At 61.5% G+C, this 56,902-nt stretch carries 49 protein-coding genes, 1 tRNA gene and 1 pseudogene (1 of these 51 cut by a window edge); 27 read left to right on the plus strand and 24 right to left on the minus strand.

Going from position 1 to position 56,902, the window contains the following annotated elements; genetic code table 11:
- Positions 1-493: 493 nt before the first annotated feature.
- Entirely contained in the window at positions 494-1,693 is a 1,200-nt protein-coding gene (gene tyrS, locus ACF8E5_RS06700) for a tyrosine--tRNA ligase (protein ID WP_058639583.1), read from the minus strand.
- Between the two features lie 213 nt (positions 1,694-1,906).
- Between tyrS and ACF8E5_RS06705 the strand changes: the two genes are divergently transcribed.
- Both ACF8E5_RS06705 and ACF8E5_RS06710 read left to right on the plus strand, forming a co-directional pair.
- Positions 1,907-3,328 carry a peptidoglycan DD-metalloendopeptidase family protein gene (locus ACF8E5_RS06705; protein WP_058603066.1) on the plus strand — a complete coding sequence of 474 codons (1,422 nt, stop codon included), beginning with the start codon at positions 1,907-1,909 and terminating at the stop codon, positions 3,326-3,328.
- A gap of 4 nt (positions 3,329-3,332) precedes the next feature.
- Positions 3,333-4,424, plus strand: coding sequence for an anhydro-N-acetylmuramic acid kinase (locus tag ACF8E5_RS06710; protein WP_078479205.1), 1,092 nt, complete (start codon positions 3,333-3,335; stop codon positions 4,422-4,424).
- A gap of 63 nt (positions 4,425-4,487) precedes the next feature.
- Here the strand turns inward: ACF8E5_RS06710 and erpA are convergent, their stop codons facing one another.
- A complete protein-coding gene (erpA, locus tag ACF8E5_RS06715) occupies positions 4,488-4,838 on the minus strand; it encodes an iron-sulfur cluster insertion protein ErpA (protein WP_023532751.1) in 351 nt (116 codons plus the stop codon).
- Between the two features lie 130 nt (positions 4,839-4,968).
- Positions 4,969-6,003: an N-acetyl-gamma-glutamyl-phosphate reductase gene (gene argC, locus ACF8E5_RS06720; RefSeq protein ID WP_058639586.1), complete on the minus strand. Its 1,035-nt coding sequence runs from the start codon at positions 6,001-6,003 to the stop codon at positions 4,969-4,971.
- Positions 6,004-6,144: 141 nt separating this feature from the next.
- Between argC and hemJ the strand changes: the two genes are divergently transcribed.
- The 5 genes from hemJ to ACF8E5_RS06745 all read left to right on the plus strand — a co-directional run bounded on the left by hemJ (position 6,145) and on the right by ACF8E5_RS06745 (position 9,696).
- Entirely contained in the window at positions 6,145-6,570 is a 426-nt protein-coding gene (hemJ, locus tag ACF8E5_RS06725) for a protoporphyrinogen oxidase HemJ (protein WP_023532455.1), read from the plus strand.
- 177 nt (positions 6,571-6,747) lie between these two features.
- A complete protein-coding gene (locus ACF8E5_RS06730) occupies positions 6,748-7,530 on the plus strand; it encodes an SDR family oxidoreductase (RefSeq protein WP_078479206.1) in 783 nt (260 codons plus the stop codon).
- Between the two features lie 64 nt (positions 7,531-7,594).
- Positions 7,595-7,933 (plus strand): histidine triad nucleotide-binding protein, encoded by a 339-nt coding sequence (locus ACF8E5_RS06735; protein WP_392475053.1) that lies wholly within the window; start codon positions 7,595-7,597, stop codon positions 7,931-7,933.
- 65 nt (positions 7,934-7,998) lie between these two features.
- Positions 7,999-8,646 (plus strand): 2-polyprenyl-3-methyl-6-methoxy-1,4-benzoquinone monooxygenase, encoded by a 648-nt coding sequence (gene coq7 / locus ACF8E5_RS06740; RefSeq protein ID WP_058603061.1) that lies wholly within the window; start codon positions 7,999-8,001, stop codon positions 8,644-8,646.
- Positions 8,647-8,655: 9 nt separating this feature from the next.
- Positions 8,656-9,696 (plus strand): DUF2157 domain-containing protein, encoded by a 1,041-nt coding sequence (locus tag ACF8E5_RS06745; protein ID WP_392475054.1) that lies wholly within the window; start codon positions 8,656-8,658, stop codon positions 9,694-9,696.
- 38 nt (positions 9,697-9,734) lie between these two features.
- Here ACF8E5_RS06745 and ACF8E5_RS06750 read toward each other — a convergent pair whose 3' ends face one another.
- The gene (locus ACF8E5_RS06750; RefSeq protein WP_023532673.1) at positions 9,735-10,157 is read right to left on the minus strand and encodes an OsmC family protein; all 423 of its coding nucleotides are present in this window, start codon (positions 10,155-10,157) and stop codon (positions 9,735-9,737) included.
- Between the two features lie 187 nt (positions 10,158-10,344).
- On the opposite strand from ACF8E5_RS06750, the gene crp reads away from it, so the two are divergent.
- Positions 10,345-10,989, plus strand: coding sequence for a cAMP-activated global transcriptional regulator CRP (gene crp, locus ACF8E5_RS06755; RefSeq protein WP_023532600.1), 645 nt, complete (start codon positions 10,345-10,347; stop codon positions 10,987-10,989).
- Here the strand turns inward: crp and ACF8E5_RS06760 are convergent.
- From ACF8E5_RS06760 to ACF8E5_RS06775, 4 genes are all read right to left on the minus strand, one after another.
- A complete protein-coding gene (locus ACF8E5_RS06760; RefSeq protein WP_326383274.1) occupies positions 10,986-11,690 on the minus strand; it encodes a lipoate--protein ligase family protein in 705 nt (234 codons plus the stop codon). The two genes, crp and ACF8E5_RS06760, sit on opposite strands and share 4 nt — an antisense overlap.
- 142 nt (positions 11,691-11,832) lie before the next feature.
- The gene (trpC, locus tag ACF8E5_RS06765; protein ID WP_058639593.1) at positions 11,833-12,666 is read right to left on the minus strand and encodes an indole-3-glycerol phosphate synthase TrpC; all 834 of its coding nucleotides are present in this window, start codon (positions 12,664-12,666) and stop codon (positions 11,833-11,835) included.
- The gene (gene trpD / locus ACF8E5_RS06770; RefSeq protein WP_058639594.1) at positions 12,663-13,712 is read right to left on the minus strand and encodes an anthranilate phosphoribosyltransferase; all 1,050 of its coding nucleotides are present in this window, start codon (positions 13,710-13,712) and stop codon (positions 12,663-12,665) included. The genes trpC and trpD overlap by 4 nt, the downstream gene beginning before the upstream one ends.
- A 9-nt stretch (positions 13,713-13,721) precedes the next feature.
- Entirely contained in the window at positions 13,722-14,315 is a 594-nt protein-coding gene (locus tag ACF8E5_RS06775; RefSeq protein WP_058639595.1) for an aminodeoxychorismate/anthranilate synthase component II, read from the minus strand.
- A 368-nt stretch (positions 14,316-14,683) separates the two neighbouring features.
- Between ACF8E5_RS06775 and estP the strand changes: the two genes are divergently transcribed.
- A complete protein-coding gene (estP, locus tag ACF8E5_RS06780; RefSeq protein ID WP_392475055.1) occupies positions 14,684-16,564 on the plus strand; it encodes an esterase EstP in 1,881 nt (626 codons plus the stop codon).
- Between the two features lie 186 nt (positions 16,565-16,750).
- Here estP and trpE read toward each other — a convergent pair whose 3' ends face one another.
- From trpE to ACF8E5_RS06825, 9 genes are all read right to left on the minus strand, one after another.
- The gene (gene trpE / locus ACF8E5_RS06785; protein WP_197844384.1) at positions 16,751-18,232 is read right to left on the minus strand and encodes an anthranilate synthase component I; all 1,482 of its coding nucleotides are present in this window, start codon (positions 18,230-18,232) and stop codon (positions 16,751-16,753) included.
- Between the two features lie 69 nt (positions 18,233-18,301).
- Positions 18,302-19,120 carry a phosphoglycolate phosphatase gene (locus ACF8E5_RS06790; RefSeq protein WP_058639598.1) on the minus strand — a complete coding sequence of 273 codons (819 nt, stop codon included), beginning with the start codon at positions 19,118-19,120 and terminating at the stop codon, positions 18,302-18,304.
- Positions 19,117-19,791, minus strand: coding sequence for a ribulose-phosphate 3-epimerase (rpe, locus tag ACF8E5_RS06795; RefSeq protein WP_058639616.1), 675 nt, complete (start codon positions 19,789-19,791; stop codon positions 19,117-19,119). Before rpe ends, ACF8E5_RS06790 begins: the two co-directional genes overlap by 4 nt.
- A 154-nt stretch (positions 19,792-19,945) precedes the next feature.
- Positions 19,946-20,773, minus strand: coding sequence for an ABC transporter permease (locus tag ACF8E5_RS06800; protein ID WP_058603051.1), 828 nt, complete (start codon positions 20,771-20,773; stop codon positions 19,946-19,948).
- An 11-nt stretch (positions 20,774-20,784) separates the two neighbouring features.
- Entirely contained in the window at positions 20,785-22,032 is a 1,248-nt protein-coding gene (locus ACF8E5_RS06805) for an ABC transporter permease (protein WP_058639599.1), read from the minus strand.
- A gap of 60 nt (positions 22,033-22,092) precedes the next feature.
- Entirely contained in the window at positions 22,093-23,127 is a 1,035-nt protein-coding gene (locus ACF8E5_RS06810; protein WP_058603049.1) for an ABC transporter substrate-binding protein, read from the minus strand.
- Between the two features lie 41 nt (positions 23,128-23,168).
- Positions 23,169-24,293 (minus strand): ABC transporter ATP-binding protein, encoded by a 1,125-nt coding sequence (locus ACF8E5_RS06815; RefSeq protein WP_058603048.1) that lies wholly within the window; start codon positions 24,291-24,293, stop codon positions 23,169-23,171.
- 303 nt (positions 24,294-24,596) lie between these two features.
- On the minus strand, positions 24,597-25,226 hold the full coding sequence (locus tag ACF8E5_RS06820; protein ID WP_058603047.1) for a response regulator transcription factor: 630 nt from the start codon (positions 25,224-25,226) through the stop codon (positions 24,597-24,599).
- A complete protein-coding gene (locus ACF8E5_RS06825; RefSeq protein ID WP_392475056.1) occupies positions 25,223-27,625 on the minus strand; it encodes a PAS domain S-box protein in 2,403 nt (800 codons plus the stop codon). The genes ACF8E5_RS06820 and ACF8E5_RS06825 overlap by 4 nt, the downstream gene beginning before the upstream one ends.
- 95 nt (positions 27,626-27,720) lie before the next feature.
- Here ACF8E5_RS06825 and ACF8E5_RS06830 point away from each other — a divergent pair, with 95 nt between their 5' ends.
- Positions 27,721-28,716 (plus strand): alpha/beta hydrolase family protein, encoded by a 996-nt coding sequence (locus ACF8E5_RS06830; RefSeq protein ID WP_182138686.1) that lies wholly within the window; start codon positions 27,721-27,723, stop codon positions 28,714-28,716.
- 42 nt (positions 28,717-28,758) lie between these two features.
- On the opposite strand, the gene ACF8E5_RS06835 is transcribed toward ACF8E5_RS06830, so the two are convergent.
- The 3 genes from ACF8E5_RS06835 to ACF8E5_RS06845 are packed head-to-tail and all read right to left on the minus strand — an operon-like array spanning position 28,759 to position 31,215.
- Positions 28,759-29,526 (minus strand): TerB family tellurite resistance protein, encoded by a 768-nt coding sequence (locus ACF8E5_RS06835; protein WP_392475058.1) that lies wholly within the window; start codon positions 29,524-29,526, stop codon positions 28,759-28,761.
- A 1-nt stretch (position 29,527) separates the two neighbouring features.
- Complete coding sequence (gene murU / locus ACF8E5_RS06840; protein ID WP_392475059.1) at positions 29,528-30,199, minus strand: N-acetylmuramate alpha-1-phosphate uridylyltransferase MurU; 672 nt, start codon at positions 30,197-30,199, stop codon at positions 29,528-29,530.
- Positions 30,196-31,215 (minus strand): aminoglycoside phosphotransferase family protein, encoded by a 1,020-nt coding sequence (locus ACF8E5_RS06845; RefSeq protein ID WP_392475060.1) that lies wholly within the window; start codon positions 31,213-31,215, stop codon positions 30,196-30,198. The genes murU and ACF8E5_RS06845 overlap by 4 nt, the downstream gene beginning before the upstream one ends.
- A gap of 130 nt (positions 31,216-31,345) precedes the next feature.
- Here ACF8E5_RS06845 and ACF8E5_RS06850 point away from each other — a divergent pair, with 130 nt between their 5' ends.
- The 11 genes from ACF8E5_RS06850 to ACF8E5_RS06900 all read left to right on the plus strand — a co-directional run bounded on the left by ACF8E5_RS06850 (position 31,346) and on the right by ACF8E5_RS06900 (position 45,333).
- Entirely contained in the window at positions 31,346-34,153 is a 2,808-nt protein-coding gene (locus ACF8E5_RS06850) for an LPS-assembly protein LptD (protein WP_078479216.1), read from the plus strand.
- Entirely contained in the window at positions 34,128-35,453 is a 1,326-nt protein-coding gene (surA, locus tag ACF8E5_RS06855; RefSeq protein WP_196127740.1) for a peptidylprolyl isomerase SurA, read from the plus strand. The genes ACF8E5_RS06850 and surA overlap by 26 nt, the downstream gene beginning before the upstream one ends.
- Complete coding sequence (pdxA, locus tag ACF8E5_RS06860) at positions 35,450-36,439, plus strand: 4-hydroxythreonine-4-phosphate dehydrogenase PdxA (protein ID WP_196127741.1); 990 nt, start codon at positions 35,450-35,452, stop codon at positions 36,437-36,439. The genes surA and pdxA overlap by 4 nt, the downstream gene beginning before the upstream one ends.
- On the plus strand, positions 36,436-37,236 hold the full coding sequence (gene rsmA, locus ACF8E5_RS06865) for a 16S rRNA (adenine(1518)-N(6)/adenine(1519)-N(6))-dimethyltransferase RsmA (RefSeq protein WP_078479218.1): 801 nt from the start codon (positions 36,436-36,438) through the stop codon (positions 37,234-37,236). Before pdxA ends, rsmA begins: the two co-directional genes overlap by 4 nt.
- Before the next feature lie 166 nt (positions 37,237-37,402).
- Complete coding sequence (apaG, locus tag ACF8E5_RS06870; protein ID WP_058603038.1) at positions 37,403-37,783, plus strand: Co2+/Mg2+ efflux protein ApaG; 381 nt, start codon at positions 37,403-37,405, stop codon at positions 37,781-37,783.
- Entirely contained in the window at positions 37,783-38,667 is an 885-nt protein-coding gene (locus ACF8E5_RS06875) for a symmetrical bis(5'-nucleosyl)-tetraphosphatase (RefSeq protein WP_145253931.1), read from the plus strand. The genes apaG and ACF8E5_RS06875 overlap by 1 nt, the downstream gene beginning before the upstream one ends.
- Positions 38,664-38,993 carry a thiosulfate sulfurtransferase GlpE gene (gene glpE, locus ACF8E5_RS06880; RefSeq protein ID WP_058603036.1) on the plus strand — a complete coding sequence of 110 codons (330 nt, stop codon included), beginning with the start codon at positions 38,664-38,666 and terminating at the stop codon, positions 38,991-38,993. The genes ACF8E5_RS06875 and glpE overlap by 4 nt, the downstream gene beginning before the upstream one ends.
- A 282-nt stretch (positions 38,994-39,275) precedes the next feature.
- Positions 39,276-41,198, plus strand: coding sequence for a PrkA family serine protein kinase (locus ACF8E5_RS06885; protein WP_058639617.1), 1,923 nt, complete (start codon positions 39,276-39,278; stop codon positions 41,196-41,198).
- Positions 41,199-41,335: 137 nt separating this feature from the next.
- The gene (locus ACF8E5_RS06890; protein ID WP_058639609.1) at positions 41,336-42,607 is read left to right on the plus strand and encodes a YeaH/YhbH family protein; all 1,272 of its coding nucleotides are present in this window, start codon (positions 41,336-41,338) and stop codon (positions 42,605-42,607) included.
- Entirely contained in the window at positions 42,604-44,172 is a 1,569-nt protein-coding gene (locus tag ACF8E5_RS06895; RefSeq protein WP_058639610.1) for a SpoVR family protein, read from the plus strand. The genes ACF8E5_RS06890 and ACF8E5_RS06895 overlap by 4 nt, the downstream gene beginning before the upstream one ends.
- Positions 44,173-44,226: 54 nt before the next feature.
- Positions 44,227-45,333: a multifunctional CCA addition/repair protein gene (locus ACF8E5_RS06900; RefSeq protein WP_078479219.1), complete on the plus strand. Its 1,107-nt coding sequence runs from the start codon at positions 44,227-44,229 to the stop codon at positions 45,331-45,333.
- 94 nt (positions 45,334-45,427) lie between these two features.
- Here ACF8E5_RS06900 and folK read toward each other — a convergent pair whose 3' ends face one another.
- Both folK and folB read right to left on the minus strand, forming a co-directional pair.
- The gene (gene folK, locus ACF8E5_RS06905; RefSeq protein ID WP_058639612.1) at positions 45,428-45,937 is read right to left on the minus strand and encodes a 2-amino-4-hydroxy-6-hydroxymethyldihydropteridine diphosphokinase; all 510 of its coding nucleotides are present in this window, start codon (positions 45,935-45,937) and stop codon (positions 45,428-45,430) included.
- Positions 45,928-46,284 carry a dihydroneopterin aldolase gene (gene folB / locus ACF8E5_RS06910; RefSeq protein WP_027913621.1) on the minus strand — a complete coding sequence of 119 codons (357 nt, stop codon included), beginning with the start codon at positions 46,282-46,284 and terminating at the stop codon, positions 45,928-45,930. The genes folK and folB overlap by 10 nt, the downstream gene beginning before the upstream one ends.
- Before the next feature lie 74 nt (positions 46,285-46,358).
- On the opposite strand from folB, the gene plsY reads away from it, so the two are divergent.
- Positions 46,359-46,928, plus strand: coding sequence for a glycerol-3-phosphate 1-O-acyltransferase PlsY (plsY, locus tag ACF8E5_RS06915; protein ID WP_058603030.1), 570 nt, complete (start codon positions 46,359-46,361; stop codon positions 46,926-46,928).
- A 2-nt stretch (positions 46,929-46,930) separates the two neighbouring features.
- Here the strand turns inward: plsY and tsaD are convergent, their stop codons facing one another.
- On the minus strand, positions 46,931-47,956 hold the full coding sequence (gene tsaD / locus ACF8E5_RS06920; RefSeq protein ID WP_058603029.1) for a tRNA (adenosine(37)-N6)-threonylcarbamoyltransferase complex transferase subunit TsaD: 1,026 nt from the start codon (positions 47,954-47,956) through the stop codon (positions 46,931-46,933).
- Between the two features lie 204 nt (positions 47,957-48,160).
- Between tsaD and rpsU the strand changes: the two genes are divergently transcribed.
- From rpsU to ACF8E5_RS06945, 5 genes and pseudogenes are all read left to right on the plus strand, one after another.
- On the plus strand, positions 48,161-48,376 hold the full coding sequence (gene rpsU, locus ACF8E5_RS06925; protein ID WP_003255575.1) for a 30S ribosomal protein S21: 216 nt from the start codon (positions 48,161-48,163) through the stop codon (positions 48,374-48,376).
- 301 nt (positions 48,377-48,677) lie between these two features.
- Positions 48,678-50,654: a DNA primase gene (gene dnaG, locus ACF8E5_RS06930; protein ID WP_197844393.1), complete on the plus strand. Its 1,977-nt coding sequence runs from the start codon at positions 48,678-48,680 to the stop codon at positions 50,652-50,654.
- A gap of 67 nt (positions 50,655-50,721) precedes the next feature.
- Positions 50,722-52,569, plus strand: a complete 1,848-nt coding sequence (rpoD, locus tag ACF8E5_RS06935; protein ID WP_197844394.1) for an RNA polymerase sigma factor RpoD — start codon at positions 50,722-50,724, stop codon at positions 52,567-52,569.
- A 333-nt stretch (positions 52,570-52,902) separates the two neighbouring features.
- Positions 52,903-55,866, plus strand: a pseudogene (locus ACF8E5_RS06940) (EAL domain-containing protein); the annotation flags it as partial.
- Positions 55,867-55,882: 16 nt separating this feature from the next.
- Positions 55,883-55,959 (plus strand) — tRNA-Ile (locus tag ACF8E5_RS06945).
- A 71-nt stretch (positions 55,960-56,030) separates the two neighbouring features.
- Here the strand turns inward: ACF8E5_RS06945 and ACF8E5_RS06950 are convergent.
- Positions 56,031-56,902: the 3' portion of a tetratricopeptide repeat protein gene (locus ACF8E5_RS06950; protein ID WP_326383280.1), read on the minus strand. 85 nt of this gene lie beyond the right edge of the window; 872 of the gene's 957 nt are visible here — the last part of the coding sequence; its start codon lies beyond the right edge, outside the window; the stop codon is at positions 56,031-56,033.

The raw sequence follows: 56,902 nt of genomic DNA on the forward strand, positions 1-56,902 counted from the left end.
CACCTGTGATGCTGATAATCTTTCTGACTATCAGTCCGTACTCACAAGCACCCACACGAATTGCTTGATTCGATTTGTTAAAGAGCGTTTGGCTGACAGCGTTTCGCCTCAACCGAGGCGCGCATTCTACGCTTTCCTCGTTGCCTGTCAAGCGTTTATTTTGAAGTTTGCTTCGAGAAACTCGTTCAACTTCAAACACTTGACTCGCTTCGATCTCTCGTAGCGGGAGGCGAATTCTACAGCGTTTCAACACGCTGTCAACCTTCTTCTCAACCGCTGCCGATCTGTTCGATCGTAGCCCTTACAGCACCACCCGAACTAGCTAACCCATTGAATCTCAAGGATTTTCGCGTTCCGATGTCGCTGGAAGTGGGGCGCATTATAAGGGGATTCGAAACCGCGTCAACCTTTAATTTCATGTAAATCAAAAGCAAAGCGGGGGGAGGCCCTTCGCTCCCCCTCCCGCTTATAGAGAGTAGGCGCAGCGAATGCCTTACTCTGCCTTGAGCGTGACGCGTGCGAACGACTTCTTACCTGCCTGGCAGATATGGGTCGCGCCCAGTGCAACCACAAAATCACGGTCAACTACGGCGCCATCGACCTTCACAGCCCCACTTCCCAATAGATCCCGCGCCTGCGCCGAGTTCTTGACCAGACCGGCACGGTTGAGCACCGCAGCAATGGGCAGCGGCTCGGCGGCAAGCACTTCGATCTCGGGCAAGTCTTCCGGCAACTCGCCGTCCTTCATACGATTCCCAGCGGCGCGATGAGCGTTGGCTGCGGCCTCCTCACCATGGAAACGCGCCACGATCTCCTCCGCCAGCTGGATCTTGATGTCCCGCGGGTTCGCCCCATTGGCTACATCCACGCGAAGCTGATCGATGTCCTCCATGGAACGGAAGCTCAGCAACTCGAAGTAACGCCACATCAGGGTGTCCGGAATCGACACCAGCTTGCTGTACATCACACCAGGCGCCTCCTGGATGCCGACATAATTACCCAGCGACTTGGACATCTTCTTGACGCCATCAAGCCCTTCGAGCAGGGGCATGGTCACGATACTCTGAGCTTCCTGACCGTAGGCACGCTGCAGTTCACGCCCCATCAACAGGTTGAACTTCTGGTCGGTACCGCCCAGCTCGACATCCGCCTTGAGCGCGACAGAGTCATAGCCCTGCACCAGCGGGTAGAGGAATTCATGAATCGCGATGGGTTGATTAGTGGTGTAGCGCTTGTCGAAATCGTCGCGCTCCAGCATACGGGCAACCGTGTACTGCGATGCCAGACGGATGAAGTCGGCGGGTGTCAGCGTGTCCATCCAGGTGGAATTGAACGCGACCTCGGTCCTGGCTGGGTCGAGAATCTTGAAGACCTGCTGCTTATAGGTCTCGGCATTGTCCAGCACCTGCTCACGGGTCAATGGCGGGCGTGTGGCGCTCTTGCCACTGGGGTCGCCGATCATGCCAGTGAAGTCACCGATCAGGAACACCACGGTATGCCCCAACTCCTGGAACTGGCGCAGCTTGTTGATCAGTACCGTGTGACCGAGATGAAGGTCAGGAGCGGTAGGGTCGAAACCGGCCTTGATGCGCAAGGGCTGACCACGCTTGAGTTTTTCAACCAGCTCGGACTCCACCAGTACTTCTTCCGCACCGCGCTTGATAAGCGCCAGCTGCTCTTCAACCGACTTCATAGACAAACCCGCAAGGCTCAGATTCAGGGGGAGCCAACCATACAAGATCGGCCGTCAAATACAAGTTTTGCAAAGGAATGTGACCTGGAGGCGTGTGCGCAGCGTCTACGCGCCCTTGCGTGAAAATGGTTTTGGTTATATTTTATACAGTTATTTCATCTTCATCATGTCATTCATCTATTCCATTTCACCTTTTTCAAAGTCTCCTTACCCATGACCAACGAACCGCCTAAAGCGCCTCCGCTTTATCCGAAAACACACCTGTTGGCCGCCAGCGGCATTGCCGCCCTGCTTAGCCTGGCATTGCTGGTGTTCCCATCCAGCGACGTGGAAGCCAAGAAAACCACCCTCAACCTCGAGCTGGAAACCCCAGCCGAGCAGCTGAAAGACGAATCCCGCGCGGCGCCACTGGTGCAGGCAGCCGGTGAGCAAGGCTCGCCGTTTGCGCAGATCGATGAGGCGGCTGCCTCCACCCAGAAAGCCGAACAGCAAACTCCGCCGGCCGAAGCCGCCGCACAGCCCGCGAAAGACCCTGCCCACCGGGAAGTCACCGTCGCAAGCGGAGATACCTTGTCAACGCTGTTCGCCAAGGTCGGCCTGCCGGCCAATGCCGTCCACGACATTCTTGCCAGCAGCAAGCAAGCCAAGCAGTTCAGCCAGCTCAAGCATGGCCAGGTCCTGCAGTTCGAATTGGACAAGCAAGGCCAGCTGGCCAGCTTGCACAGTAAGGTCGGCAGCCTCGAAACCATTCGCCTGACCAAGACGGCCAAGGGCTACACCTTCAACCGTGAAATCAGCAAACCCGTAGTGCGCACCGCCTACGCCCATGGCGTCATCAAGAGCTCGCTCTCGGCATCGGCACAACGCGCCGGGTTGTCCCACAGCCTGACCATGGACATGGCCAAGGTGCTGGGCTACGACATCGACTTCGCCCAGGATATTCGCCAAGGTGACGAGTTCGACGTGGTCTATGAGCAGAAGGTAATGGACGGCAAAGTGGTCGGCACCGGTAATATCCTCTCGGCGCGCTTCACCAACCGCGGCAAGACCTACACGGCAGTGCGCTATACCAACAAGCAAGGCAACACCAGCTACTACACGGCCGATGGCAACAGCCTGCGCAAAGCCTTCATCCGCACACCCGTGGATTTCGCGCGCATCAGCTCCCGCTTCTCTGCCGGGCGCAAGCACCCGATTCTCAACAAGATCCGCGCCCACAAGGGGGTGGACTATGCAGCACCGCGAGGCACGCCCATCAAGGCCGCGGGTGATGGCCGTATCGAGCTGGCCGGCCGGCGCGGCGGCTACGGCAATACGGTGATCATCCAGCACGGCAATCGGTACAAGACCTTGTACGGTCACATGCAAGGCTTTGCCAAGGGCATCAAGACCGGGGGCTCGGTCAAGCAGGGCCAGATCATCGGCTATATCGGGACCACCGGCCTTTCCACCGGTCCCCACCTGCACTACGAGTTCCAGGTCAACGGCGTGCATGTTGACCCGCTGAGCCAGAAAGTGCCGATGTCCGATCCGATCGCCAAGAACGAGCGCCAGCGTTTCCTGCAGCAAAGCCAGCCGCTGATCGCACGCATGGACCAGGAAAAAGCCACGCTACTTGCCATGAACAAACGGTGAGCCCATGGGCCTTTACCTAGGTGTGATGTCAGGGACCAGCCTGGATGGGCTGGACATCGCCCTGATCGAGCAAGGCGAGCACATCGAACTGCTCGCCACCCATTATCTGCCCATGCCAACTGAACTGCGGCAAGCGCTGCTTGACCTGTGTACTTCTGGGCCGGATGAAGTAGCGCGGGTCGCCCTCGCTGAAAACCTGTGGGCGGCCTTGGCAGCCCGAGGCATACTGGATTTGCTCGACCACCATGCCTTGCAGCCCAAAGACATTCGCGCTATCGGCAGCCATGGCCAGACCATTCGCCATGAGCCTGCCCGAGGCTTCACCGTGCAGATCGGCAATCCGGCGCTCCTGGCTGAACTGTCAGGTATCACGGTCGTGGCCGACTTTCGTCGCCGTGACGTAGCGGCCGGCGGTCAGGGCGCGCCGCTCGTCCCGGCGTTCCACGAAACGCTGTTCGGCCATCTCGAACAGCCGCTGGCCATTCTGAACGTGGGCGGTTTCAGCAACCTCAGCCTGATTGCCAAAGACAAGCCGGTCCGAGGCTTCGATTGCGGACCGGGCAATGTCCTGATGGACGCCTGGATCGAGCGCAAACGCGGCCAGGCATACGATGCCAACGGCGCCTGGGCGGCGTGTGGGGCAGTGCAACCTGCCCTGCTGACCTCCCTCATGGCCGACCCATTCTTTGCCGGCAGTGGGCCCAAGAGTACAGGCCGTGAAGTCTTCAACCTGCGCTGGCTGGACAGCCATCTCGCTGCGCTGCCTGCCTACCGCGACGAGGACGTCCAGGCAACGCTGCTGGAAGTCAGCGCCCAAAGCATCATCGATTCGCTGAACACCGCACAGCAGGGCACCAGGACCCTTCTGGTATGCGGGGGTGGCGCACACAATGGCGCCTTGATGGCTCGTCTTGCAATAGGCCTGCCTGGCGTGAAGGTATCCAGCACAGCCGAACAGGGGGTAGACCCTGATTGGGTTGAGGCCATGGCGTTCGCCTGGCTGGCGCATTGCTGCCTTGAGGGCATCCCTGCCAACCGTCCCAGCGTAACGGCCGCCAAAGGCCTGCGTGTTCTGGGCGCCATCTATCCGGCCTGAGCCATTGACCTGCCCAACGAAAAACGCCGCGCTTAAGCGCGGCGTTTTGACGAAGGCAAGGCTTCAGATCGAGAACGAAGAGCCACAGCCACAGGTGGTGGCAGCATTGGGGTTCTTGATAATGAAGCGCGAGCCTTCCAGGCCCTCCTGGTAATCCACTTCGGCACCGGCCAGGTACTGGAAGCTCATCGGGTCCACTACCAGCGAGACCCCCTCGCGCTCCACGATGGTATCGTCGTCGGCCACTTCCTCATCGAACGTGAAGCCATACTGGAAACCCGAGCAACCGCCACCGGTGACGAATACACGCAGCTTCAGGCGGTCATTGCCCTCTTCGGAAACCAGGTTCTTCACCTTCAGCGCAGCACCGTGGGTAAATTCCAAAACCGTAGGGGTGAAGGTTTCGACGCTCATGTTGATTCTCCCGGCCGACGGCCGTCATAAAACTCGATGACGGCCATTATCCGCTTTCCCGAGAAAATCGGTCAACAATAGGCGACGGGCAGGTCGCGATCAGCACAGCTCGCCGTAAGCCCTCGTCAGCTTACGGTAACAGGCCGGCATGGCTCAGCCCCATGCGCTCATCAAGCCCGAACACGATGTTCATGTTCTGCACGGCCTGCCCGGAAGCGCCTTTGACCAGGTTGTCGATGACCGACAACACCACGACCAGATCACTCCCTTGTGGACGATGAACAGCAATGCGGCAGACGTTGGCGCCGCGCACGCTGCGGGTTTCGGGGTGGCTACCGGCGGGCATCACGTCCACGAAGGGTTCGTTGGCGTAGCGCTTCTCGTAAAGCGTCTGGAGGTCGACCGATGTGTCGGCGACAGTCGCATACAAGGTGGCATGGATGCCGCGGATCATCGGCGTCAGGTGAGGGACGAAGGTCAGACCAATGTCCTTGCCCGCAGCTAGACGCAGGCCCTGGCTGATTTCCGGAAGGTGACGATGCCCCTTGACCGCGTAGGCTTTCATGCTCTCACCGGCCTCACAGAACAGCGACCCGACAGCCGCACCCCGTCCGGCACCGCTGACACCGGACTTGCAGTCGGCGATCAAGCGCGATGCGTCGGCCAAGCCAGCTTCGAGCAACGGCAGGAAACCCAGTTGAGTGGCGGTTGGGTAGCAGCCCGGAACCGCGATCAGGCGCGCCTGGCGGATCTTGTCGCGGTTGACCTCGGGCAAACCGTACACGGCATCGTCGAGCAGATCAGGCGCGCCGTGAGGCTGGCCGTACCACTTGGCCCACTCCACTGCGTCCTGCAGGCGGAAGTCGGCCGACAGGTCGATGACCTTGGTGCCCGCCGCCAGGAGTTCGCCCGCCAGGGCATGAGCGACACCATGGGGGGTGGCAAAAAACACCACATCACACGCGCCCAGGGTCTTGCTGTCAGGCACGCTGAATGCAAGGCCGTCGTAATGGCCGCGCAGGTTCGGATACATGTCGGCCACCGCCACACCGGCTTCCGAGCGCGAGGTGATGACCGCTACCTCGGCCTGTGGGTGCTGAGCCAGCAGACGCAACAGTTCGACGCCGGTGTAACCCGTGCCGCCGACGATACCGACCTTGATCATAACGCTTGCCCCTTATCAACGAGCCGTCTGGAAAACGCACGATGATAGGGGCGTGATGCGTCTGTCACAACACTTCAGGTGTCCCTGAGGGCGCCTGGGCACTACTATCTGACGACCGTGAATACCTGAAGGAATGCCCCGATGCTCTACCTATGGATCAAAGCGCTGCACATCGTCAGCGTCGTATGCTGGTTCGCCGGCCTGTTCTACTTGCCACGGCTGTTCGTCTACCATGCCCAGAGCCAGGACAGCATCAGCCAGGACCGGTTCGTGACCATGGAACGCAAGCTGTACCGAGGCATCATGAACCCGGCGATGATCGCCACGTATGTGTTCGGCGCCTGGATGCTCTACCTCACACCGGGGTGGCTGAGCCAGGGCTGGCTGCACGCCAAGCTGACACTGGTGCTTCTGCTGACCGGCTACCACCATGTGTGCGGGGCCCAGCGCAAACGCTTCGCCGCCGGCACCAACACCCGCAGCCATGTCTACTATCGCTGGTTCAACGAGGTACCTGTTCTGATCCTGCTGGCGGTCGTTATCCTGGTGGTGGTCAAACCGTTCTGAGAATGGTGCCCAGCACTGGGGCTGCCAGGACGGTGCAAAGCTACTCGCCGATCGTCGTAAGCGCCACTGACAGCCCACGCAGCGGCGCACTCCCAGGCTTGGGCGGCCCAGCAAAACGCAGCATCCGCCACCGCCAAGCTGTACACTAGATGCCCTCTTCGGCCCCAGGAGCCCTGCATGACCCGTTACGCCATGATCACCGGCGCTTCCACCGGCTTGGGCCTGGCCCTGGCGGAGGCCCTGGCACGGCGCGGGCGCAACCTGATCCTGGTCGCACGCCACCGTGAAACCCTGGAGCCGGTCGCCATCGAGCTTGCCCAGCGTTTCGGCGTCGAAGTGCTGTTGCGTGCGTGCGATCTGAGCCAACCGCTTAGGCTGTCAGGGTTCGTCCTCGAGCTGGAAGAAGGCGAGCGGCGCATCGATTTGCTGGTCAACTGCGCCGGTCAGCGCACCTACGGCCCATTCCTGGCCCATGAATGGGCCGACGAACAGGACCTGCTCGAAGTCAACGTGCTGGCACTGAGCCGCTTGTGTCATGCCATCGGCAATCTGATGGCGGTACAGGGCGGCGGCCAGATCCTCAACGTTGCCGGGCTGGCCGGCGTGGCCCCCGGGCCATGGATGGCCACCTATGCCGCCAGCAAGGCATACGTGATGAATTTTTCCCAGGCCCTGCGCGAAGAGCTCAAACCCACAGGCATCAAGGTCTGCGTGCTGTGCCCGGGGCCGGTGCGTTCTCCACGGCGCCACATCGCCCGGCTCGAAGGCAAAAGCCGCTGCCTCAGCCCCGAGGAAGTGGCGCTGTACACCGTTCGCGCGCTCGCCCGCAACCGCGCCTTGATTCTGCCGGGGCGACGCAATCGCTGGCTGGCGTTCGCCCCGCGCCTGCTGCCGAACGGGTTGGTGCGCAAGCTGGCAGGTGTGATTCACCGGCGTTATTGTCCAGTCGGTATGGAATAGTCGCTGGGCGAGCGGCTTCGGCCTGAGTACACTCGGCCCGGACCCTCACCATGGAGCAAGTGCTGTGGACGATTTATTCCTCAAGATCATTAGCCGGGAGATCCCGGCGAAGATCATCTACGAAGATGACCAGGTTCTGGCATTTCACGACATCGCCCCCCAGGCCCCGGTGCATTTTCTGGTCATTCCGAAAAAGCACATCCGCACCCTCAACGACCTGACCGAAGAAGACAAGGGCCTGGCTGGGCACATTCTGTTCACGGCCCAGCGTCTGGCCAAGGAACTGGGCTGCGAGGAAGGCTTTCGCGTGGTCATGAACTGCAATGAACAAGGTGGGCAGACGGTCTACCACATTCACATGCACGTGCTCGGCCAACGCCAGATGAACTGGCCACCGGGCTGATCCACCGCAAGCGACTCGAGCGCGATTGGGTTAGACTGTCGGGCACATTCTTGCGGAGGTGCCCGATGGCTACCGAACGTCACTATTCCCCGCTCGACCGCTTGTTGCTGCAGGCCGACACTGCCATGCGCACCTTGCTGCCGTTCAGCGGCCAACCCTCTCGTCCGTCCCCGGCCATCGTCAAGCCCGCCGTCGAACTCGAAGATCGGCAGGCACGTCACGTGGCAGGGCTGATGCGCATAAACCACACCGGTGAAGTCTGCGCCCAGGCGCTTTATCAAGGCCAGGCCTTGACGGCCAAACTGCCGTCAGTGCGCAAGGCCATGGAGCGCGCTGCGGATGAGGAAATCGATCATCTGGCCTGGTGCGAACAACGCATCCGTCAACTCAACAGCCACCCCAGCGTCCTGAACCCGCTGTTCTACGGTATGTCATTCGGCATCGGCGCTTTTGCCGGGCTGGTGAGCGACAAGGTGAGCCTGGGCTTCGTGGCAGCGACGGAGCACCAAGTCTGCAAGCACCTGGACGAGCACCTGGTACAGATCCCTACTGAAGATGAAAAATCCCGAGCCATCCTCGAGCAGATGCGCGTCGACGAAGAACAGCACGCCGATACGGCACTGCAAGCCGGTGGCTACCGCTTCCCTGCGCCTGTGCGTTTTGGCATGAGCCTGCTGGCCAAGGTCATGACCAAGAGCACCTATCGCATCTGAAGGCTCGCCATGACAACACGTTTCGATGCCAAGGATCTGGCGCGAGCGGTCGAGGCGGGGATTCTCCAGCCAGGCCAGGACCAGGCCTTGCAAGCCTTTCTCAACCAGCGTCAAGAGGCGACGGGCAGCCTTCAACTGGCCCACAGCGCGTTCTACTTCGGCGCGCTGCTGGTCATGGGGGCCATGGGCTGGCTGCTCAACGAGGCATGGCTACGCATCGGCGACACCGCGTTGCTGGCCGTGGCCAGTGCCTACATCGGGTTGCTGACCCTGGTCGCACTCATTCTTCAAAAGCGCAAGCAACCCATTGCGGCCGGCGTACTGGCCGCAGCCGCGGTCAGTATCGTGCCACTGGCGGTCTTCGCGCTGGAGCGGTTGCTCGGTTGGTGGCCGCTCGATGACGTGCGAGCCGATTACCACCAGTACTACACCCATGTACAGGGCGGTTGGCTGGCCATGGAGGCCGCCACCGTTGTTGCAGGTGTGGCGATGCTCCGCCTTGTCCCCTACCCATTTATCGTCATGCCCATTGCCGTTGCCCTGTGGTTCATGTCGATGGACCTTACCGAGTGGGTATTCGGCGCGCCATTTAGTTGGGAACAACGCCGAGTGGTATCTCTGTGGTTCGGGTTGGCGACCTTGCTGGTGTTTCTGGTAGTCGATGGCAGGACGCGGCAAGACTATGCCCACTGGGGCTATCTGGCCGGCCTTGCAGCCTTCTGGGGTGGGTTGACGATGCTCGACAGCGGCAGTGAATGGGGGAAAGCCACCTACTGCCTGATAAACCTTGTGCTCATGGGGGTGGCAGTGTTGCTGCGCCGGTCCGTCTTCATGGTGTTCGGGGCACTTGGCGTTACCGCCTACCTGGGGTACCTGGCGTATGACGTATTTGCCCAATCCCTGCTGTTCCCGGTGTTGGTCAGCTTGATCGGCCTGGGCGTCATAGGGCTGGGCCTGCTTTACCAAAAACACCGGGAGGCGTTGAGCCAGTCGGTCAGAAGCGCACTACCAGGCTGGCTATACGCGACACTGCCAGCACTGCGCCATTAAGCGCCGCCGGCACGCGCCGCGCAGCTCGCACCCGTTGCTCAACCCAGTTCCACGATCTCGTAGCCATGGGTGATTTCAACCCCGGCACGCTCAAGCATGATCGACGCCGAGCAGTATTTTTCGGCCGAAAGCTCGACGGCACGCTTGACCTGGGCCTCTTTCAATCCGCGGCCCTTAACCACGAAATTCATGTGGATCTTGGTAAATACCTTTGGATCCTCGCCTGCCCGCTCGGCCTCGAGAAACGCTTCGCAGCTCTCCACCGCCTGGCGCGACTTTTTCAGGATGCTGACCACATCGAAACTGCTGCAACCGCCCAGGCCCAGCAACAGCATTTCCATCGGCCTGACGCCCAGGTTGCGGCCGCCGGCCTCGGGTGGGCCATCCATCACCACGACGTGGCCGCTGCCGGACTCGCCAAGGAACATTGCCTCACCGGCCCACTGGATACGTGCCTTCATCACCCGAACTCCTGAATTCGCAAAAAGGGTGTCAGCTTAGTCGTTGTGCCGCTGTGGGAAAAGTATGTAAGGAGGCGCTTTAATGCCGAAACATTTTGTAGTGTCTGATAAGCTGGCGCCAATCGAATGGCGTTTTTCCAGCCAACAGCCATGGACGCCCATGGACTGCACAGAACAGGATTTCGCGATGGCAGCCTCTGCCCTACCCCCAAAGATCAAGAACATCGACAAACTGCTGGTGCACTGCCAACGCCGGCGCTACAGCGCCAAGAGCAACATCATCAGTGCAGGTGAACGCGCGCAGACGTTGTCGTTCATCATCAAGGGGTCGGTCACCATCCTCATCGAAGATGAAAATGGCCATGAAATGATCATCGCCTACCTCAACAGCGGTGACTTCTTCGGTGAGCTAGGGCTGTTCGAACCGGTTGAGGCGCAGCAGCATCGTAGCGCCTGGGTTCGGGCCAAGACTGAGTGCGAAGTGGCCGAAATCAGCTACGACAAGTTCCGCGAATTGGTACGACACGAGCCGGACATGCTCTACGCCGTCAGTAGCCAGATGGCCCAGCGCCTGCGCGACACTACCCGCAAGGTTGGGGACCTGGCCTTCTTCGATGTCACCGGCCGAGTTGCGCGGTGCTTGCTCGACTTGTGCAAGCAGCCCGACGCCATGACCCATCCAGACGGCATGCAGATCAAGATCACCCGTCAGGAAATCGGGCGAATCGTCGGTTGTTCACGGGAGATGGTCGGCCGCGTCCTGAAGGACCTGGAAGAACGCAGCCTGGTCCAGGTCAAGGGCAAGACCATGGTGGTACATGGCACGCGCTAGCTGACGGGCACCTCAGCCAGCACCTGCGCGTACGCTTGGGATAGCCGTGCGAACCACGGTGCCGCCGGTGCTACCTCATGCAAGGCGATGTGTGCATCGGCGCGGCATCGCTGTTCAAGGTTACAGCACATATTGAAGTGGTTGACGACAGCTACCATTGCCTCCCGGTCGTTATCCAGCAGCAATGCCCCATGCACCAGCACCACCGGGCCTTTGCCTGCGGCGGCCTGGCGCCAGCGCTGGGCGGTCCCCACCAACTTGCGGCCATTAAGGTTGACGTTGTACCGGCCATCGCAGAATGCACCCTCGATCTCGCCCACCGAGGCGACACCTCCCCACTCCTGCAACACCTCGCACAGTGGCAGGCACAAGCGCTGGTAGGCTTTTTCGATACGCCCTTGATCGCCCTCACTGCGCGGGGCCGCATAGACCAGGGCGATATTTACCGTCGAATGGGACTGCGGTACAGGTTCGCCGCCGGTTTCGCGCAGCAGCACTGGCCAGCCAGCGCCAGCCAATTGCGCACTCGCCGCTTCAAAGTGCTCCAGCCGGCTCATCCTGCGAGGCATCACCAGCGCCTGGTCAGCGGGGCGCCAGAACAACACACCGTTATCGCGCTCGCCCCGGCAAACGGCGGCCAGCAGGTCCTGTTCGGCAAGCAGCCCTTGCTCGACGGTAAGGGCCAGGGGCTGGTCAGTCATTGATTCACCTTCGATTGAGTTACGCAGCCTGTGGCCACTACCGTTAGCGTCACAGCCTCTGCACGACAGGCATCAGGGCGAAAGCGCCCCTGAGCCAGATGGCAACCATGAAAAAGCCGGCGACATGGCCGGCTTGGTTCATTCAGTCCAGTTGCTGAATGGTCTTTTTCACTTGATCAGGGAAGAACAAGCGCTGGAGCTCGAGCCCCGGGTTCTCAGCCCGCATGAATGCCTCACCCACCAGGAATGAATAGACGCGGTTGATCTTCATCAGCTGCACATCGGCCTGATTGAGGATGCCGCTCTCGGTAATGGCGAGCCGATCCGCGGGGATACGTGGCAGCAGGTCCAGCGTGGCCTCCAGGTTCACTTCGAAGGTATGAAGGTTACGGTTGTTGACCCCCACCAATGGCGTGTCCAGCGTCTTGAGTGCGCGCTCAAGCTCAGCACCATCGTGCACCTCCACCAGCACATCGAGCCCGACCGACTTGGCCGTGGCCGCCAGCTCGGCCATTTTCACATCGTCGAGCGCCGACACGATCAGCAGCACGCAATCTGCGCCCAGAGCACGGGCCTCGACGATTTGATAAGGGTCGACCATGAAGTCCTTGCGGATCACCGGCAGCGACACGGCTGCTCGCGCCTCTTTGAGGTAGTCGTCCGCCCCCTGAAAATAATCGACATCCGTTAACACCGACAGGCAAGTTGCGCCGCCTTTCTCGTAGCTCACGGCAATGTCTGCAGGGACGAAATGCTCCCGGATCACACCTTTGCTAGGGGAGGCCTTCTTGATTTCAGCGATCACCGCTGGCTGCTTGCGCTCGGCCTGACGCAGCATGGCGTTGGCGAAACCACGGGGCGCGTCGGCCGCCTTGGCCAACTGCTCAAGTTCGGCAAGGCTTACGCGAGCACTGCGCTCGGCCACTTCCTCGAACTTGCGGGCGATGATCTTTTCCAGCACCGTTGGCACGCTCATGCTTCATTCTCCACCTTGAATACGGCCGTAAACGCACCCAGCTCCTGCAGTTTCTCCCAGGCCAACCCGGTGTGCAGCACGTCGTGGGCAAGTTCAACGCCGGCCTTCAGGCTCATGGCGTGATCTGCGGCATATAGGGCTGCACCGGCATTGAGCACGATCATCTCGGCGGCCTTCTGGCCGTTCTCGGTCTTGCGTCGACCCAGCGCATCACGAATCAGCGCCAGGGACGCTTGCGGGTCCTCGACCGCCAGGCCATGAAGGCTCTGGCTCTTCATGCCCAAGTCTTCCGGTTCAACCCAGTACTCGGCAATCTCGCCATTTTTCAATTCAGCCACGAAGGTGGGCGCTGCCAGGCTGAATTCGTCCAGCCCATCCTTGGAATGCACCACCAGCACATGCTTGCTGCCCAGGCGGTGCAGCACCTCGGCCAGAGGACGGCAGAGCGCCTGGGTGAACACCCCAACCACCTGATGCTTCACACCGGCCGGATTCGTAAGCGGGCCAAGCATGTTGAACAAGGTCCTGAGCCCTAGATCGCGACGCGGCCCAGCGGCATGTTTCATGGCGCTGTGGTGGCTCTGGGCGAACATGAAGCCGATACCCAGGCTGTCGATGCAGCGGGCCACCTGAACGGGCGTCAGGTTCAGGTAGATGCCAGCCGCTTCGAGCAGGTCTGCGCTGCCACTTTTGCCGGACACCGCCCGGTTCCCATGTTTGGCGACGGTACAGCCGGCAGCGGCCAGTACAAAAGCGGATGCGGTAGACACGTTGAAGATATTGGCACCATCGCCCCCGGTACCCACGATGTCGACCACCCCATCAAGGGTGTTCAGCTCGACCTTATCAGCCAACTCCCGCATGACCGACACCGCGCCAACGATTTCGTCGATGCTTTCACTTTTCATGCGCATGCCCATCAGAAATGCGCCAATCTGCGCTTCACTGCATTGGCCGGTCATGATCTGGCGCATCACGCCGCGCATTTCATCGGTGGAAAGGTCCAGATGGCCGACGATGCGACCCAGCGCGCTCTTGATATCCATATTCGTTCCTTAGCGGTGGCCGCCAGTCTGCTGGAGGAAATTGGCGAACAGTTCATGGCCCTGCTCGGTGAGTATCGACTCGGGGTGAAATTGCACGCCCTCGATATTCAACGTCTTGTGCCGTACACCCATGATCTCGTCGACCGAGCCATCTTCATGTGCGGTCCAGGCCGTCACTTCCAGGCACTCCGGCAGCGTCTGGCGCTTGATCACCAGCGAATGGTAGCGGGTCACGGTCACCGGATTATTCAGGCCGCTGAATACGCCAAGGTCGCGATGGTGGACGGGGCTCGTCTTACCGTGCATCACCTGGCGTGCACGCACGACATCGCCACCGAACGCCTGGCCGATGGACTGATGGCCCAGGCACACGCCCAGAATCGGCAGTTTACCGGCGAAATGAAGAATGGCTTCGATAGACACACCGGCTTCGCTCGGTGTACAGGGCCCAGGCGAAACGACGATGCGCTCCGGCGCGAGGGCTTCGATCTGGGCAATGGTCATTTCGTCATTGCGAATGACCCGCACATCAGCCCCTAACTCGCCCAGGTACTGGACGACGTTGTAAGTGAATGAGTCGTAATTGTCGATCATCAGTAACATCGGATGAAACCTCTTGAACCTACTGACTTCATGATTCGAGCCTTCCTGTACCTGTCGCAGGCGCAACTTTGCCGCTAAAGACGTTGAGACAGGAAGGCAAACAAGGGCGGGCCGGACGGACCGGCAGAGGATAAAGTCAGGCGCGCCAACGCCAACGGGCGTGGGCCTTGATAACGCGCATCAAGAGTTTGCTGACGATCAACACAGGGTAGGTCTCGCTCATACGTCTCGGCACAGTAGCCTACCGGGGCGGCGGGCGCAATATGCCCGTAAACACTGGGAAACGGATGGCATCAGGTGCGTTGCGCGGCGTTTTGCTAAGGTCGATGGAGTTGTCCTGATAAAAACAAAGAAAAGGATGTTTCTCGATGCTCAACGTACCGTTATTGCGCCTCACCGCCGCCTCACTGGCATTGGCCTGCGGCCAGGCATTTGCATCTGCTGACCCGTACGCTTCATCGATCGTATTCGGTGATAGCCTGAGCGACGCCGGCCAGTTCGCAGGCCTTCGCTTCACCAACCGCAATGCCGATGGCAGCTATGCACCTGTGTCGCCGATGATCCTGGGCGCTCGCCTGGGCCTGGGCGCCGATGCGCTTGGGCCTTCCACATCGCCGGTCAATGCGGCGCTGGGCCTGCCCGATGGCAACAACTGGGCGGTTGGCGGCTATACCACCAAGCAGATCCTGGACTCCATCACCACCACCTCCAGCACGGTCATCCCACCGGGGCGCCTAGGCGCGGGCCTGGTGCTTCGGGAAAAGCCTGGCTACCTGGCCACGGGCCTTCGCGCCGATCCCAATGCACTTTATTACGTGACAGGCGGCGGCAACGACTTCCTGCAGGGTTTGGTCAACAGCCCAGCCGACGCCGTGGCTGCCGGTGCACGCCTGGCCGCCAGTGCTCAGGCCCTGCAACAGGGTGGTGCCCGCTACATCATGGTTTGGCTGTTGCCTGATCTTGGCCAGACGCCCAACTTCAGCGGTACGGCGCAGCAAAATCCCCTGTCGTTGCTGTCCGGTGCCTTTAACCAGGCACTGGTCAGCCAACTCAGGCAAATCGACGCTCAGGTCATCCCCCTGAATGTCCCACTGTTGCTGAGCGAGGCCCTGGCCCACCCCGCTCAGTTCGGACTGGCCAGCGACCAGAACCTGGTCGGTACGTGCTATAGCGGCGAAAGCTGCGTCGGCAACCCCGTGTATGGCGTCAACGGCATCACGCCAGACCCCACGAAGCTATTGTTCAACGACGCCGTGCACCCGACCATTGCTGGCCAGCAACTGATCGCCGATTACGCCTACTCCGTTCTGGCCGCCCCTTGGGAGCTTACCCTGCTTCCCGAAATGGCCCACGCCAGCGTCAGCGCTCATCAGGATGAACTGCGCAACCAATGGCAGGCCCCTTGGCAAGCGGTCGGTCAGTGGCAGCCTTTCATCGCCGCTGGTGCGCAAGACCTGGACTTCGGCGGGCAACGCAGCGCCGCCAACGGTGACGGCCACGGTTACAACCTGACTGTCGGCGGTAGCTACCGGGTCGACGATGCCTGGCGGCTGGGGCTGGCTGGCGGCGTGTACCGGCAGAAGCTGGAAGTGGGCAGCCATGATTCGGACTACACACTCGACAGCTACCTGGCCAGTGTCTTTGCGCAGTACCGCCAGCACGGCTGGTGGGCAGATGCGGCATTGACCGTCGGGCACCTGGATTATGACGATCTGAAACGCACCTTCGCGCTGGGGGTGAGCGAGCGCAGTGAAAAAGGCGATACCCAGGGCGAAACATGGGCCGTGTCTGGCCGACTGGGCTATAACCTGGCGCCGGAAAGTGCCCGCTGGCAGCTGGCGCCATTCCTGAGCGCTGACTATGCCAGGGTCAAGGTCGATGGCTATGACGAAAGGAGCGGTCGCGCGACGGCGCTGGGGTTCGATGACCAGGAGCGCACGTCACGACGGCTGGGCCTGGGCCTGCTGGGTAGCGTGCAGGTATTGCCTGCTATCCGAGTATTTGCCGAGGTGGCTCAGGAGCACGAGTTCGAGCATGACCAGCAGGACGTACGCCTGAACTTCACCGCTTTGCCAGCCAATGATTTCACACTCGACGGCTATACCCCCCATAGCAACTTGACCCGAGCGAGCCTTGGGGTCAGGCATGAAGTGGTGGCAGGGGTGAATGTGCGTGCCGGCTACAACTGGCGCAAGAGCGATGAGCTCAAGCAACAAGGTTTGAGCCTTGCCGTTAGCGTGGATTTCTAGCAAAGGGCCAGCCTGAAATCAACGGGGCCGCTTCGCGGCCCATCGCGGCACAAGACCGCTCCTACAGGTCAGTGTAGGAGCGGCCTCGTGCCGCGATGGGCCGTGAAACGGCCCCAACGATCTTAAGTGAACAGCATTACGCTCATACAGGGGCTCGGACTGCGTCACCCCTCAAGCAACCGCCACCTACCGAGCAGTGGTCTGTTCGGCCAACGCCACCGCACGGAACATGGCCCGACGCTTGTTGATGGTTTCTTCCCACTCCAGCGCTGGCACAGAATCGGCAACGATGCCACCGCCGGCCTGTACGTGCAGCTCTCCATCCTTGATCACGGCCGTACGGATGGCGATCGCCGTATCCATGTTGCCGTTCCAGGCGAAGTATCCCACTGCGCCGCCATAAACCCCGCGCTTGACCGGTTCGAGCTCATCGATGATCTCCATCGCACGGATCTTGGGCGCCCCGGACAGCGTACCGGCAGGCAGGATGGCCCGCAGTGCATCCATCGCCGTCAACCCTTCGCGCAACTGGCCGGTGACATTGGAAACGATGTGCATGACATTGGAATAACGCTCGATCACCATTTTCTCGGTCAGGCGCACACTGCCTGTGGACGATACCCGGCCGACGTCGTTGCGCCCCAGGTCGATCAGCATCAGGTGCTCTGCAATTTCCTTGTCGTCCGACAGCAAATCGTCTTCCAGCGCGCGATCGGCCTCCTCCGTCGCACCGCGTGGCCGTGTACCGGCGATGGGTCGCACCGTGACCAGGTTGTCCTCGACCCGCACCAGCACTTCGGGCGAGCTGCCGACGACATGAAAGTCCCCAAAGTTGAAGAAATACATGTACGGCGTCGGGTTGAAGCAACGCAAGGCGCGGTAGAGGTCGATGGGTGCTGCCTTGAAGTCGATGGACATGCGCTGCGACGGCACCACCTGCATGCAGTCACCGGCCAGGATGTATTCCTTGATACGACCGACGGCATGCTCATAATCGTCACGCGTGTAGCTCGACCGGAATGCAGGCTCGGCTGCCTGAGGCCCGCTCAGGTCCAGCCCGCGGCGTGGCGTGATGGGTTGGCGCAGCGTTTCGAGCAGGCTTTGCAGGCGCGCCTGGCCTTGCTCATAAGCCTGTTCCTGGGCAGGGTCAACCAGCACGATGGCGTGCATCTTGCCAGCGAGGTTGTCGAACACCACCACGGCATCGGAGACCATCAGCAGGATGTCCGGCACCCCGAGAGGGTCTGGGTTGGGGCTCGCGCCCAAACGTTTTTCAACGTAACGCACGCAGTCATACCCGAAATAGCCGACCAGTCCACCGTTGAAGCGCGGCAGGCCCGGAACGTCGGCCACGTTGTAGCGCTGCTTGAAGGTTTCGACGAACGCCAGGGGGTCCTCGACGTCATGGCTTTCGACCTCGACGCCGTCCTGCAGGATGGACACGTGGTAGCCATGCACACGCAGCACGGTCCGCGACGGCAGACCAATCATCGAGTACCGCCCCCATTTCTCGCCGCCCTGCACCGATTCGAGCAGGTAGGAATTGGGCTGGTCAGCCAGTTTCAGGTAGATCGACAGGGGCGTATCGAAGTCGGCCAGGGTTTCGCAGGCCAGGGGGATGCGGTTATAGCCGGCAGCGGCCAGGCGCAGGAATTCTTCGCGGATCATGAGTAGCCTCGTGGCAAACAGCATTGGTTCGGGCAAACGGATGGGCCGGCACACGCCGGCAGGCAGGCGTCAGGCGCGCCAACGCCATCGGGCCAGGGCCTTGATGACTTTCATCCAGAATTTGCCGGTAACCGCCACGTTGGACCCTTTTTGGTCTGAGGCTTGAAGGTCCGCCAACGTTATCCCAGTGGCAGGGTCTACGCAACCGGGCAACAAAGCCCGCAGGTCATCGATCACAAGGCTGGGCGATTCCTCTTCGATGGGCCGCCCGTGGTTGTAGCCATAGGTCAGCCCGACGCATTGCACGCCAGCTGCCTTGGCTGCCAACACGTCGCTGCGCGAATCGCCGATGAACAACGCTTGCTGCGGGGTCACGCCGGCCATCTGCATCACGAACAGCAACGCCGCTGGATCCGGCTTCTTCTGAGCCAGGGTGTCTCCGCCGATGATCCAGCGGAAATAGCTGCCCAGCTTCATCTGGTCCAGCAAAGGCCCCACGAAGCGCTCCGGCTTGTTGGTGATCAAGGCCATTTCCACACCGCGCTTGCGCAGCCAGCGCAAGGTGTCCTGCACGCCTGGGTACACGACTGTCAGGTCGTGACTTTCGGCGTAGGCGTCCATGAACAGCGCCAAGGCCTGTTCGGCCAGGGCATCGTCCACCCCGGCGTGATCGATATCACCCGCCAGAGCACGGCGTACCAGCACCTGCGCGCCATTGCCCACCCACTGGCGCACGGCATCGAGGCCAGCGGCGGGTCGGCCGAGTTCGAGCAGCATGCGGTCCACCGCTGCGGCCAGGTCCGGGACGGAGTCGACCAAGGTGCCATCCAGGTCGAACATCACCAGCCTGGGCAGCGCTCCTGGGAACAGCTGCTCGAAGCCGCTCATGGGCGCGCCTGTGCCAGTTCGCTGCGCATCTGGGCGATGACCTGCTGGTAGTCGGGGGCGTTGAAGATCGCCGACCCGGCCACGAAGGTATCGGCACCGGCGGCGGCGATCTCACGGATGTTCTTCACGTTCACACCACCGTCGATTTCCAGACGAATGTCGCGGCCACTGGCGTCGATCAGCGCGCGCGCCTCACGCAGCTTGTCGAGCGTGCCCGGAATGAATTTCTGGCCACCGAAGCCTGGGTTGACGCTCATCAGCAGCACCATGTCGACCTTGTCCATCACGTATTTCAGGACGTCCAGGCTGGTGGCCGGGTTGAACACCAGGCCGGCCTTGCAGCCGCCGTCCTTGATCAGTTGCAACGAACGGTCGATGTGCTGGGTCGCTTCCGGGTGGAAGGTGATGTAGGTAGCGCCGGCCTCGATGAAGTCGCCGATGATGCGGTCCACGGGGCTGACCATCAGGTGCACGTCGATCGGCGCGGTCACGCCGTACTTGCGCAGCGCGCTGCAGACCATGGGGCCGATGGTCAGGTTGGGGACGTAGTGGTTGTCCATCACGTCGAAGTGGACGATATCGGCGCCTGCGGCCAGGACATTGTCGACCTCCTGGCCCAGGCGGGCGAAGTCGGCGGAAAGAATGGAGGGGGCAATAGCGTAGGGCTGCATGGCGCACCTGTTGGGCAGAATCACGGTGGCGCGCATTGTAACTCAGGCAAAGCGGTGAAGGCTGATTGGTATCAACGCATGTCGAGCAGCGGCTGCAACAAGCGCTGGCTTGTCTGTCGCCACACGGGCTGACAAGCCAGCACAGACAGCGCTGTCAGGCCGGCTGCTGGGTGCGCAGTTTCTCGCTGCGCCCCCGTAGCCATTCCAGGGTCAGCAGCAGCACCACCGAAAAACCGATCAGCAGGGTCGCCGCAGCCGCAATGGTCGGGCTCAGGTTCTCGCGAATGCCACTGAACATCTGCCGTGGCAGGGTCGCCTGCTCTGGTCCGGCCAGAAACAAGGTCACCACCACCTCGTCGAAGGATGTGGCGAAGGCAAACAACGCCCCGGAAATCACGCCGGGCGCGATCAACGGCAAAGTCACCTTGCGGAACGCCAGCAGCGGCGAAGCACCCAGGCTGGCAGCCGCGCGCACCAGGTTGTAGTTGAAGCCTTGCAGCGTCGCCGACACGGTGATGATCACGAACGGCACACCCAACACCGCGTGCACCAGAATCAGCGAGGTAAAGCTGTTGCCAAGGCCCAGGGGCGCGAAGAACAGGTAGCTGGCCACGCCGATGATCACCACCGGCACCACCATCGGTGATATCACCAAAGCCATTACCAGGGACTTGCCGGGGAAATCACCGCGGGTCAGCCCGATGGCCGCCAGCGTTCCGAAGACCATGGCCAGCACGGTCGCCGCCGGGGCGACGATGATGCTGTTCTTCAAGGCCCGCATCCATTCGGCCGAGCCGAAGAAGTCCTGGTACCACTGCAGCGAGAAGCCTTGCAGCGGGTAGACCAGGAAGCTACCGCTGTTGAACGACAGGGGCACGATCACCAGCACCGGCAGGATCAGAAACAGCAATATCAGGCCACAGAGAATACGCAGGCTGTAGAACCAGACCCGCTCGATGGGCGACATGTAAGGGCTCAGCATGACAAGGCTCCTCAGCTCAGGCGCAGGCGGCTGGCGCCGACCAGCCAGCTATAGATCAGGTACAGCAGCACGGTGGCCAGCAGCAGCAGACCGCCCAGCGCGGTGGCCATGCCCCAGTTGATGCTGGTGTTGGTGTAGAACGCCACGAAATAACTGACCATCTGGTCGTTCGGGCTGCCCAGCAACGCAGGCGTGATGTAGTAGCCGATGGCCAGAATGAATACCAGCAAGCACCCGGCACCTACCCCGGCATAGGTCTGCGGGAAGTACACTCGCCAGAAGCTGGCGAACGGATGGCAGCCCAGGGAAATGGCAGCGCGCATGTAGCTCGGGGAAATACCTTTCATCACGCTGTACAACGGCAGGATCATGAAGGGCAGCAGGATGTGCACCATCGAGATGTACACGCCGGTGCGGTTGAAGACCAGCTCCAGCGGCTGATCGATGATGCCCATGGCCATCAGCGCGCTGTTGATCAACCCGCCGGACTGCAGCAGCACGATCCACGCGGCCACCCTTACCAGGATCGAGGTCCAGAACGGCAGCAGGACCAGGATCATCAACAGGTTGCTCTGGCGTGTCGGCAGGTTGGCCAGCAGGTAAGCCAGCGGATAGGCCAGCACCAGGCAGATGGCGGTGATCACCACGCCCATCCACAGGGTGCGGGTGAAAATATCCAGGTAGATGGCCTGGTCCGGCGTGGCCTTGGCCAGTTCGCCCAGGTCGTCGATACGGTGGTCCAGCGACGCCAACAGGTAGAAAGGTGTAAGGGTACTGGTATTGCGGCGAATCGCCTGCCAATAGGCGGGGTCGCCCCAGCGCTCGTCCAGCGCCTGCAAGCCGTCCTTGTAGGAGACAGGCTCGGCCTTGAAGGGCAGCGCCCGTGCGGTCTTGGCCAACAGGCTGCGGTAGCCGGCCAGCTCCATGTTCAAGCGCTTGGACAGGTCACCCAGGGTCTGGTTCTTGCGCGATTCGGCCAAGTCCTGGCTCAACGCCTTGTAGACGTCCTCGCCCGGCAGGCCCTTGCCATCCCACTGGGTGATGATATCGACCGTGCGCGGCAAGCCGGCGACCACTTCCGGGTTACCGACGCTCTTGTACAACAAGGCTGCGATCGGCACCAGGAACACCAGCAGCAGAAACAGCGCCAGGGGCGCGATCAGCGCCTGGGCCTTCCAGCGGTTGACCCGCTCGGCGTGTTTAAGGCGCTGTTTGAGATTAGGACCGGCGCCTTCGTTGAGGGGCACTGCAATGGCCATGGCGAACTCCACGATACACACTGAAAGAGGGGCCGCCGCGCGGCCCCTTGCACTGGACGTTTACTTCTTCGCCGCCCAGGCGTTGAAACGTTGCTCCAGCTGCTCGCTGTTGTCCGCCCAGAAGGCCACGTCGATCTGCACCTGATTGGCGATGTTCTCAGGCGTGGTCGGCATGTCTTTCTTGACCTCTTCGGACAGCAGGTCGACCGCCTTGCTGTTGGCCGGGCCATAGGCGATGTTTTCGGAATACACCTTCTGCTGTTCAGGCTGCACGCTGAAGGCGATGAATTTCTTCGCCTCGTCGCTGTTCTTGGCGCCCTTGGGAATCGCCCAGGCGTCGAAGTCATAGATGCCGCCGTTCCACACCACCTTCAGGTTGCTCTCCTTCTGCACGGCAGCGATGCGCCCGTTGTACGCCGAACTCATGACCACGTCGCCCGAGGCCAGGTACTGCGGCGGCTGGGCGCCGGCTTCCCACCACTGGATGCTCGGTTTGAGCTGGTCGAGCTTCTTGAAGGCGCGGTCCACGCCTTCTTTGGTACCCAGCACCTTGTACACGTCCTTGGGCGCCACACCATCGGCCATCAAGGCGAATTCCAGGGTGTACTTGGCGCCTTTGCGCAGGCCGCGCTTGCCTGGGAATTTCTCGGTGTCCCAGAAATCGGCCCAGCTGCTCGGGGCGGTCTTGAGCTTGTCGGCGTTGTAGGCCAGCACCGTCGACCAGACGAAGAAGCCGACACCACAAGGCTGGATCGCACCTGGCACGTAGTCGGCCTCGTTGCCGAACAGCGCAGGGTCGAGCTCTTCGAACATGCCCTCGTCGCAGCCTCGGGCCAGTTCGGGTGATTCCACCTCGACCAGGTTCCAGGAGACACTCTTGGTGTCGACCATGGCCTTGACCTTGGCCATTTCACCGTTGTACTCACCGGCGACGATCTTGCCCTTGCCGGCCTTTTCCCACGGCTCGTAAAACGCCTTCACCTGGGCAGCCTTGTTGGCGCCGCCGAACGACACCACGGTCAGGTCCGCAGCCATGCTCTGGCCAGCGGCGAACAGCCCAAGGGCCAGGGCGGTCAGTTTCAACTGCTTGCGCATTTATTATTCTCTCCACAGTTCAGGGTTGGTGCTGCAAACCATCAATGGGCTTCGGTGATCGGATCCAGTGCACGGGCGTGTTCTACTTCCCAACCCAGTGGCACCACATCGCCCACGGCCAGGGCCGGGTCGAGTTCGGCGATGGGCTGCTTGACGAAGAAGTCGGCCTTGCCACACACCTCCAGACGAACGCGCACGTGGTCGCCCAGGTAGATGAACTCGGCCACGCGGCCGGAAAAGCGGTTGGCGCAGTGCTCGCTGTGGCCGTTGAGCCGTACCCGCTCCGGACGGATCGACAGGGTGACCGCTTCGCCTGGCCGGCCCACGTTTACAGCCAAGGCCTCGACCCGCTCGCCGCGCGCCAACTGCACCTGGCAGCGGTTACCGTCATGGGTGAGCAAGGTGCCGTTGAGCCGGTTGTTCTCACCGATGAAGTTGGCGACGAACGTATTGCTGGGTGCTTCATACAGGGTGCGTGGATCGGCGATCTGCTGAATCTCCCCCTGGTGGAACACCGCCACCCGATCGGACATGGTCAGCGCTTCGCCCTGATCGTGGGTCACGTACACCACGGTCACGCCCAGGCGCTGGTGGATGTGCTTGATCTCCATCTGCATGTGTTCACGCAGTTGCTTGTCCAGCGCGCCCAGTGGCTCGTCCATCAACACCAGTTGCGGCTCGAACACCAACGCCCGCGCCAAGGCCACGCGCTGTTGCTGCCCACCGGACAATTGGCCCGGGTAGCGCTTGGCGAAGCTGTCGAGCTGAACCATGTTCAATACCCGTTTGACCCGCTCGCTGATATCGGTCTTGCTCAGGTTGCGCACGGTCAGGGGAAACGCGAGGTTCTCGGCCACGGTCATGTGCGGGAACAAGGCGTAGTTCTGGAACACCATGCCGATATCGCGCTTGTGCGGGGGTACGTTGTTGATGGAGCGACCGGCCAGCTGGATTTCCCCGGCGGTGGGGGTCTCGAAGCCAGCGAGCATCATCAGGCTGGTGGTCTTGCCGGACCCGGAAGGCCCCAGCAGGGTGAGGAACTCGCCCTTGCGGATGTCGAGGTTGAGGTTCTTGACGATCAGCGACTCGCCGTCGTAGCTCTTCTGCACACCACGGAAGCTGACCAGCGTTTCGCCGGTGGCAGCGTTCGACTTCGCCTCGCTCATGCCTGCACCTTATTGTTGGATGACTGCGTGGGGCAAAGCGTAGAAGAGCCGCATCCCCCCGCAAATCGGGCGCCCAGAGAGAATGCCATCGTCCGGATGGAAGATTTGTTGTAGGGAACGCCCTACAAGCATGGCGCTTTCAGAACACAGGCCCACACAGTTCCAGGCGCTTGACCGCCAGCCCTTGAGCGCAAGACCGCGCCTATGCAGGCAGCGGCGCTGCAGGCGGCGGAAGATACAGGCTGGCAGCCTTCGTCTAGGCACCGGGTCACGGCAGCGATGGCGCGGCCGCGAATGTCGCAATCAGATCAGCTTGTGCTCCATCGCATACTTGACCAGCTCGGCCAGCGAATTCACTTTCAGCTTCTGCATCAGGCGCGCCTTGTGAGTGCTGATGGTCTTGCTCGACAACGCCAGTTGCTGGGCGATGTCATTGACGTTGGCGCCCTGGGCCAGGCGTTCGAACACCGAAAACTCCCGTTCCGACAGCAAGGTGTGCAAAGGCCTGGATTCGGTCAGGCCCACTTCGAACACCATGCGGTCTGCCAGCGCCGGATCGATGTAACGCCCACCACCGGCTACCCGGCGTATCGCCGCCAGCAATAATGCCGGGTCGCTGTCCTTGGTCGCGTATCCGGCCGCTCCGGCCTTCAGGGCGCGGGCTGCCATCTGCGCCTCGTCATGCATCGACAGCATCAGGATCGCAGGCGCATCGTGCAGGGCACGGATGCGCGGGATCGCTTCCAGTCCACTCACGCCCGGCATCGAAATATCCAGCAGCACCACGTCGCACCGGGTGTGCCGCAGGCTGTCGAGCAACTGCTCGCCGTTTGCGGCTTCCCCTACCACCTGCATGTCCTTGGCCAGCCCGATCAACTGCTTGATCCCTTCCCGGACAATGGTGTGGTCCTCGGCCACCAGCACTCGAATCACGTTCGCTCCTCCTGCTCCAGGGCAATGGCTACGCTCAAGCGCGTGCCGTCGCCGGGCTCACTGTGCAGCACCATGCTGCCGCCCATCATCAATACCCGCTCGCGCATCCCGACCAGGCCAAACGAGCTGGGGCGCGGCCGGTCTGGGCAGAAACCCTGCCCGTCGTCACTGACCGTCATGCGCAACTGCCCGGCCTCGCGCACCAGCTCGATTTCCACACTGTGCGCCTGGGCGTGGCGCATCACATTGGTGAGTGCTTCCTGAAGGATACGGAAAAGGCCCGTTGCCCGGGCGTCGCTCAACGCCGGCAGATGGTCAGGAACCTGTACCAGGCAAGGAATCTGGGTGCGCGCCTCGAAGCGTCGGGCTTGCCACTCGATCGCCGAGGCAATCCCGGCATCCAGAATGGGCGGGCGCAGTGCCGTGGCGACATCGCGTACCAGCTGAAACAACTGGCTGATCAGACGCTTCATGGTGGTCAGCCGCTCATTGAGGCCGGGGTCCAGTTCGGCAAAGGCCAGTTCGCACATGGATACTTCAAGCTTGAGTACGGTCAGCATCTGGCCCAGCTCATCGTGCACCTCGCGGGCGATTCGGGCTTTTTCCTCCTCGCGCACGCTTTCAAGGTGCGCCGAGAGTTCGCGCAGCTGCTCTTGGGAACGGGCCAGGGCCCGCTCGGCGCGTTTGCCCTGGGTGATGTCCCAGACCACCCCGTCCCAGACCAGCTGGCCGTTGCCCAGGCGCCGGGTGCTGGCCTTGATATCGGCCCAGCGCTGCTCGCCCTGACGCGTAAGGATGCGCCCCTGCCAGGCCCAGTCCTGCTCATTGGCCAGCGCCAGGTCTTGCACCCGGTGATAATCGGCGCGGTCGTCGGGATGTACCAGGTTGCGCAACCCCATCTGTGGGTGCTGGATCTCGCCAGGCGTATAGCCCACCAATGCTTCACTTCCCTCGCTGACATAGGGAAATTCAAGTCCACCCTCAGCGGGGTCTCGTTCCAGGCGAAACACCAGCCCTGGTACGTTGCCAGCGATCCCCTTCAGCCGTGCCTCGCTTTCGCGCAAGGCAGCCGTGGCGCGATGGCGCTCGGTGACATCGGCCAGGTACACCACCAGGTATTCCGCATCGCGAAACCGCAGGAAACTCAAAGACAGCTCCACCGGCAGCAGACGACCGTCAGCGCGCAGGCATCGGGTTTCGAACTGCCCCACACCGCTGTCGCCTGAACGCGCACCTTTCCACAGGTCCAGCCAGCGTTCCATGCTCAACGAGGGCTCGAAGTCCCCCAACGGCTTTTCCAGCAAGGCGCCTTCGCCATAACCCAGCATGCGCTCGGCGGCCGGGTTGGCATAGCGCACATGGCTGTCCCAGTTGACCCAGAGAATACCCACGGTGCTCTGGTCGATGGCGAACTGGCTCAGGCGCGAGGCTTCATCGCGCGCATGCCGCTCTACCAGTCGCTCACGGGTGGCCAACAGGCTGCGCTCCAGCTGGCTCTGCTGGCGGCGCTGCCATACCAGGGTGATCAACGCGCAGATCAGCAACAGCCCCAGTAACAAGGCCAGGTTTTGCCAGAACCCCGGCGACTCGCTGATCCTGGGATACCTGGGCTGCAACCAGCGCTGATGCAGCTGTTCCAGTTCTTTGGCCGGCAGTGCCTGCAAACCACGCTCCAGCACCCCGGCCAACAGTGGCCAGTCTGGCCGAGAACCCATGCGCAGCAGCTGCGGCAGGCCGATATCCCCCACCACCGCCAGTTCGCTGAACTCGCTTTCACGGGACAGACGACTGAGTTGGGCCTCGTCCATGACGGCGTAGCTGGCCTGCCCTCCGAGCACCAGTTGCAGGGCCTCACGGTCGTTCGGTACGCCCTGCAGGTTCAGGTTGCCGTAGTTGGCGCGCAGGTAATTGGCCAGAACCCCGGGCATGCGCACGGCCACGCGCTGGGCGGCGTCCAGTTTTTCCAGCTCAACGCCCAGCGCCGCGTTGCGGGGGCCCACGATCAACTGCGGCACGCGCATGTAGGGGTCGCTGAATAACCATAGGCGCAAGGTGGCCGGCGTCTGGGTCAAACCTGGCGCGAAGTCGATCTCCCCTGCTTGCAAGGCCCTTTCGAGATTGGCCTGGTCTGGATAATAGCGCCACGTGAGGTCCAGATGCAGCACTTTGGCCAAGCTGCTCACCAGCTCCACGTTAGCCCCGTACAGCTGCTGCAGGCGGCGGTCGAACTGGGCATAGGGGGCTTGCAATACCAACCCCACGCGCAAGCTGCGATGGGTCTCGAGCCATTGTTGCTGCGTCGGCTCCAGTGTGACGCCAGGCAACGTCTCAGGCCTTGCCATGACCATCAGCGGCAGCCACAGGCAACCGATCATCAACAGGCGATGCACTCGCTTCATCTACACGTTCGTCCACACAGGGGCGGCCATCGACCGTGGCCGTAACGGGCAAATACCATTACGCTGCCGGTATCATTCTGGCTTTGGGTTGAGACATGTTCACACTCTATCGCACGACGCTGGCAATGTGCTGCCTGGTCTCGCTCCTTCCTGTGGCGGCGCGGGCTGACGACGCACCGGCTACCCCGCCCGAGACACCGCCCGCAGCAGAAGCTACGCCCTCGCGCCCGCCCCTGATCGAGCGCAGCCAGGAGGACGCCCAGGCACTCGAACGCCGCGTGCCCAAGGCCGAACAGCAGACCCTGCAAGCCGGTGCCGACAGCTTCCTGGCGTTGTGGAAACCCGCCAACGACAGCGACCCGCAGGGCGCGGTGATCATCGTGCCAGGGGCCGGCGAAACGGCCGACTGGCCCAACGCCGTGGGGCCCCTGCGCCAGAAATTCCCGGATGTGGGCTGGCACAGCCTGAGCGTAAGCCTGCCTGACCTGCTGCTCGACAGCCCATTGGCGCGTGTGCAGGCCAAGCCTGCCACGGCGCCTGCTCAGGCCGATGGGCAAACGGCGCCTGCCAAGGACGAACCTGCCGACGCCAACGCCAACGTGGCGCAAGCCACCGCTGCCGAGCCCGAAGCGGCACAAGGGACCGATGCCGAAGCTGCCAGCCAGCAGGCCGACCCCGCCGATGCCGAGCGCATTTTCGCCCGCCTGGACGCCGCCGTCGCGTTCGCCCAGCAACACAATGCCCGCAGCATCGTGCTGATCGGCCATGGCAGTGGCGCCTACTGGGCAGCCCGTTACCTGAGCGAAAAGCAGCCGCCAGAGGTGCAGAAGCTGGTCATGGTTGCCGCCCAGACACCGGCGCGTGTCGAGCATGACCTGGAGAGCCTGACGCCCACCCTGAAAGTGCCCACGGCTGACATCTACTACGTGACCCGCAGCGCTGATCGCAACGCTGCCATGCAGCGCCTGCAGGCCAGCAAGCGGCAGAAAGACAGTCAATACCGCCAGTTGTCCCTGATCGCCATGCCGGGCAATCAGGCCGCCGACCAGGAACAGTTGTTTCGTCGCGTGCGGGGCTGGATGCAGCCCTGATTGTACGGGCAGGGCAGGATCTCTGCCGGCGCTCGGTCCCGGCTAGAAATCGCGGCGCTTACGGATCAGCGCGTAAGCCTGGTGCAGTTCGCGGGTTCGCTCGGTGGCTTCGCGTAGCTGCGCCTCGCTGGCGCCGGCGCCGGCCAGCTTGTCCGGGTGGTGACGACTGACCAGTCGCCGATAAGCCTGTTTGACAAGCGCGCCCTCGGTGTCGGTGTCCACGCCAAGCAGGCGCATCGCGGCTGCATAGGTCATGCCGACCCCTGCCATGCCAGCCGTTCGACGAGGTTCGTACTCCTGGGACATGGCCTGCACCTGGCGCCGGCTCATGCCCAGTTTGTGCCCCCAGTCCAGCAGCAGCTCCCGCTCCTTGTTGCCCATCTTGCCGTCGGCCCAGACCATGCGCCAGCTGGCGCGCAAGGTGCCTTCCGCCCCATGGGGCTGCTGGCGGATCCGGCGCAGATAGCTGCCCAACCGCTCCTTGCCACCCTTGCCCCGATTGAAGGCATCGATCGCCCGCAACCTGGCCGCTTCATCCAGGTTCAGCCGGGCCATTTCCTGCCGAGCCTGCTGGATATGTTGCTCGACCACACGCCCATCGCTCTTGGCCAGGCGCCCCAGCAGCACGAACAGCAACTCTTCGTCCCTTGGCGCCGGACGCCCGCCCAAACGCTCGCGCACATCGTCCCAGCCTTGCAGGCGCAGGTGACGGTCCATCATCTGCCCCGCCAGCGCACCGAGCAGGGCACCAGGAATGCTGGCGATGGCAAACCCTGCCCCAGCCCCGATCAACGTGCCTGGCCACCACATCTCAGCGGTGCTCGCCCAGCCGACGCTCGGCCTCGGCCAGACGCTCGACGGTGCCCACGTCGACCCAGTGCCCGGCAAAATGCTCACCGCTCACCTGGCCGCTGGCCATGGCCTGGCGCAGCAAGGGCGCCAACTTGAAGGCGCCGGGTTTGCAGCCTTCGAACAACGCCGGATGCAGCACCGAAATACCGCTGAAGGTCAACGTACCGGGCGCATCGTCCCCATCGACCACTTGGGTACCGGCCAGGCGAAAGTCGCCTTGGCCGTGATGCCCGGGGTTGTCCACCAGCACCAGGTGGGCCTGCCCTTGCAGCGGCGCCTGCAGGCGCGAGAAATCGTAATCGGTCCAGATGTCACCGTTGATCAACAGGAACGGCGCATCTCCCAGCAAAGGCAAGGCCTTGAAGATACCGCCTCCGGTCTCCAGCGGTTCGCCTTCAGGGGAATAGGCGATACGCAAGCCGTAACGGCTGCCATCGCCCAAGTGGTCCTCGATCTGCTTGCCCAGCCAGGCGTGGTTGATCACGACGTCGGTGACCCCTGCCGCGGCAAGGGCCATCAGGTGGTATTCGATCAGCGGGCGCCCCGCCAGCGGTATCAGCGGCTTGGGCGTGTGCAGGGTCAGCGGGCGCATACGCTCGCCTTTGCCTGCTGCCAGAATCATCGCCTTCATGCACGCGCTCCCGCTTGCAGGCCAGCAATCAGCTCGCCCAGCTCGGCAAGCTCCGGCCGCCGGCCGATCACTTCTTCTATATAGGCGAAGAAGCGCGGTACGTCGGCCAGATAACGGGGCTTGCCGTCACGGTGGCAGATGCGGGCAAAGATGCCAATCACCTTGAGATGGCGCTGTACGCCCATCAGGTCGCTGGCACGCTGGAAGGCTTCGAACGTGCCCTGCACCGGTACGCCTGCGGCCTTGGCCTTGTGCCAGTAATCGCGCAGCCAACCTTCGACCCTCGCTTGCGGCCAACTGAGGAACGCATCCTTGAACAGGCAGGTGATGTCGTAGGTGACCGGGCCGTAAACGGCATCCTGGAAATCCAGCACGCCGGGGTTAGGGGCGCTCTGCATCAGGTTGCGCGGCATGTAGTCGCGGTGTACCAGCACCTGCGGCTGGGCCAGGGCGCTGTCGATCAGCAACTGGCTGGACCGCTGCCACGCTGCCGCCTGGGCCTCGTCGAACGCCAGGCCAAGCACATGCTTCACGTACCACTGGGGGAACAGTTCCACTTCCCGGCGCAGCAGTGCCTCGTCATAGCGGGGCAACGGTGCGTCCATGGGCAGCGCCTGCAAGGCCAGCAAGGCATCGATGGCATCGGCGAACAGGGCATCGGCATTGTCGGCGTTGATGACGTCCAGGTAGGTCTGGCGGCCCAGATCGCCCAGTAACAGGAAACCGCGCTCAAGGTCCTGGGCATGAATCACGGGCACATGCACACCGCCACTGGCCAGCAGGTGATCAATGGCGACGAACGGTCGGCAATCTTCCTGGGGCGGCGGTGCATCCATGATCACGAAACTGTGCCCTGCGCCCTCCCAGCGAAAATAGCGGCGAAAGCTCGCGTCGCTGCTGGCAGGCGTCAGGCTGCCGGCCGGCACCGGGCCCCAGGCCTGGCGCAGGAAAAGGTCTTGGAGTTGCTGGTCGAGCCACGCGGACAGTTGCTGCAGGCGTACATCGTGTTCAGGCATTACAAGGGTCTCCGACGGCCCTAGCCGTCAAGCGGGTCATGCTTTATTATCCAGCATCTTTTTCAGACCATCGAGAGGCGTGCGGCCCCACACGCGGGCAGATGGCACGCAGGAAGCCCGGACTAATAAGATGGCATTGAAATCCCCCGCGTTTCGTAGAAAGTTTCCGTTGCTCGTCACCGGCAGTCTGCTGGCCCTGCAACCTCTGGCCATGTCGCACGTCTTGGCAGCCGAACAATTCGACTGCCAAGTGTCCGCCTCCGGTGGTTGGGACTGCAAGCCCAAAACCGCCGTCACCAACCTGCCACCGCGCCCGGTGCACGAGGGTGCCGCCGCTGCTGGCGGTACCGGCACCGAAGCGGCCGGCGAAGCCGAGGCCGACCGGCCGGTGCTGGTCACCGAGGCCAAGGGCCGTGGGCTGAAGTCGCGCAGCGAGGACTACAGCCACCTGGACTGGGTCCCGCGTGACAAGCTGACCGCCGCGCAACTGGCCGAAACCGGCCCGTACTGCGGCGGTGCCTATGTCGAGCCGCTACGCCCCGGCATGGCTGACACCACGCCCAAGGACGAGTCGCCGACCTACATCAATGCCAAGGTATCCAAGTACCAGCAGGAGCAGCAGATTGCGACTCTGGCCGGTGACGTGGTCATGCGCCAGGGCAGCATGCAGGCCCAGGCCGACGAGGCCAACCTGTACCAGGCCGAGAACCGTGGCGAGCTCAAGGGCAACGTCAAGATCCGCGACAACGGCTCGCTGGTCGTCGGTGACCAGGCGCAGATCCAGCTCGACACCGGCGAAGCCCAGGTCGACAACGCCGAATACGTGATGCACAAGTCGCACATTCGCGGCAGTGCCCTGTACGCCAAGCGCGGTGAGAACGCCATCATCCGCCTCAAGGACGGTACGTACACCACCTGCGAACCGGGCAGCAACGCCTGGCAGCTCAAGGGCAACAACATCACCCTCAACCCGGCCACCGGGTTCGGCACCGCCACAAACGTCACGCTGCGGGTCAAGGATTTCCCGGTGTTCTACACACCGTACATCTACTTCCCGATCGACGACCGCCGCCAGTCCGGCTTCCTGCCGCCGTCGTTCAGCACCAGCAGCGACACCGGCTTCATGCTGGTGACCCCGTACTACTTCAACCTGGCGCCCAACTACGACGCCACCTTGTACCCGCGCTACATGACCAAGCGTGGCCTGTTGATGGAAGGCGAGTTCCGCTACCTGACGCCTTCGAGCGAAGGCCAGTTCGGCGGCGCCTACCTCAACGACAAGAGCGACGAGCGCAAGGACCAGACCGACTACAAAGACCAGCGCTACATGGTCAACTGGCAGCACAAGGGTGGCCTGAACGAGCGCCTGATGACCGAGGTGAACTACACCGACATCAGCGACCCGTTCTACTTCCAGGACCTGGAGTCGGACCAGATTGGCGTCGAGAACAAGGACTTCCTCGACCAGCAGGGTGCCCTGACCTACCGCGGCGACAGCTACACCGCGCGGTTGAACGTGCATGCCTACGAGGCGGCGACCATCTCGCAGATCACGCCTTACGACCGTCTGCCGCAGATCACCCTCAACGGTGTGCTGCCGTACCAACCGGGCGGCTTGACCATGGGCTACGAAACCGAAGCGGTACGTTTCGATCGTGACCTTAAGAGCGACTTCGTCCGCGACAAGGATGGCAACCCAGATCTGTCTGCAGGGTTCCCTGGCCGCCGTCTGGATCAGAATATCTTTGGCGTAGCGCGCGCCAACGGCACGCGCTTGAACGTGGCACCGTCCATCAGCCTGCCGATGACGGCCAGCTACGGTTACCTCACCCCCAAGCTCAAGTATGCATACACCAAGTACGACTTGGATCTAGACAGCGAAGGCAAACGCAACCTTATCGAAGACCCGAGCCGCATTGCGCTCGAAGGTGACTTCAAGAGCAGCCAAAGCCGCGACGTCCCGATCTTCAGCGTAGACAGCGGCCTGTATTTCGATCGCAACACTTCACTGTTCGGTACGAACTACAAGCAAACACTCGAGCCGCGCCTGTTCTACCTCTATGTCCCCTACAAGGATCAGAAAGACATTCCGCTGTTCGATACCAGCGAAACCCTGTTCAGCTACGACTCGCTGTTCCGCGACAACCGTTTCAGCGGTTCGGACCGCATTGGCGACGAGAACAAGCTCTCGCTGGGTGTCACCACTCGCTGGATCGAAGACGACGGCTTCGAGCGTCAGAACTTCAGCATCGGCCAAGCGTACTACTTCAAGGACCGCAAGGTTCAGCTGCCGGGTATCGATTACAAGAACCGCAGCTATGCCCAGTCCGACACTTCGCCTTACGCGCTGGTGTACAACTACTACTTCAACCGCGATTGGCGCTTCAATTCGGATTTCAACTGGGACCAGGACAGCCACAGCACTCGCTCGGCCAGCGCCATGTTCCACTACCAGCCTGAGGCCAATCCGAACAAGATCGTCAACCTGGGCTATCGCTACCGGAACGATACGGTCGCCTTCGATTCCAGCACGGGTCGCTGGAAAGTGGACGGTGGCGACTACGGCACCCCAGGTAGCCCGAACTACATCAAGGACTACTACAAGATCCAGCAGCACGACTTCTCGGTCATCTGGCCGATCGTCCCGCAGTGGAGCGTCATCGCTCGCTGGCAGCATGACTACAACCGCAACCGCACCCTGGAAGCCATGGGCGGTTTCGAGTACGACAACTGCTGCTGGAAGCTGCGCTTGATCAACCGTTACTGGCTCGACTTCGACGACTACAGCCAGGCACTGCCGCAGAACGAAAAAGGCGACCATGGCGTATTCCTACAGGTCGTTCTCAAGGGCCTCGGCGGCGTCGTTGGCAACAAGGTCGAATCCTTCCTCGGCCAAGGCATTCAAGGTTACCGTGAACGTGAAGAACAAGCTTATTGATCGACTGCGCCCAGTGCTGCTGGGCGTCGCTTTGCTGAGTGGCGCGGTGCATGCCGCGGTGCAACCGCTTGACCGGGTGGTGGCCATCGTCGACAACGACGTGGTCATGCAAAGCCAATTGGACCAGCGCGTGCGTGAAGTTCAGCAGACCATCGCCAAGCGCGGCGGCAGCGTGCCGCCAAGCGGCGCCCTGCAGCAGCAGGTGCTGGAACGCCTGATCGTCGAAAACCTGCAGTTGCAGATCGGCGAGCGCTCGGGCATCCGCATCACTGATGAGGAGCTGAACCAGGCGATCGGCACCATTGCCCAGCGCAACGGCATGTCCATCGACCAGTTCCGCGCGGCGCTGGCCCATGACGGCCTGTCGTTCGACGATGCTCGCGAGCAGGTCAAGCGCGAGATGATCATCAGCCGCGTGCGCCAACGCCGGGTGGCAGAGCGCATCCAGGTGTCGGAGCAGGAAGTTAAGAACTTCCTTAATTCGGACATGGGCAAGATGCAGATGTCCGAAGAATACCGTCTGGCCAACATCCTGATCCCAACGCCGGAAGCGGCCAACTCCAGCGACATCCAGAAGGCTGCGCGCAAAGTGGGCGATGTCTACCAGCAGCTCAAGCAAGGCGCGGACTTCGGTCAGATGGCAATCGCCAACTCGGCCAGCGAGAACGCGCTCGAGGGCGGCGAGATGGGCTGGCGCAAAGCCGGTCAACTGCCCCCAGACTTTGCCAAGATGCTGAGCAGCATGCCGGTGGGTGAGATCACCCAGCCCATTCGCATCCCCAACGGCTTCATCATCCTCAAACTCGAGGAGAAGCGTGGTGGCAGCGAGAACGTGCTGCGCGACGAGGTGCACGTACGCCACATCCTGATCAAGCCAAGTGAAGTGCGCAGCGAAGCCGCCACCCAGCAACTGGCTGAAAAGATCTACGAGCGCATCGAAAATGGTGAAGACTTTGCCACCCTGGCCAAGAGCTTCTCGGAAGATCCGGGCTCGGCGCTCAACGGCGGCGACCTCAACTGGGTAGACCCGAACACCCTGGTGCCGGAGTTCCGCGAGCAGATGGCCAACGCACAGCAAGGCGTGGTGACCAAGCCGTTCAAGACCCAATATGGCTGGCATGTGATGGAAGTGATGGGCCGCCGCGCCACTGACAGCACAGAACAGGCCCGTGAACAGCAAGCCCTGAGCGTGCTGCGCAACCGCAAGTACGACGAAGAGCTGCAAACCTGGCTGCGCCAGATTCGCGACGAAGCCTACGTTGAAATCAAGCTGCCTGGCGCTGACCAGGCCGCTCAGTGAAGCCCCTGCGCTTCGCCGTCACACCCGGCGAGCCAGCGGGGATAGGTCCTGACCTATGCCTGCTGCTCGCTGCCGACGCTCAGCCCCACCCCCTGATTGCCATCTCCAACCGTGACCTGCTCGCCGAGCGGGCCACCCAGCTGGGGCTGGACATCACCTTGCTGCCTGTCATGCCAGGTCAATGGCCGAGTCAACCGGCACCCGCTGGCAGCCTGTATGTGTGGGACACGCCGCTGTCTGCCTCAGTGGTCGCCGGTCAGCTGGACAAGGCCAATGCGCCGTTCGTGCTGCAGACCTTGACCCGTGCCGGACAAGGCTGCCTGGACGGCGATTTCGACGGCATGATCACAGCGCCCGTGCACAAGGGCGTTATCAACGAAAGCGGTATTCCTTTTTCGGGGCATACCGAGTTTCTCGCTGAGCTGACCCATACCGCCCAAGTGGTGATGATGCTCGCCACCCATGGCCTGCGCGTCGCCTTGGTCACCACCCACCTGCCCCTGCGTGACATCGCCGAGGCCATTACTGCCGAGCGCATCGAGCGCGTGACACGCATTCTGCATGCCGACATGCGCGACAAATTCGGCATCGCCAACCCTCGCATCCTGGTATGCGGCCTGAACCCCCATGCGGGAGAAGGTGGCCACCTGGGCCGCGAGGAAATCGACATCATCGAGCCTACCCTGGCCCGCCTGCGTGCCGAAGGCATGGACCTGCGCGGGCCACTGCCGGCCGATACCCTGTTTACCCCCAAATATCTGGAGCACTGCGACGCGGTGCTGGCGATGTACCACGACCAAGGGCTTCCCGTACTCAAGTACAAGGGCTTCGGCGCTGCGGTCAATGTCACGCTGGGCCTGCCGATCATTCGTACCTCGGTTGATCATGGCACGGCCTTGGACCTGGCCGGCACCGGCAAAGTCGATACCGGCAGCCTGCGCGTTGCCCTGGACACCGCCTACCAGATGGCCGAGAACCGACCATGAACGAGCAATACCAACACCGGGCGCGCAAGCGTTTCGGGCAGAACTTCCTGCACGATGCAGGCATCATCGACCGCATCCTGCGCGCCATCAATGCCAAGCCAGGCGAACACCTGCTTGAAATCGGCCCGGGCCAGGGCGCATTGACCGAAGGCTTGCTGAGCAGCGGCGCGCAACTGGATGTGGTGGAGCTGGACAAGGACCTGGTGCCGATCCTGCAACACAAGTTTGCAGGCAATGGCAATTTCCGCCTGCACCAAGGTGACGCCCTGAAGTTCGACTTCAACCAGCTCGGCGTACCGGCACGTAGCCTCAAGGTGGTGGGCAACCTGCCCTACAACATCTCTACACCTTTGATCTTCCACCTGCTCAGCCACGCCGGCCTCATCCGGGACATGCACTTCATGCTGCAGAAGGAAGTGGTCGAGCGTATGGCCGCAGGGCCTGGGGGCGGTGATTGGGGTCGGCTGTCGATCATGGTCCAGTATCACTGCCGCGTCGAACACTTGTTCAACGTAGGCCCCGGCGCCTTCAACCCGCCGCCGAAAGTGGACTCAGCCATCGTCCGGCTGGTGCCGCACGACGTGCTGCCCCACCCGGCTAAGGATCCGCAGTTGCTTGAGCGGGTGGTTCGCGATGCGTTCAACCAGCGTCGCAAGACGTTGCGTAATACCCTCAAAGGCTTGCTCGACAGCGCCGCCATCGAGGCCGCTGGCGTGGATGGTAGCCTGCGCCCCGAGCAGCTGGATCTGGCGGCTTTCGTGCGCCTGGCCGACCAGTTGGCTGATCAACCGGCCTGACCGACCCCCAGCCCCTGCCCCGCTGACCGCAGTCAGCACTTGCAAGCTGATCGCCGCCCCGATGCTTGGGGCTTGCTTGCCGGGCCAGCCTGCCATCGCGCCGCTGGCCCTCGCCCCTCCCTATGGCCTAGACTGCATCATTGCGTCAGTTCCCCAAGGCCCTTGCATGACCGACCCTCGCTATCAGATCGACGTCAGCGTCGTGACCCGTTACCTCAAAGAGCAATCCGACCCTGAAAGCAGCCGTTTCGCTTTCGCCTACACCATCACGATCCATAACAATGGCTCGCTCAAGGCCAGGCTGCTGTCCCGGCACTGGCTGATCACCAACGGTGATGGCGAGGTCGAAGAGGTGCAAGGCTCTGGCGTGGTCGGTCAACAACCTACGATTGAGCCAGGCCAGAGCCATACCTACAGCAGCGGCGCCGTCATCACCACCCGCGTTGGAACCATGCAGGGCAGCTACGAAATGTTTGCCGAGGACGGCAAGCGCTTCGACGCACAGATCGCGCCGTTCCGCCTGGCAGTACCTGGGGCGCTGCACTGATGGCCACGTACGCCGTCGGTGACTTGCAAGGATGCCTGCAGCCGCTCAAATGCCTGCTTGAACGTGTGCGCTTCGACCCGGCTGTGGACAAGTTGTGGCTGGTCGGCGACCTGGTGAACCGTGGCCCCGAGTCGCTCGAGACGCTGCGCTATTTGTATTCGATTCGCCAGTCGCTCACCTGCGTGCTGGGCAACCATGACCTGCACCTGCTTGCGGCCTGGCGCAACGTCGAACGTCTCAAGAAGAGCGACACGTTGCGCGAAATCATCGAGGCCCCTGACGCCGACCAGCTGCTCGACTGGCTGCGCCAGCAAAAGCTGCTGCATTACGATGAACCGCGCGGCATCGCCTTGGTACACGCGGGCATTCCCCCGCAATGGACACTGGGCAAAGCCCTGGAGCTGGCTGCCGAAGTCGAAGAAGTACTGCGCGATGACAGCCGTCTGCCGCTGTATCTGGACGGTATGTACGGCAACGAGCCCGCCAAGTGGAGCAAGCGTCTGGCGGGTGTCGAACGCCTCAGGGTCATTACCAATTACCTGACGCGCATGCGCTTCTGCACCGCAGAAGGCAAACTTGAATTCAAGAGCAAGGAAGGGCTGGACAGCGCCCCCAAAGGGTACAAGCCCTGGTTCGCCCACAAAGGTCGGCGTTCGCGTCACGTGAAGATCATCTTCGGGCACTGGGCCGCCTTGCAGGGCCAGGTCGAGGAACCCGGAGTCATTGCGCTGGACACAGGCTGCGTATGGGGTGGGTCCATGACCCTGTACAACGTCGATGACGGCCAGTACCACCATTGCGATTGTGCCGATGACGGCACCCTGCGCCCTGCGGCGCCAATTCCAACCTTCAACGATCAACCCGGAACAGAGCCAACTCCATGAGCGAATTCAAGCGCATCCCTCCCGAACAGGCCCTGGCCCTGCGTGCGCAAGGTGCCGTCGTGGTCGACATTCGTGACCCGCAGGCCTACGCAGCAGGTCACATCACTGGTGCCCGCCACCTGGACAACCACTCGGTCGCCGACTTCATTCGCAATGCCGACCTGGACGCACCGACGCTGGTCGTCTGCTACCACGGCAATTCGAGCCAAAGCGCAGCTGCCTACCTGGTAGGACAAGGCTTTTCCGACGTGTACAGTGTCGATGGTGGCTTCGAGCTATGGCGCTCGACCTATCCTGCCGAAACCGCCCAAGGCATTGAAGAATAAATTTTTCATTGTCACTGCAGCCCGCGCCATGCGCGGGCTGGAGACCGTTCTGACGAACGGTCGCTAGCAACTTCCGTCACCCGTGCCCTTGACCTTGCCGATTACCAACTATCCTTAAGCGCAGGCCATCCGGAAAAAGGGGAGAGCCGGTACACCGGCGTGCGGGTCATCGGTAGCGCTATAGGGTGTTTGGGGGGTATATGGCAACCGGCAATGCCGCTTGCATACCAGCATCAGCTGACTGATCCGGCGTCGTCTCAACGTATCGAGCGAGGTGACGTCATGAGTATTTTTAGCCACTTCCAACAACGCTTCGAGTCCACGCGCCAAGAAGAACTCTCGCTGCAGGAGTACCTGGAACTGTGCAAGGAGGATCGTAGCGCCTACGCATCGGCATCCGAGCGCCTGTTGATGGCCATCGGTGAGCCAGAGCTGATCGACACCTCTACCAACTCTAGGCTGTCGCGCATCTTTTCCAACAAGATGATCCGGCGCTATCCGGCCTTTGCCGACTTCCATGGCATGGAAGAGTGCATCGACCAGATCGTGTCGTACTTCCGCCATGCCGCCCAAGGCCTGGAAGAGAAGAAACAGATTCTTTACCTGCTTGGCCCGGTGGGTGGCGGTAAATCCTCCCTGGCCGAAAAGCTCAAGCAACTCATGGAGCGGGTGCCCTTCTACGCCATCAAGGGGTCGCCGGTCTTCGAGTCGCCGCTGGGGTTGTTCAACGCCACCGAAGACGGGGCCATTCTCGAGGAAGAGTACGGCATCCCGCGGCGCTACCTGAACACCATCATGTCGCCGTGGGCCACCAAGCGCTTGCAGGAATTCGGCGGCGATATCAGCAAGTTCAAGGTGGTCAAGCTCTACCCCTCCATCCTCAACCAGATTGCCATCGCCAAGACCGAGCCTGGCGACGAGAACAACCAAGACATCTCTGCACTCGTGGGCAAGGTGGATATCCGCAAGCTTGAAGAATTCCCGCAGAACGACGCCGACGCCTACAGTTATTCAGGCGCGCTTTGCCGAGCCAACCAGGGCTTGATGGAATTCGTCGAGATGTTCAAGGCGCCCATCAAGGTGCTTCACCCCCTGCTGACGGCCACCCAGGAAGGCAACTACAACAGCACCGAAGGCCTGGGCGCTATTCCCTACTCCGGGATCCTGCTGGCGCACTCCAACGAGTCCGAATGGCACACCTTCCGCAACAACAAGAACAACGAAGCTTTCATTGACCGTATCTACATCGTGAAGGTGCCTTACTGCCTGCGGGTCAGCGACGAGATCCGCATCTACGACAAGCTGCTGATCAACAGCTCGCTGTCCAAGGCCCATTGCGCCCCGGACACGCTGAAAATGCTGGCCCAGTTCACCGTCCTCTCGCGCCTCAAGGAGCCTGACAACTCCAACATCTATTCGAAGATGCGGGTGTACGACGGCGAAAACCTCAAAGACACCGACCCCAAGGCCAAGTCCATCCAGGAATACCGCGACTCGGCAGGCGTCGATGAAGGTATGAACGGCCTGTCGACCCGCTTCGCCTTCAAGATCCTGTCCAAGGTGTTCAACTTCGACCCTCACGAAGTGGCGGCCAACCCGGTGCACCTGCTGTATGTGCTCGAGCAGCAGATCGAACAGGAACAATTCCCGGCCGAGGTGCGCGAACGCTACCTGCGCTACCTGAAGGAATACCTGGCCCCCCGGTACATCGAGTTCATCGGCAAAGAAATCCAGACAGCTTACTTGGAGTCCTACAGCGAGTACGGCCAGAACATCTTCGACCGTTATGTGCTGTACGCCGACTTCTGGATCCAGGATCAGGAGTACCGCGATCCGGAAACTGGCGAGATTCTCAACCGCATCGCCCTGAACGAAGAGCTGGAGAAGATCGAGAAACCGGCGGGTATCAGCAACCCCAAAGACTTCCGCAACGAGATCGTCAACTTCGTGCTGCGCGCCCGGGCCAACAACAACGGCAAGAACCCAAGCTGGCTCAGCTACGAGAAGCTGCGGGTTGTGATCGAGAAGAAAATGTTCTCCAACACCGAAGACTTGCTGCCTGTCATCAGCTTCAACGCCAAGGCCAGCAAGGAGGATCAACAGAAACACAACGACTTCGTCACGCGCATGGTGGAGCGTGGCTACACCGACAAGCAGGTACGTCTGCTGTCGGAATGGTACCTGCGGGTCAGGAAATCGCAATAAAGCGGCAAGCGACAAGCCGCAGGCTTCACGCTGGCCGGCGCCGTGCACCCCTCGGCGCCAGTGCCCGCAGCTGCGGCGGCTGCTCTTTCTTGCAGCTTGAAGCTTATGGCTTGCAGCTGCTCCCCGCAGGAGGAACCATGAGCTACGTTATCGACCGACGCCTGAATGGCAAGAACAAGAGCACGGTCAACCGCCAGCGCTTTTTGCGCCGGTACCGTGATCACATCAAAAAGGCCGTGGAAGAAGCGGTTAGTCGCCGCTCCATCACGGACATGGAGCACGGTGAGCAGATCAGCATCCCAGGCCGTGATATCGACGAGCCAGTGCTGCACCATGGCCGTGGCGGCAAGCAGACCGTCGTACACCCGGGCAACAAGGAATTCACCGCAGGTGAGCATATCCCCCGTCCGCAGGGTGGTGGCGGCGGCAGTGGCCGTGGCAAGGCCGGCAATGCCGGTGACGGCATGGACGACTTCGTTTTCCAGATCACCCAGGAGGAGTTCCTGGAGTTCATGTTCGAGGACCTGGAGTTGCCCAACCTGGTCAAGCGTCACCTGACGGGTGCAGACACGTTCAAGAACGTGCGCGCCGGTATCGCAAGCGAGGGCAACCCGTCACGTATCAATATCGTACGCACACTGCGCTCGGCCCATGCTCGGCGCATCGCATTGACCGGCAGCAGCCGCGCCCTGCTTCGCGAAGCCCAGAAGGAGCTTGCCCGCCTGCGCGTCGAGGAGCCTGACAACTTTACGGACATCCAGGAAACCGAGCAGGAGATCGAGCGGTTGAAGGCGCGTATCAATCGGCTGCCCTTCCTCGACACCTTCGACCTCAAATACAACCTGCTGGTGAAGCAACCGAACCCCAGCTCCAAGGCTGTCATGTTCTGCCTGATGGACGTTTCGGGCTCGATGACCCAGGCCACCAAGGATATCGCCAAGCGCTTCTTCATCCTGCTGTATCTGTTCCTCAAGCGTAACTACGACCGGATCGAAGTCGTGTTCATACGGCACCACACCAGCGCGCGCGAGGTGGATGAAGAAGAGTTCTTCTACAGTCGCGAAACCGGCGGCACCATCGTCTCCAGTGCCTTGAAGCTGATGCAGGAAATCATGGCCGAACGCTACCCAGCAAGTGACTGGAACATCTACGCGGCCCAGGCGTCGGATGGCGATAACTGGAACGACGACTCACCGATCTGCCGCGACATCCTCACCCGGCAGATCATGCCGCACGTTCAGTACTACACTTACGTGGAAATCACCCCACGTGAACATCAGGCGCTCTGGTACGAGTACGAACGTATCGGCGATGCCTTCCCCGATACGTTCGCGCAACAGCAATTGGTATCGGCCGGCGATATCTACCCGGTCTTCCGTGAACTCTTCCAGCGCAGGTTAGCCACATGACCGCCAGAGCACAGAGACGCCAGCCCATCTCCACCGGCTCAGAGTGGACGTTCGACCTGATCCGAACCTATGACCGGGAAATCGGCCGCCTGGCCGAACGTTACGCCTTGGACACCTACCCCAATCAGATCGAGGTAATCACCGCCGAGCAGATGATGGACGCCTACGCTTCGGTCGGCATGCCGCTGGGTTATCACCACTGGTCCTACGGCAAGCAATTCCTCAGTACCGAGAAATCCTACAGCCGCGGGCAAATGGGGCTTGCTTACGAAATCGTCATCAACTCCGACCCCTGCATCGCCTATCTCATGGAAGAGAACACCATGTGCATGCAGGCCCTAGTGATCGCTCATGCGTGCTATGGGCACAACAGTTTCTTCAAGGGCAACTATCTGTTCCGCACCTGGACCGATGCCAGCTCGATCATCGATTACCTGGTCTTTGCCAAGCAGTACATCGCCCAGTGCGAGGAGCGTCACGGGATCGATGCGGTGGAAGACCTCATCGACTCTTGCCACGCCCTGATGAATTACGGGGTGGACCGCTACAAGCGCCCCTATCCCATTTCTGCCGAAGAAGAGCGTCGCCGGCAGAAGGATCGGGAGGAACACCTCCAACGGCAGATCAACGACCTGTGGCGCACCATTCCCAAAAGTGCCGACAAGACCAGTGAACGGGACGACGTGCGCTTCCCCGCCGAACCTCAGGAAAACATCCTCTACTTCATCGAGAAGAACGCACCGCTACTCGAACCCTGGCAGCGCGAGGTGGTGCGGATCGTGCGCAAGATCGCCCAGTATTTCTATCCACAGCGCCAGACACAGGTGATGAACGAAGGCTGGGCGACCTTCTGGCACTACACGCTGATGAACGATCTGTATGACGAGGGGCTGATCACCGAAGGCTTCATGATGGAGTTCCTTCAGTCCCATACCAGCGTGGTCTTCCAGCCTGGTTTCGATAGCCCCTATTACAACGGCATCAACCCTTACGCGTTGGGCTTTGCCATGTATACCGACATTCGGCGCATGTGTGAGGCACCCACCGAGGAAGATCGCCACTGGTTTCCGGACATTGCCGGCAGCGATTGGCTTTCAACCCTCAAGTTCGCCATGAGCAGCTTCAAGGACGAAAGCTTCATCCTTCAATACTTATCGCCCAAGGTGATGCGTGATCTGAAACTGTTCAGCATCCTGGACGATGACCAGCGGGACGAACTGTACGTGCCTGCCATCCACGACGATGCAGGCTATCGCACCATCCGCGAACAATTGGCCGCCCAATATAACCTCGGCAATCGCGAGCCGAACGTTCAGATATGGAGCGTCGATCGTCGCGGAGATCGGTCGCTGACGCTTCGGCACCAGCAACACAACCGCAAGCCCTTGGGGGATTCGACCGAAGAGGTACTCAAGCACCTGCATCGGTTGTGGGGGTTCGATATTCACCTGGAAACCGTGCAAGGCGACCAGGTGATGAAAACCCATCACATGCCCCCTCGTGGCGAGCACGGCGAAGGTTCTGACTACGGGCGCCTGGACATGGCGGTCATTCACCACCTGTGATGCGCCCCCTGGCGGTCGGCAGGTTATGCTGTCGGCAATCAGGGGGAGTTACTTATGCACATTTACAAAGTGGGGGGCGCAGTACGCGACCGCCTACTCGGCCGCCCGGTCACCGATATCGACTGGCTCGTGGTAGGCGCCACGGTTGAAGACATGCTTGCCAAAGGGTTCCGCCCGGTTGGCGCAGACTTTCCGGTGTTTCTGCATCCCAAGACCGGCCAGGAATATGCGTTGGCCCGTACCGAGCGAAAGAGCGGCAGGGGCTACGGCGGGTTCACCTTTCACGCAAGCCCGGACGTCACGCTCGAGCAAGACCTGATACGCCGCGACCTGACCATTAACGCGATGGCGGAGGACGCGGACGGCACCCTCTACGACCCTTATCAGGGCAAGGCCGACCTTGATCGGCGCCTGCTTCGCCACGTTTCGCCCGCGTTTGCCGAAGATCCACTGCGTGTGCTGCGCGTCGCTCGTTTTGCAGCGCGCTATGCGCCGTTGGGCTTCAAAGTGGCCGACGACACGCTGGGCTTGATGCAGCACATCAGCGCTTCGGGTGAACTGCTGGCGTTAACGGCAGAACGCACCTGGAAGGAAATCGAGCGGGCATTGATGGAGGCGCACCCCAAGGTGTTCTTCGAAGTCCTGCGAGCATGCAATGCCCTGCACGTGCTGCTGCCGGAACTGGAGCCTCATCCCCAGACCCTGGTCGCACTGGAACAGGCAGCCCGGCATCAGCTTGCGTTGCCCGTACGCTGGGCCTGTCTGCTGCATCCTTTACCAACCGCGTCGATCAAGGCGCTCAATCAGCGCCTGAAGACCCCGCGGGAGTGCCAGGATCTGTCGATGCTGACCAGCCAGTGCCTGGAGCAGGCCAACAAGGCCTTAGAGCTGCCTGCCCAGACGCTGTTGGATCTGTTGCAAACGTTCGACGTTTACCGCAGGCCGCAGCGTTTCGAGGACTTTCTAGCAGCCTGTCGAGCGATCGCGCAGGGCAACGGACAGACAGACTACCGGCAGGCAGACTACCTGCAAGGGGCTATGGCCGCTGCCCGGGCCGTGGATGTAAAGCCGCTGGTTCAGGCTGGTTTCACCGGCCAGGCGCTGGGTGAGGCCTTGAAAAATGAGCGCTTGCAGACGCTCGATGCCTACAAGGGCAGCTAGCTACAATGTCGCGCAGCTCGCGCTCGACCTGCGCGACAACCCCAGCAGCAGCTGATGGCCGGCATGCTGGGCATTGTGTACGACGGTATGAGCCTCAGGCAGGCGTCAGTTGCAACCCGCGCCACTCGAAGGCGACGGGCGCCAGGACCTGATCGATCTGCGACTCTTGCCACACCTGCGCCATGGTTTTGCCTACACCCGGGTGCACCAGATCAGGCGCCAGTAGCGACAACGGCCACAGCACGAAGGCATTTTTCAGAATTTCAGCCCGGGGCAGCACCAGCCCGTCGAAAGTGCCATGCAGGTCGTCATACATCAGCACGTCGATATCCAGCGGCAGGCCGAGTCGATCAGGGGCATACCGGCCATTGTCGGCCTCGATGAATTTCAGCCGCCGGTCCAGTTCGATCAACGGTAGCGTCGTCTGTCCGGTCACCACAAAATTGATGAACGGCCCGCTCTTGATGCCCACCGCCTGGCTTTCGAACGCGGGCGAGCAACGCATGTCGGTCAGAATGGCCGCCAGCGCATCGAGACCGGCACACAGGTGGGTATGCCGATCGACGTTGCTGCCAAGGCCCAGGTATACCGTGCTCAGAGACATCCGCGCTCGATCTCCACGCCAACACCACCGCGCGCTGCCGGCACTGCGCCCGGCTTGGTGAGCTTCAAGCGCACCCAGGGGATGCCGAACTCGTCCATCAACACGGCAACCAAGCGCTCGGCGAAGGTTTCGACCAACTCGAAGCGTGCCTGCTCGGCAAACCCCTGGATGCGCGTCGAAACGCTCGCGTAATCGAGCGCCAGGGCGAGGTCGTCGCCTGCGGCCGCAGGCCTGTTATCCCAGGCGAAGCTCAGGTCAAGACGCAGGCACTGGCGAATATCCCGCTCCCAGTCATAGGCACCGATCACGGTATCGACTTCCAGGCCTTCGATGAACACTCTGTCCAAGCACTTCTCTCCACAGCACGACAAGGGCGACTGGCGCCGTTAGAATCAGGGCGTCCTCGCCCGGAATAGTTAGCATGTTTTGGTTACTGGCGCTGCTCGCCTACCTGCTCGGCTCGCTGTCCTTCGCCATTGTCCTGAGCCGCCTTGCGGGCAGCCCGGACCCGCGTTGCAGTGGTTCGGGCAATGCCGGCGCTACCAACATGCTGCGCCTGGCAGGGCGCAAGATGGCGATCCTGACCCTGCTTGGCGACCTGTGCAAGGGGCTGTTGCCGGTAATGCTCGCCCGCCTTGCCGGGCTGGACCTGCACGCGCAGGCCTGGATCGGTATCTGTGCAGTGCTGGGCCACCTGTTCCCCGTGTACTTTCGCTTTCGCGGTGGCAAGGGCGTGGCGACCGCGGCTGGCATGCTGGTCGGCCTGTACTTGCCTGCCGCGTTGCTGGCCATCGTTGCCTGGGTGCTGACCCTGTACCTCACCCGTACCAGCTCCCTGGCTGCGCTGATCGCTACACCGCTGACCCTGCCATTGCTGGCCTGGCGCCAGCCCGAGGCCCTGCTGCCGATGACGGTACTGACCGTCCTGATCGTATGGCGCCATCGCAGTAACCTGCGTGACCTGTTTGCAGGCCGCGAGCGGCACTTCTGACCCTACAGGGGAGGCAACTGCTCCATCGGCCAGCGCGCCTGCACGCTGATCGCCAGGTCTTGCTGCTGCCCCGCCAGCAGCCGCTGGCAGCCGGCATAGGCGATCATGGCCCCATTGTCGGTGCAGAACTGCGGACGGGCGTAATAGACATTGCCCTTGAGGTTGCCGAGCATGTCTTCCAGCGAAGCGCGCAGGGCCTTGTTGGCGCTGACCCCCCCGGCAATGACCAACCGCTTGAGGCCCGTCTGCTTGAGTGCCCGCTTGCACTTGATGGTCAAAGTCTCCACCACCGCCTGCTGGAACGCCAGGGACACGTCGCAACGGGTTTGTTCGTTGTCGTCACCAGCCTCCCGGCACTGCTGCCAGGTATTGAGGGCGAAGGTTTTCAGGCCACTGAAGCTCATTGCCAGGCCTGGCCGATCGGTCATCGGCCGAGGAAACACGAACCGCCCCGGTGTGCCGCGCTCGGCAAGCCGGGCAATTTCCGGCCCACCAGGGTAGTTCAAGCCGATGAGCTTGGCGGTCTTGTCGAACGCCTCGCCGGCCGCATCGTCCAGGCTCTCGCCCAGCAATTCGTACTGACCAATGCCATCGACGCGCACCAGCTGGGTATGACCGCCGGAAACCAACAAGGCGACGAACGGAAACGCCGGCGGGTTTTCTTCCAGCATGGGCGCCAGCAAGTGACCTTCCATGTGGTGTACACCGATGGCCGGGATGTCCCAGGCAAAGGCCAGGGCCTGGGCGCAGGAGGCACCGACCAGGAGTGCGCCGACCAGCCCGGGGCCTGCGGTGTAGGCGATGGCGTCGATTTCGGTAGCCACGCAACCCGCTTCGTCCAGCACTTGGCGAATCAGCGGCAGCATGCGCTTGACGTGGTCGCGCGACGCGAGTTCGGGCACCACGCCGCCAAACACGCGGTGCAGATCGATCTGACTGAACAGCGCATCGGCCAGCAGGCCCCGTTCACTGTCGTATAATGCGACGCCGGTTTCGTCGCAGGATGTTTCCAATCCCAGTACTAGCATGGGCTCGTCCCTTGTGGGGGCTGAATTCGAAGGCGCGCATGATAGTCCCCGTGCAAGGTGCCGACCAGCGGTTTTCGATCAGAGGCTTTGCATTCCGGCTTGCTAAGGGTTAACATCCGCAACCCTTGAAAACCGACGTTCTCCAGCACACCTTTGTTTTGCCAGGAGCGCGTCTACCCCGGTAATGAATTAAGGTAGCCCTGGATGCCAGCCGTCAAAGTTAAAGAGAACGAACCCTTCGACGTAGCTCTGCGTCGTTTCAAGCGCTCCTGCGAAAAAGCCGGTGTACTGGCTGAAGTTCGTAGCCGCGAGTTTTACGAGAAGCCGACCGCAGAGCGTAAGCGTAAGGCAGCTGCCGCTGTCAAACGTCACGCCAAGAAAGTTCAGCGCGAACAGCGCCGCGCCGTTCGTCTGTACTAATACAGACGTTCATCGCAAAGCTTCTGCCCTGCCCGGTTAACCACCGGGCGATGGCAGTGGTCGCTTCAAACTTGAGCAGCTTGCTCAAGGCTCCATGCACATGTTCAAGCACCGTGCATGCGGGCAACCTGCCTGAAACGTCAGAACTGGTCATTGTGTTGTAGGCCAGGCGTGCACGTCCGACTGACGGGCCTCATGGGCCGGCGACGGGCACTTATTCCCCGCATAGCTTCAAGCATCACCCGCTGCATTCGGCGCGTGAGCGATTAGACTTGCCAGTTGCCAGATTGACGAGACTGCCATGGCCGGGCTGATTCCCCAGAGTTTCATCGACGACCTCATCAACCGCCTCGACATCGTCGACGTGGTCAGCTCCCGTGTCCAACTGAAAAAAACCGGCAAGAATTATTCTGCCTGTTGCCCGTTCCACAAGGAAAAGACCCCCTCCTTCACCGTGAGCCCCGACAAGCAGTTCTATTACTGCTTTGGTTGCGGCGCCGGCGGCAACGCCCTTGGCTTCGTCATGGACCACGACAACCTGGATTTCCCCCAGGCCGTCGAGGAACTGGCACGAGCGGCAGGCATGGAGGTCCCGCGCGAGCAAGGCCGGCGCGACCAGAAACCGCGCCAGCCGACCGACTCACCGTTGTACCCGCTGCTGGACGCCGCCTCGGAGTTCTACCGCCAAGCCCTGCGCAGTCACCCGACCCGCAAGGCAGCGGTGGAGTACCTGAAAGGCCGCGGTTTATCCGGCGAAGTGGCGCGCGACTTCGGCCTGGGTTTCGCGCCGCCTGGCTGGGACAACCTGCTCAAGCACCTGGGTGCCGACACGCTACAGCAGAAGGTCATGATCGATGCCGGCCTGCTGATCGAGAATGCCGAAACCGGCAAACGCTACGACCGCTTCCGCGATCGGGTGATGTTTCCGATTCGCGACAGCCGTGGCCGCATTATCGCCTTCGGCGGCAGGGTGCTAGGTGACGACAAGCCCAAGTACCTGAACTCTCCCGAAACGCCTGTGTTCCACAAGGGCCAGGAGCTGTACGGGCTGTACGAGGCCCGCAAGCACAACCGCAACCTCGACGAAATCATCGTGGTCGAGGGCTACATGGACGTGATTGCCCTGGCCCAGCAAGGCTTGCGCAACGCCGTGGCCACCCTGGGCACCGCCACCAGCGAAGAGCACCTCAAGCGCCTGTTTCGCATGGTACCGAGCGTACTGTTCTGCTTCGACGGCGACCAGGCCGGGCGCAAGGCGGCCTGGCGAGCGCTGGAGTCCGCCCTGTCGAACCTGCAGGACGGCCGTCGCGCGCGTTTTCTGTTCCTGCCTGAAGGCGAAGACCCAGACAGCCTGGTCCGCGCCGAAGGCACCGACGCCTTCATGGCCCGCATCAACCAGCACGCGCAACCACTGGCCGATTACTTCTTCGAGCAGCTGAGCACCGAGGCAGACCCTCGCTCGCTCGAAGGCAAGGCGCACATGGCCACCCTGGCTGCACCGTTGATCGAAAAAATCCCGGGCGCCAACCTGCGTCAACTGATGCGCAACCGCTTGCGGGAAATCACCGGGCTCGATCCGCAGCAGGTTGAGCAACTGGCGCAACAGGCCCCCGCGGCGCCCAGCGCAGATTACGACCCAGGCTATGACTACGATGCCATGGTCAGCTACACGCCTGATTACGCGGACATGCCGCAGCCCGATTATGCTGGCGCTCATCAGGAACAGGCCTGGACGCCCAAAAAGGCCGGCGGCAAGAAAGCCTGGAGCGACAAACCCTGGGACAAGCATCGCAGGGGCGGCAAGCCGTGGCAGCGTGACGAGCCTGCGCCCCGCGTGCCGGCACCGGTCGAACCGCCTACGCTGGCGGCGCTGCGCACGCTGTTGCATCACCCGCTCCTGGCCGGCAAGGTGGAAGACGCCAGCCATTTTGCCGACGAAGAACAGCTCTACAGCCAACTGCTGGTGGCATTGATCGAAGCTGCACAGAAAAATCCTGGGCTAAGCTCAATGCAGTTGATCGCACGCTGGCATGGCACCGAACAAGGTCGCCTGCTGCGGGCGTTGGCGGAGAAGGAATGGCTGATCGTGGCCGACAACCTTGAACAACAGTTTTTCGACACCATTACTAGCTTGTCCGCTCGCCAACGTGAGCGAAGTCTGGAACAACTGCTCAGGAAATCCCGTCAAAGCGAATTGACCAGCGAGGAAAAAACCCAGCTTCTCGCCTTGTTGAGCCGGAATGTTCCCGCACAAAACCCGACCTCATCTGGCGCGTGAGGTCCATGCTCGGGTATAATCCTCGGCTTGTTTTTTGCCCGCCAAGACCTTCAGTGGATAGGGTGTTATGTCCGGAAAAGCGCAACAGCAGTCTCGTATCAAAGAGTTGATCACCCGCGGTCGTGAGCAGGGCTACCTGACTTACGCGGAGGTCAACGACCACCTGCCTGAGGATATTTCAGATCCTGAACAGGTGGAAGACATCATCCGCATGATCAACGACATGGGGATCAACGTATTCGAGAGTGCTCCGGATGCGGATGCCCTTCTGTTGGCGGAAGCCGACACCGACGAAGCCGCGGCCGAAGAAGCCGCTGCTGCGTTGGCGGCAGTTGAGACCGATATCGGCCGCACGACCGACCCGGTACGCATGTACATGCGTGAAATGGGTACTGTCGAGCTGCTGACCCGTGAAGGCGAGATCGAAATCGCCAAGCGGATCGAAGAAGGCATTCGTGAAGTCATGGGCGCCATCGCCCACTTCCCGGGCACTGTGGATTACATTCTCGGCGAGTACGACCGCGTCACCACCGAAGGTGGCCGTCTGTCGGACGTCCTCAGTGGTTACATCGATCCCGATGACAACATCGCGGCACCGACAGATGAAGTGCCGATTCCAGGCGCCAAGACTGCCGCTGCGAAGGAAGAGTCCGAGGACGAGGAAGAAGAGTCTGACAGTGACGACGAGGAAGAGACCGAAAGCGGTCCGGACCCTGTCGTTGCAGCTCAACGCTTCGGCGCGGTCTCGGATCAGCTTCAGGCCACCAACAAGGTCCTGAAGAAGAACGGTCGTGAGCACAAGGAAAGCGTTGCTGCCCTGCAGGCGCTGGCCGATCTGTTCATGCCGATCAAGCTGGTCCCCAAGCAGTTCGAAGTGCTGGTCGAGCGTGTTCGCAGCGCATTGAGCCGCCTGCGTCAGCAAGAACGCGCCATCATGCAGCTGTGCGTGCGTGATGCCCGTATGCCGCGTGCCGACTTCCTGCGCATGTTCCCGAGCAACGAAACCGACCAGACCTGGAGCGGTGACCTTGCCAAGCGCAACACCAAATGGGCTGCGGCGCTGGGTGAAAAAGACGCAGCCATCGTTGCCTGCCAGCAGAAACTGATCGACCTTGAGACCGAAACCGGCCTGACCGTTTCCGAGATCAAGGAAATCAACCGTCGCATGTCGATTGGCGAAGCCAAGGCTCGCCGCGCCAAGAAAGAAATGGTCGAGGCCAACCTGCGTCTGGTGATCTCCATCGCCAAGAAGTACACCAACCGTGGCTTGCAGTTCCTGGACCTGATCCAGGAAGGCAACATCGGCTTGATGAAGGCTGTGGACAAGTTCGAATACCGTCGCGGTTACAAGTTCTCGACCTATGCCACCTGGTGGATTCGTCAGGCGATCACCCGCTCCATCGCCGACCAGGCACGCACCATTCGTATTCCGGTGCACATGATCGAAACGATCAACAAGCTCAACCGCATTTCCCGGCAGATGCTGCAGGAAATGGGTCGTGAGCCGACTCCGGAAGAGTTGGGCGAGCGCATGGAGATGCCTGAGGACAAGATCCGCAAGGTACTGAAGATCGCCAAAGAGCCGATCTCCATGGAAACCCCGATCGGTGACGATGAAGATTCGCACTTGGGTGACTTCATCGAGGACTCGACCATGCAGTCCCCGATCGATGTGGCCACGGTCGAAAGCCTCAAGGAAGCGACCCGCGATGTGTTGTCGGGCCTCACTGCACGTGAAGCCAAGGTGCTGCGCATGCGTTTCGGCATCGACATGAACACCGATCACACCCTTGAAGAAGTGGGCAAGCAGTTCGACGTGACCCGCGAGCGGATCCGTCAGATCGAGGCGAAGGCGTTGCGAAAGCTGCGGCACCCGACTCGAAGCGAGCACTTGCGCTCCTTCCTCGACGAGTGATGACCAACCCCGGCCCAGGCCGGGGTTTTTTCTGGGCTTCGTATACCGCTGGCCATCCGTCTCCAAGGCCCTGTTAAGCCTGAAAAAATCTCCCTGACACCCATCCCAGAGCTAATTGGCCGTCTACACTCGACTCAGTCCATTTGAATGCGAGAGGCCGCTATGCCCCTGATGCCGGCCATCCTGCTGGTGGCCCTGAGCCTGTGGACCACGACGGGCGTTGCGCAAGTGCAACAGCCAGGTCCGGTCGCCGAGTACGTTGCCGTAGCGGTACCCGGCCAGACCGCGGCGCAACCCGCCCCCCCGCAAGCCTCCGCACAACACGGCACTGCGCGCATGTTCTGGTCCGATCTGGTGGTGTATGGCGTACCCACCGTATTGTTACTGGTACTGGTGCTGGCCACGGTTATGCGTATCAACCGGCGCCTGAGCTCCGAAATCTCCCGGCGCATCGCATTGGAGCAGGAGCTGCGCAGCAGCGAATACCATTACCGTGGCCTGGTCGAGAGCCTTTCAGCCATCGCCTGGGAAGCGGACGTAAACGATTTCACGTACAGCTATGTATCGCCCCATGCCGAGGACCTGCTCGGCTATCCGCTGAGCAACTGGCTAAAGCCCGGCTTCTGGCGCAACATCGTGCACCCTGACGATGCGCTATGGGCCCAGGCCTACTGCGAAAGCGAAACTGCTGCCGGGCGCGACCACAGCCTGGATTACCGGGTAATTCGTGCCGATGGCCAAGCGTTGTGGGTACGCAACATCGTCAGCATGATCAAGCATGGCCACCAGCCCGTCATGCGCGGCCTGATGATTGACATCAGCGAAACCAAGCGCACCGAAGACGCGCTGCGTCTGTCCGAGCAGAAGTTTGCCTCGGTGTTCCAGCAGTGCCCGGACATCTTGCTGATCGCTCGCCACAGCGACGGCTGCCTGCTGGAGGTCAACGAAGCGTTCGAAGAGCAGATAGGCCTGACGCCTGGTCAGGTCATCGGCCGGACGGCCACCGAGCTCAATCTATGGGCAGTCGAGGGTTCAGGGCCTCGCCTACTGGAGCGCCTGCACCTGGGCGGCATCCGCAACCTGGAAATGAGTTTCAGGCGCAGCAACGGCCAGGTGTTTACAGGGCTTACGTCCGCTGAAACCTTCGAGCTCGACGGCACACCTGCGCTGGTGGTCGCCGTACGCGACATTAGCCAGCTCAAGGAAACCCAGCAGCAACTGCAGATTTCCGAGGAAAAGTTCGCCAAGGCGTTTCATGCCTCCCCAGACGGCCTGTTGCTGTCCCGTCAGCACGATGGCTTGCTGCTGGAGGTCAACGACGGGTTTTGCCGCCTTACCGGCTACGCCCTGCACCCCACCCTGGACCAGACGTCGCTCGACCTTGGCATCTGGGTAGACCTCAACGAACGCAAGCGCCTGCTCGACCAGCTCAACCGAGAGGGCTTCGTACGCGACTTCACCTGCCATATCCGCCGTAGCGACGGGCAGATTCGCCTATGCGAATTGTCTGCGCGCCCGCTGCCAATCGCCGGCACCGACTGCATGTTGACCATCGCCCGGGACATCACCGAACGCCACCTGATGCAGGAAAAACTGCAACTGGCCGCCACGGTGTTCGAAAACACCGCCGAGGGCGTGTTGATTACCGACATCGACCAGCGCATCAGTGCGGTGAACCGTGCTTTCAGCGAAATCACCGGGTACAGCGAGATCGAAGCGCTGGGCCAAACCCCTCGCCTGCTCGCCTCGGGCCAGCATGACAGCGCCTTCTACGCTGCCTTGTGGCATCAACTGACCGATGAAGGGCACTGGCAGGGCGAGATCTACAATAAACGCAAGAACGGCGAGCTGTACCCCAGCTGGCTGACCATCAGTGCCGTGCGCAATGCCGAGCGCGAGATCACGCACTTCGTGGCGGTGTTCGCCGACATCTCCAGCATCAAGCATGCCCAAGCCGAACTGGACTACCAGGCACATCACGACCCTCTCACTGGCCTGCCCAACCGTACCCTGTTCGAAAACCGCCTCCAGGCCGTGCTGACCTGTGGACAACTGTCCAACCGCCAGGGCGCCGTGCTGTTCCTGGACCTGGACCGTTTCAAGCATATCAACGACAGCCTCGGCCATCCGGTAGGTGACCTGCTGCTCAAGGGTATCGCGCAGCGTCTCAAAGAGCAGGTGCGCGATGTGGACACCGTGGCGCGCTTGGGGGGCGACGAGTTCATCATCCTGCTGCCTGGCCTGCACAAGCCCAGTGACGCGAGCACCATCGCCAACAAGCTGCTGACCTGTTTCAACGCTCCCTTCCAGGCCGGCGAGCATGAGTTCTTCACCAGCGCAAGCATTGGCATAAGCCTCTACCCACACGACGGCAGCGATGTCGCCACGCTCATCCGCAACGCCGATGCCGCCATGTACCGCTCCAAGGCCAAGGGGCGCAACCGGGTGGAAGTCTATACCCGCGACCTGACCGCCCAGGCCAGTGAGCGTGTCGCCTTGGAGCACGAACTGCGCCGGGCCATCGAACGCAACGAGATGAGCCTGTGCTTCCAGCCCAAGCTCAGCCTGCAAACCCAGACCCTGGTCGGTGCCGAGGCCTTGATCCGCTGGAGCCACCCGACGTTTGGCGAAGTGCCACCGGAGCATTTCATTCATCTGGCAGAGGAAAACGGCACCATCCTGCAACTGGGTGAGTGGGTACTGGAACAGGCCTGCCGTCAGATGCAGGCCTGGAAACAGCGGTACGAACCCTTTGGTCCGCTGTCGATCAACCTGGCCGGCGCGCAACTGCGCCAACCCAACCTCGCACGGCGCATCGAGGTACTGCTCAGGCAACACCAACTCAAGGCCGGCGACCTGCAGCTGGAGATCACCGAGAACTTCATCATGAGCCAGGCCGAAGAAGCCCTGGCGGTGCTGCACCAGTTGAAGAAATTGGGCGTGCAACTGGCGATCGACGATTTCGGCACCGGTTATTCGTCGTTGAGCTACCTCAAGCGGCTGCCGCTGGACATCCTCAAGATCGACAAATCCTTCATCCGCGGCCTGCCCGACGACCCCCACGATGCCGCCATCGCACGCGCCATCATTGCGCTTGGCCGCAGCATGCAACTGACCATCATCGCCGAAGGCGTCGAGAACCAGGCCCAGCAGCGTTTTCTGGCTACCGAAGGCTGCGAGCAGATCCAAGGCTACATCGTCAGCCTGCCCTTGCTGCCGGAGGAATTCGCTGCGCGGTTTCTTCGTATAGCACTAACGGATCTTTCGGATGGCACAGGTGCGAAACCCTCGTTATAATCGCGCCTGCTACTGAGGGCCTATAGCTCAGTTGGTTAGAGCAGAGGACTCATAATCCTTTGGTCCACGGTTCGAGTCCGTGTGGGCCCACCATACTCAAAGCCGCGCTTAGCGCGGCTTTCGGCTTTTTGGGTCGGCAGCGCGAGCAGCAAGCCTATCGTGGCTCAGGCCAGCAACCGGTCGATCAACGCCTGCTCGTAATCATCGAGAGGCTGATCCTCGTAGAGCTTGTCGGAAGCCGCGACCAGCGCCTGGCCCTCGACCTCACGCCCAGTATCGCCATATACATGCCCAAGGTTCTCCAGCGACTGCAGGTTGCCGTGCAGGGAGAACGAGATCAGGTACCAGCGCTCGGCCGCCTCGAGCTCGCCCAAACGGTGATAGGCCACAGCCAGGTTGTGCTGGGCGTAGACGTGGTCGGATTCCAGGGCCTGCAACAACGCCTGCTTGGCCTGCTGATAATCTTCGAGCTGCAAATACAGAAGGCCAAGATTGTTGTAGCCGTCGACATTGCCCAACTCGGCCGCGCGCCGGTAGGCCTGCTCAGCCTGCGGATAACGTTCGGCATGCAGATGGACGTCGCCGAGCAGGTTCAGCGCCTCTGGATGATCGTGGCGCACGGCGTCGTTGAGGTGCTCGACGGCGGCATCGTGATCCCCATCCTGGTAGGCCATGCTGCCAAGGTAGAAGTGGCTACGGACACAATCGTACTCGGCGGCTTTCTGGAAATATTGGCGCGCGGTGTCGTGATCACCCTCCTGGAAGGCCATGCTGCCTAGGTTGTAGTGGCTACCCGGATAATCGTGCTCGGCAGCCCTCAGGAAGTGTCGGCGGGCGACGTCGTGATGACCGTCCTGGTAGGCCATGATGCCGAGGTTGTAGTGGCTGCCGGGATAGTCACGATCGGCAGCCATCTGGAAGTGTCGATGGGCATTAGCGCGATCGTCACGTGCCAGGCTCACCGCGCCCACGCCATTCATCCAGCGAGGGTCGTCGGGGCACGCTTTGGAAAGGCTCTGGAAGCACTCCTGCGCGG

Origin of the sequence: Pseudomonas sp. WSY_20 (genome assembly GCF_043104335.1) — a bacterium.
In the GTDB taxonomy this organism is placed as follows: domain Bacteria; phylum Pseudomonadota; class Gammaproteobacteria; order Pseudomonadales; family Pseudomonadaceae; genus Aquipseudomonas; species Aquipseudomonas parafulva_B.

Excerpts from the sequence above, each read along its gene's own strand:
- tyrS (WP_058639583.1), bottom strand. The coding sequence starts at position 1,693 with ATGAAGTCGGTTGAAGAGCAGCTGGCGCTTATCAAGCGCGGTGCGGAA.
- ACF8E5_RS06705 (WP_058603066.1), top strand. The coding sequence starts at position 1,907 with ATGACCAACGAACCGCCTAAAGCGCCTCCGCTTTATCCGAAAACACAC.
- ACF8E5_RS06710 (WP_078479205.1), top strand. The coding sequence starts at position 3,333 with ATGGGCCTTTACCTAGGTGTGATGTCAGGGACCAGCCTGGATGGGCTG.
- erpA (WP_023532751.1), bottom strand. The coding sequence starts at position 4,838 with ATGAGCGTCGAAACCTTCACCCCTACGGTTTTGGAATTTACCCACGGT.
- argC (WP_058639586.1), bottom strand. The coding sequence starts at position 6,003 with ATGATCAAGGTCGGTATCGTCGGCGGCACGGGTTACACCGGCGTCGAA.
- hemJ (WP_023532455.1), top strand. The coding sequence starts at position 6,145 with ATGCTCTACCTATGGATCAAAGCGCTGCACATCGTCAGCGTCGTATGC.
- ACF8E5_RS06730 (WP_078479206.1), top strand. The coding sequence starts at position 6,748 with ATGACCCGTTACGCCATGATCACCGGCGCTTCCACCGGCTTGGGCCTG.
- coq7 (WP_058603061.1), top strand. The coding sequence starts at position 7,999 with ATGGCTACCGAACGTCACTATTCCCCGCTCGACCGCTTGTTGCTGCAG.
- ACF8E5_RS06745 (WP_392475054.1), top strand. The coding sequence starts at position 8,656 with ATGACAACACGTTTCGATGCCAAGGATCTGGCGCGAGCGGTCGAGGCG.
- ACF8E5_RS06750 (WP_023532673.1), bottom strand. The coding sequence starts at position 10,157 with ATGAAGGCACGTATCCAGTGGGCCGGTGAGGCAATGTTCCTTGGCGAG.
- crp (WP_023532600.1), top strand. The coding sequence starts at position 10,345 with ATGGCAGCCTCTGCCCTACCCCCAAAGATCAAGAACATCGACAAACTG.
- ACF8E5_RS06760 (WP_326383274.1), bottom strand. The coding sequence starts at position 11,690 with ATGACTGACCAGCCCCTGGCCCTTACCGTCGAGCAAGGGCTGCTTGCC.
- trpC (WP_058639593.1), bottom strand. The coding sequence starts at position 12,666 with ATGAGCGTGCCAACGGTGCTGGAAAAGATCATCGCCCGCAAGTTCGAG.
- trpD (WP_058639594.1), bottom strand. The coding sequence starts at position 13,712 with ATGGATATCAAGAGCGCGCTGGGTCGCATCGTCGGCCATCTGGACCTT.
- ACF8E5_RS06775 (WP_058639595.1), bottom strand. The coding sequence starts at position 14,315 with ATGTTACTGATGATCGACAATTACGACTCATTCACTTACAACGTCGTC.
- estP (WP_392475055.1), top strand. The coding sequence starts at position 14,684 with ATGCTCAACGTACCGTTATTGCGCCTCACCGCCGCCTCACTGGCATTG.
- trpE (WP_197844384.1), bottom strand. The coding sequence starts at position 18,232 with ATGATCCGCGAAGAATTCCTGCGCCTGGCCGCTGCCGGCTATAACCGC.
- ACF8E5_RS06790 (WP_058639598.1), bottom strand. The coding sequence starts at position 19,120 with ATGAGCGGCTTCGAGCAGCTGTTCCCAGGAGCGCTGCCCAGGCTGGTG.
- rpe (WP_058639616.1), bottom strand. The coding sequence starts at position 19,791 with ATGCAGCCCTACGCTATTGCCCCCTCCATTCTTTCCGCCGACTTCGCC.
- ACF8E5_RS06800 (WP_058603051.1), bottom strand. The coding sequence starts at position 20,773 with ATGCTGAGCCCTTACATGTCGCCCATCGAGCGGGTCTGGTTCTACAGC.
- ACF8E5_RS06805 (WP_058639599.1), bottom strand. The coding sequence starts at position 22,032 with ATGGCCATTGCAGTGCCCCTCAACGAAGGCGCCGGTCCTAATCTCAAA.
- ACF8E5_RS06810 (WP_058603049.1), bottom strand. The coding sequence starts at position 23,127 with ATGCGCAAGCAGTTGAAACTGACCGCCCTGGCCCTTGGGCTGTTCGCC.
- ACF8E5_RS06815 (WP_058603048.1), bottom strand. The coding sequence starts at position 24,293 with ATGAGCGAGGCGAAGTCGAACGCTGCCACCGGCGAAACGCTGGTCAGC.
- ACF8E5_RS06825 (WP_392475056.1), bottom strand. The coding sequence starts at position 27,625 with ATGAAGCGAGTGCATCGCCTGTTGATGATCGGTTGCCTGTGGCTGCCG.
- ACF8E5_RS06830 (WP_182138686.1), top strand. The coding sequence starts at position 27,721 with ATGTTCACACTCTATCGCACGACGCTGGCAATGTGCTGCCTGGTCTCG.
- ACF8E5_RS06835 (WP_392475058.1), bottom strand. The coding sequence starts at position 29,526 with ATGTGGTGGCCAGGCACGTTGATCGGGGCTGGGGCAGGGTTTGCCATC.
- murU (WP_392475059.1), bottom strand. The coding sequence starts at position 30,199 with ATGAAGGCGATGATTCTGGCAGCAGGCAAAGGCGAGCGTATGCGCCCG.
- ACF8E5_RS06845 (WP_392475060.1), bottom strand. The coding sequence starts at position 31,215 with ATGCCTGAACACGATGTACGCCTGCAGCAACTGTCCGCGTGGCTCGAC.
- ACF8E5_RS06850 (WP_078479216.1), top strand. The coding sequence starts at position 31,346 with ATGGCATTGAAATCCCCCGCGTTTCGTAGAAAGTTTCCGTTGCTCGTC.
- rsmA (WP_078479218.1), top strand. The coding sequence starts at position 36,436 with ATGAACGAGCAATACCAACACCGGGCGCGCAAGCGTTTCGGGCAGAAC.
- apaG (WP_058603038.1), top strand. The coding sequence starts at position 37,403 with ATGACCGACCCTCGCTATCAGATCGACGTCAGCGTCGTGACCCGTTAC.
- ACF8E5_RS06875 (WP_145253931.1), top strand. The coding sequence starts at position 37,783 with ATGGCCACGTACGCCGTCGGTGACTTGCAAGGATGCCTGCAGCCGCTC.
- glpE (WP_058603036.1), top strand. The coding sequence starts at position 38,664 with ATGAGCGAATTCAAGCGCATCCCTCCCGAACAGGCCCTGGCCCTGCGT.
- ACF8E5_RS06885 (WP_058639617.1), top strand. The coding sequence starts at position 39,276 with ATGAGTATTTTTAGCCACTTCCAACAACGCTTCGAGTCCACGCGCCAA.
- ACF8E5_RS06890 (WP_058639609.1), top strand. The coding sequence starts at position 41,336 with ATGAGCTACGTTATCGACCGACGCCTGAATGGCAAGAACAAGAGCACG.
- ACF8E5_RS06895 (WP_058639610.1), top strand. The coding sequence starts at position 42,604 with ATGACCGCCAGAGCACAGAGACGCCAGCCCATCTCCACCGGCTCAGAG.
- ACF8E5_RS06900 (WP_078479219.1), top strand. The coding sequence starts at position 44,227 with ATGCACATTTACAAAGTGGGGGGCGCAGTACGCGACCGCCTACTCGGC.
- folK (WP_058639612.1), bottom strand. The coding sequence starts at position 45,937 with ATGTCTCTGAGCACGGTATACCTGGGCCTTGGCAGCAACGTCGATCGG.
- plsY (WP_058603030.1), top strand. The coding sequence starts at position 46,359 with ATGTTTTGGTTACTGGCGCTGCTCGCCTACCTGCTCGGCTCGCTGTCC.
- tsaD (WP_058603029.1), bottom strand. The coding sequence starts at position 47,956 with ATGCTAGTACTGGGATTGGAAACATCCTGCGACGAAACCGGCGTCGCA.
- rpsU (WP_003255575.1), top strand. The coding sequence starts at position 48,161 with ATGCCAGCCGTCAAAGTTAAAGAGAACGAACCCTTCGACGTAGCTCTG.
- dnaG (WP_197844393.1), top strand. The coding sequence starts at position 48,678 with ATGGCCGGGCTGATTCCCCAGAGTTTCATCGACGACCTCATCAACCGC.
- rpoD (WP_197844394.1), top strand. The coding sequence starts at position 50,722 with ATGTCCGGAAAAGCGCAACAGCAGTCTCGTATCAAAGAGTTGATCACC.